Origin of the sequence: Polynucleobacter sp. 31A-FELB (genome assembly GCF_018882405.1) — a bacterium.
GTDB lineage: Bacteria > Pseudomonadota > Gammaproteobacteria > Burkholderiales > Burkholderiaceae > Polynucleobacter.
This window is the reverse complement of sequence record NZ_JACVOO010000016.1, coordinates 1-51,859: the sequence shown is the minus strand read 5'-3', so window position 1 is coordinate 51,859 and position 51,859 is coordinate 1. Positions and strand designations below refer to the sequence as shown.

The window sequence follows — 51,859 nt, the reverse complement described above, 5'->3', positions numbered from 1 at the left end:
AATATATCCACTACTACAACCATGATCGGATCAAGCAAAAACTAAAGGGATTGAGCCCGGTGCAATACCGAACTCAATCCCTTCTGGTAACCTAATCAAACTGTCCAACTTTTGTGGGTCAGTTCAATGTAGTGGGGCTTTTTGTTTTTCTTCGGACCACTAAACCGATTGGCTTAACTGTAGAATGAATTGGAAGTACTTACGCTAATCAAAAGAGGCTCACATGAACTTCTGCATCAAATCCATTCTGTCTGCGGTCTGCATTCTTACTTCCTCATTGGTGTGTGCTCAAATTCCCGATACGCAATATTCCAAAGGAATCTCCTATATCTCTGGTGGGGTAGGCGAAGAGGAATCCCAAGCGATCTTGGCAGAGGCAAAGCAGTGGCCTTTATTGCTGGAGCTGTCGCAATTAGAAAATGGTCGCGGTGTTTGGATTTTTGGTGCAAAAATCAAAATTCTGAACTCTCAAAATCAAGTGATATTCGATGCGCAAGCAGATGGCCCTTACATTTTGATTAATTTGAATGCTGGCCAATATCAGATTGAGGCCTCTTATCAAGGGCTAACCCAGAAGCGATCTGTCAGCATTCAGGCCTCTGCACCTCAAAAGCTGGCTATTTTTTGGAAATAAGGCTCTTGCTATAGATGATCTTGGGTAGCCCAGTGCGCTGAGTTCGTTTGAATAGCCTCTATAATCAGCTAAGCGCTTGAATTAAAAGAAATTTATTCTGTAAATGCTGTTTTAGGTCGTTTGACAGCCCTAAGTGGGTCTTGGACAATGCCTGAGATGGTTTGATTCAAGCCATTTCTTTCGATGACAGCCACTAATACCTCCTTTCCACCATCAGCAGTCGCGGCCCTTGAGGCTCGTGCGATTACCTGCGTGCGAGGTGAGCGAGAGCTATTTTCGGGGTTGAGTCTGCAGGTATTGCCTGGCCAATGCCTCCATATTCGTGGTGAGAACGGCGTTGGGAAAACGAGTCTATTGCGCTTACTTACTGGCCTAGCTTCCCCAGAGGCGGGAGAGGTTCTTTGGAACGGTCATTCCATTAAAAAAGATGCATCGGAATATCACAGTCAGCTTTTGTTTTTGGGGCATCGCGATGCCTTGAAAGAAGATCTCAGTGCCCTGGAAAATTTACGCATGTATGCGGCAATCGATGGCGTTGCACTTTCAGAGCAGGATGCTTTTAATTCTTTGTGGCGATTTGGTTTAAAAGGGCGCGAAGATCTGCCTGTTAATTGTTTGTCGGCGGGTCAGAAAAAACGCGTCTTGATGGCACGTATGGTGACGCGACGCGCACAAGTTTGGATTTTGGATGAGCCTTTTAATGCTTTAGATGCCCATGCAGTAGCGGAGTTGCAAGGCTTAATAGCAGAACATCTTGAGAATGATGGGCTGGCAGTACTGACAAGTCATCAGCCCTTAGCTATTCCTGGTCTGCGAGTGTTAGATCTATGAACGCTTTTATTGCTATCGTCCATCGTGATCTATTGCTGGTGATGCGTCGCAAGAGCGAGGTGTTGACTGCATTATTTTTCTTTGTGATTGTGACCAGCCTCTTTCCATTAGGTATTGGCGCTGATACCGCTTTGCTGAGAAAGATTGCACCTGGCGTTATTTGGGTCGCCGCCTTACTTTCTACATTGCTAGGTTTGCAGCGGATGTTCGCAGCCGATTATGCAGATGGCACCTTGGAGCAATTAGTTCTATCCCCGAATTCATTCACGGCATTAGTGTTTGGTAAGGTGGTGGCACATTGGCTGGTCTGCGGCCTGCCTCTAGTCTTGCTGGCGCCGGTGATTGGTATTCAATTTGATTTGGATGCTCAGTCTTTAAAGGTATTGATGGCAGCCTTATTGCTGGGAACCCCCGTTTTATCCCTACTGGGTTCTATTGGTGCGGCCCTAACTTTAGGGGTGAGGGGTGGCAGCGTATTAATGAGCCTTCTGATCTTGCCCCTATACATACCTGTATTGATTTTTGGCGCTGGTGCAGTCTACGCTAGCAGCGTAGGACTTGATATCACAGGACATTTTTCACTATTGGGCGCTTTATTCATTTTGGCATTAGCATTTGTGCCTTGGGTTAGTGCTAATGCAGTCAAGATTGCTATCGAATGAGTAATGTAAATAATTTATCTTCTAGTCGCGTGATGAACTGGTTCAAGTTCTCGAGCCCGAGCACTTTTTATCCGCTGGCTGGAAAAATGATTCCCTGGTTCTGGGCACTCACTGTGATTTTTGGAGTTGCCGGCTTGTGGGTGAGTTTCTTCGTCGCGCCAGTAGATGCAGTGCAGGGTCAGGGTTACCGCATTATCTTTATTCATGTACCCGCTTCTTGGATGTCCATGTTCATCTATTTAGTCATGGCCGCTTGGGCGGGCTTGGGCTTGGTATTTAATACCCGTCTATCCGCCATGATGGCGCAGGCCTTAGCTCCAATTGGAGCTTGGATGGCATTTCTATCCCTATGGACTGGTGCCTTCTGGGGTAAGCCGATGTGGGGCGCCTGGTGGGTATGGGATGCGCGCTTAACTTCTGAATTAATTCTGCTCTTTTTGTATCTTGGATTTATCGCTTTGCAAGCCTCTATAGATAACGCTCGCCGTGCTGATAAAGCTGGTGCCATCTTGGCTTTGGTTGGCGTGGTGAATGTGCCTATTATTTATTTTTCAGTGAAATGGTGGAATACCTTGCATCAAGGAGCCTCCGTTTCATTAACGAAGGCCCCGGCCATGGCCCAGACCATGCTCTGGGGAATGCTCTTGATGGCTTTATGCTTCTGGATGTACTCAATCGCAGTAGGGTTAATGCGTGTACGCGCCATCATTTTGGAGCGCGAGGCCCATACTGACTGGGTCAAGCAATTAAACGAGGTAAAGCTTTAATGTGGAATAGTCCGGCTGAATTCTTTGCGATGGGTGGTTACGCACTATATGTATGGTGCAGCTTTGGCGTTTGCGCCTTAGTGCTCTTTTTAGAGCCTCTAGCTGTCCGCGCACGCCATAAAGCGATTGTTCGTAGACTTCAGCGTGAAGTGATGGCGGAGCAGTTTGATCAAAAGGGTAGCAAGTGAAACCAAGACATAAACGGGCAGCCATTATTGTTGGCGCACTCATTGCTATTGGTATTGCAGCGGTACTTATTTTGAATGCCCTTAATAGCAATATCGCTTTGTATGTCACCCCAAGTGAGGTGGCTGCGGGCAAATCACCTGCTGGTCAAGTTTTCCGAATTGGCGGGATGGTTAAGGATGGATCAGTTAAGCGAGATGGTTTAACAGTGCACTTTGTCATTACCGACATGGTGAAGGATATTCCGGTGGCCTACACCGGCATCCTTCCAGATTTATTTAAAGAAGGTAAGGGCGCGGTCATTCAAGGTCGCCTTAATGCAGATGGGCAATTTATTGCTAGCGAAGTATTGGCTAAGCATGACGAGAACTATATGCCTCCAGAGGCTAAGCATGCTTTAGAGCAAGCTCAAAAAAACGGAAATAAATAATGATTCCTGAGTTTGGGCATTACGCATTAATCCTCGCTTTATGCATCGCCATTATTCAGGGCATTCTTCCATTAGTTGGCGCGCACCAAGGTCGTCGCGAATGGATCCTATTGGCAAGACCGGCTGCGCAAACAGTATTCCTGTTGCTCGCCATTGCATTTGTGATTTTGGCCTGGAGTTTCTACTCGAATGATTTCTCTGTTCTTTATGTAGCCGAACATTCAAACTCGCAGATGCCTGTCATCTATCGTTTAGGTGCGGTATGGGGTGGCCATGAAGGTTCTTTATTGCTTTGGATCTTCCTGTTATCTACTTGGACATTTTTGGTAGCGCAACTTTCTAAATCGCTCGATGAATTTATGGTCGCTCGCGTGATTGGTGTTTTGGGTTTAGTGACCACGGGCCTACTCTTGTTTGTACTCACCACATCCAATCCTTTTGAAAGACTCTTACCAGCTGCGCAAGATGGCCGCTCATTAAATCCGCTTCTGCAAGATCCGGGCTTGGTGTTTCATCCGCCAATGCTCTACATGGGTTACGTTGGTTTCTCAGTAGCATTCGCCTTTGCGATCGCTTCTTTGCTATCTGGCCGCCTTGATGCTGCTTGGGCGCGCTGGTCACGTCCCTGGACAACAGCTGCCTGGGTATTTCTAACGCTCGGTATCGCATTAGGTTCCTGGTGGGCTTATTACGAATTGGGTTGGGGTGGTTGGTGGTTCTGGGATCCCGTTGAGAACGCCTCATTCATTCCATGGCTTGTAGGTACCGCATTGCTCCATTCTTTAGCGGTTACCGAGAAGCGTGGTGGATTCAAGAGTTGGACAGTGTTGTTGGCTATCACTGCTTTCTCACTTTCACTGCTGGGGACCTTCCTGGTTCGCTCTGGAGTTCTGACTTCAGTTCACGCATTTGCGACTGATCCAAGGCGCGGTATCTTTATTTTGATTTTCTTGGTCCTGGTGGTTGGCTCTTCTTTAATGCTCTACGCATGGCGTGCTCCCAAAAGCACGCTTGGCGGTAAGTTCAGCTTAACTTCACGCGAAACCTTTATCTTGCTTGGTAATGTTTTCTTAGTGGTATCAGCTGCATCCGTACTGCTGGGCACGCTCTACCCCTTGCTGATTGATGCTTTGCATTTAGGAAAGATCTCAGTAGGGCCTCCATACTTCAATAGCGTCTTTGTGCCCATCATGATTCCTTTATTGGTGCTGATGGGTATTGGACCCTGGACTAGTTGGAAAAACTCTAATCTATTTGATGTGATCAAGCGCTTATGGATTGCAGCATTGGTGGCAGTCATTGCCGCAGCTTTGATTCCATTTGTCATGGGTGAATTCACCTGGCTTAGTAGCCTTGGTTTCTTATTGGCCTTCTGGGTGATTGCTTCAGGTGTTCTGCAGATTATTCGTCAGGCAAAAGCGGGCAAACCAACGCGTTCATTTATTGGAATGCAAGTGGCACATCTGGGTATAGCTGTGTTTGTCATTGGCGTCACTATGGTGGGCGCTTACCAAGAAGAAAAAGATGTGCGCATGCTTGCAGGTGAAAGCGTTAGTGTTGGTGGCTATGATATTCAGCTAAAGGGTGTTAGCGCTATTCCTGGCCCTAACTACAAAGCAATGCAGGGCACTTTCTTGCTTACCCGTAATGGGAAGCTCGAAGCCACAATGTATCCAGAAAAGCGCAGCTACTTCTCTTCAACTATGCCAATGACTGAGGCGGCAATTGATGTAGGCCTCACTAGAGATATTTATGTTTCATTGGGAGAAGAGTTGGAGGATAAAGCGTGGGCAGTGCGTGTCTATTACAAGCCTTTTGTTGATTGGATTTGGGGTGGTTGTTTGTTGATGGCATTGGGTGGCGTATTAGCAATGTCAGATAAACGTTATCGCATGAAGCTGAAGAAAGCTGCAGCATGAAGGCTAAGTTTTTAATTCCACTCCTCTTGTTTGTGATCTTGGTTGGATTTTTAGCGGTAGGCTTAAATCGTGATCCCCATGAAGTGCCTTCACCGTTGATTGGTAAGCAAGCTCCTGCTTTTGAATTACCTCAATTGGCAGATCCTCAAAAAACCTTTTCGCCCGAAAGCATGAAAGGCAAACCCTGGATTCTGAATGTATGGGCCTCTTGGTGTGTTGCATGTCGTGAAGAGCACCCCGTTTTAGTTGAGCTGGGTAAGTTACAGGTCGCACCGATTATTGGCTTGGATTACAAAGATAAGCGTGATGATGCTATGGCCATGCTTGCTCGCCAAGGCAACCCTTACGTTTTATCTGCATTTGATGCCAATGGTCGGGTGGGAATTGATTACGGTGTATATGGCGTTCCAGAGACCTATGTGATTGATAAGGCTGGTGTGATCCGGTTTAAACATATTGGCCCAATCACCATGGATCTATTGAATAAGAAGATTATTCCGCTGCTGGGTGAGCTCAAGTGATTTTGAAAAAGTTTCTCCTGCTTATTCTGTCAACGATTGTGCTTTCTTGTGCAATCAATTTTGCCTCTGCTAAAGACGCAGCTCCTCTTGCGGATGATCCAGTCACAGAGCAGCGTCTGATTGCCATTTCAGAAGAGATGCGTTGCCTAGTTTGTCAGAATGAATCTCTTGCGGGCTCACGCTCTGATTTGGCGAATGATTTACGCCGAGAAATCCGCGTCCTGATTGTTGAGGGTAAAACCGATGAGCAAATTCGGAATTTCATGGTGGAGCGTTACGGTGACTTCGTCTTATACCGTCCGCCTGTCAAGCCGATAACTTGGCTCCTATGGATAGGCCCCTTTATTATTTTGCTCGCTGGCATTATTGGCTTAATGATTTATCTACGCCGCAGAAATCAAAGTGTGCCGAGTACTACGCTATCTGCTGAGGATAACCGTCGTATTGATGCGCTACTTCAGGATACAAAATCCAGCTCAACAGAAAATGCACATGACTAGTTTTTTAATATCCGCTCTCCTTTTGTTGATCTTGGTTCTGGCCCTATTGCTGCGCCCATTATTTTTTCCAGCAAAAGACTCTGCAACTTCACGCCGTCAGATGAATGCTGCCATCTATAAGGAAGAGCTTGATAAGCTCGAGGCTGATCGTTTGGCGGGTATTGTTGATGCAGATAATTATGAGCAGGCTCACGCAGAAATGCGTCAGCGTCTTTTTCAGGATACGGATGAGGCGGATGATCTCGCGGTACTCGGTTCTCCAAAGAAAACCATCATTGGAATCTGCCTTTTTGTAATCTTGCTTTCAGCAGGCTTTTATTTCTACCTTGGTGATGCTTCTCGAATAGCCGAAAAGAACGCTGAAAAGCCAATGACCCAAGAGTCAGTTGAAAAGATGGTTGCAGAGTTTGCTGCAAAGATGGAAAAAGAGCCGGACAATTTGAAGGGCTGGGCCATGCTGGCACGCTCCTATCGAATTTTAGGCCACAATGCTGAGGCTGCCAATGCCTACGCTCGCGCTGGATCGTTTGTCGATTCTGACCCGCAATTATTAGCAGACTATGCTGATGTATTGGCAGCAAATGCAGATGGCAATTTTGCGGGCAAGCCTCAACAATTGATTAACAAGGCATTAGCTCTAGATCCGAATAATTTACTGGCGCTGTGGCTTTCTGGAACGGCAGCCTTTAATGCACAAAACTATAAGGCGGCAGTGCAGTCTTGGGAGAAGTTAGCCAAACAATTACCTCCCGATACAGATGAGGCTCGCGCAATTACTGCTTCAATTGCTGAAGCTCGTAGCAAGGGTGGGTTGCCTCCTGCTAGCGCGCCTGTGATTAGCAATCAAGGTGTGAGCGGACAGATTGGCATATCTTCCGAACTGCAGTCTAAAGTTAAAGCGGGTGATGCCTTAATGGTGATTGCACGCAAGCCAGGTGAGCGCATGCCAGTAGCGGTACTCAAAACTGCAGTTGCTGCATTCCCGATGAACTTTGTTTTGAATGATGCTCTGGCGATGAGTCCCAACGCCTTAATCTCTCAATTACCTGAAGTATTGGTTGAGGTGCGCATCTCCAAAACAGGAATGGCTATGCCTGAGTCAGGTGACTTGATATCTGCACCCCAAACAATCAAGGTAGGCACGACTAATGCTCGCCTCATGATCAATCAAGTCAGACCTTAATTAGCCCCTACCTACAAATGGCATATTGGTCGCCATAATGGTCATCGATAGAATATTGCTTTCTAGAGGTAGTTGAGCCATGTGTAGAACGGCTTGCCCAACATGATCTACATCCATGAGGGGCTCCACCTTCTTTGAGCCATCGGGTTGCAGAATTCCGGCTGCCATTGGGATAGTCATTTCAGTGCCCGCATTACCAATATCAATTTGACCGCAGGCAATATTGAATGGGCGCCCATCCAAGGCGATGGATTTGGTTAATCCAGTAATCGCATGCTTGGTAGTTGTATACGGCGCAGACATAGGGCGGGGTGCGTGCGCTGAAATAGAGCCATTGTTGATGATTCGACCGCCTTGAGGCGATTGCGCTTTCATCATGCGGATGGCTTCTTGTGAGCAAAGAAATGCGCCACAGAGGTTGGCATTAACGACATTCATCCACTGCTCATAACTCAGCTCTTCCATGGGTATTGCTGGAGCACCTATGCCGGCATTATTAAAAAGCACATCAATACGACCAAATTGTTTTTGGATGGCCGAAAATAAGTGCTTTACTTCCTCCGGCTTCCCTACGTCACAGGCGACTGCTAAGCAGCTTTGTTTACTTCCACCAATGTCTTGGATGGCTTGATTGAGTTTTTCAAGATTTCTACCGCTTAGGACGACGCGAAATCCACCCTGCAAAAGTGCTTTTGCCGCAGCCTTGCCGATACCCGTCCCAGCTCCTGTTACTAGAGCTACCTTATTAGGGCTTGAATTCATTGTGATCCTGATGGTTCTTTGAAAACCCCAATCTTATCCCGAATTTATTCAAATTCATTCGAATGAATTCATTCCGCTCTCGATCCCTGGGCTCGGGGCATAATGGCAAAAACGAGAAGAATTCTTATGGACTTCATACGCAAAAATATCTATAACCCCCTGGCAGTTGGCATTGCCTTTTTAATTCTGGTCACCATCCTTTTTGCTATCTTGTGGGTTTTGGTGCCACCGCCGCCGAGATCAATTGAGTTGGCTACTGGCTTTCCAACGGGGCTTTACCAACAGTTTGGAGAAAAACTTCAAGCCGAATTGGCTCAGGAGGGCGTATCTCTGAAGTTGCGTACTACGGGCGGTACTAGTGATAACTTGGCTTTATTAAGCAACCCCGAGTCTGGCGTTGATTTTGCAATGGTTCAGGGTGGTGTTGCCGATTTATCCAAGCACCCTAATTTTGTTTCAATTGCTGGCGTATTTTATGAGCCGGTATGGGTTTGGTATCGAGAGTCTAGCTTTCAGAATGAGTCTGGGCGATTGGGCTTGTTGAGTCAACTAAAAGGTAAGCGTGTATCCATCGGCAATGAAGGGAGTGGCACATTAACCTTGACTTCGCAACTGCTCGAAGCAAGTGGAATCAGTTTGAATGATTTACGTGCGCAAAAGTTAAAGCCACTCGACGCATTAGAGAAGTTCAAAAAAGGTGAGTTAGATGCTGTGTTCTTAGTCAGCGCTGCGGAGGCTCCTTTGGTTAGAAGCTTCTATGAAACCCCTGGCATTCGCTTGATGAATTTCGAGCAGGCCGATGCTTATGTCCATTTATTTCCTTTTCTCTCAAAGGTCACAGTCCCTCGTGGAGTAGTGAGTATTGCGTACGATCTTCCGCGTCAGGATATACAGGTATTGGCCGCTACGGCAACCTTGGTGGGAAAGGATGATGTGAGTCCTGCTTTAGTAACTTTATTACTTAGCGAGACATACGACATTTTAAAAACCTATTCTTATTTGCAAAAGCCGGGGGAGTTCCCATCTGGCACAGGGCTTGATTTTCCTTTGCACGTAGATGCTGAAATCTACTTAAAAGATGGACCTTCTTTCTTGCATCGTCACCTACCGTTCTGGACTGCGGTCTGGATTGGCCGCTTCGCCAAAATTGTGATTCCATTATTGGTAATCTTGATCCCCTTATTTACCTATATTCCGGCAGCTAAGAATTTACTATTGCGCCTTAAATTGTCTCAGGTATATGAAGAGCTGAAAGTGATTGAAAGAAATGCAGCTAACCCAGCATTAAAAGAAACAAACTTTAAGGATTTAGCTGACATTGAGAGAAGGGTGGGGAACATCAAAGTCTCCATGCTCGATGCTAAAGAGCTCTATGACTTGAAGGGCCACGTAGGGGAAGTGCGCGGCCGCTTGAATTTGCACCCCTGATATTTGGTAAACGCCTAAAATAAGCTCATGACCCTCTCAAGCCTGTCGCCGCCGCTTACACCCCTAAAGGAATTAGCAAATTCTCTTCGGGGCGATGGTTTTGCGATCGTCTCTGCGAGGGATGTTGCGCAAATAGCGCATGTCGATCTCGATAAATTACAAGATCTCACCCAGTTTTGGGAAGAGTTGCCGCGTGACCCTTATCTCAGGGATGGTGGGCGTTACCGTTTTCGCCGCCATTCTAGTTTTGAGATCAAAGGTGAGTCTTTGACCATGGTGCCTCATCGTGCCCATTGGCAGTCTGTGAACTACAACGCATTACATGGTGGCATAGAGCGCTGGTTTGAGCCTTCCCAGGCTCAACTCACCGCCAGTCCTGCCTGGCAATCGCTTTTACTTGGGTTGGCCCACGTTCTCAATGGTGTCAAGCAAGTCAATACCTGGTTTGTTGAGGCGCACCAATTTAGGATTGATACAACCGATGGAATTGGGCGACCAACTCCTGAGGGAGCTCATCGCGATGGCGTAGATTTTGTAGCTGTATTTTTACTTAATCGAGTCGGCATCAAAGGTGGGGAAACTCGTATTTTTGATGCGGGTGGGTCGGCTGGTTTGCGGTTTACGCTCACTGAGCCTTGGTCTTTATTGCTCATGAATGATGAAAGAATGATTCATGAATCCACCCCCATTCAGCCTTTAGGGCCTCACGGTTTTAGGGATACTCTGGTGCTGACTTTCCGCTCAAATGGATTTCAGGATTCACCTAATCGTAGTCAGCAGTAAATCCTTATGCGTTTTAAACCTACCGGTTACACACCTTTTATGCTCATGGCACAAACTTGTGCACTGCTAGGTTTTGCTTGTTACGCTGTAGTTCTGACAACTTTGCAGGAAGAGTGGCGGCTCAGCAACTTGCAATCAGGCTTAATTGCTAGCGCTTTCTTCTTTGGTTATATGCTGATAGTCCCATTAGCAACGGCACTCACAGATCGCGTTGATGCAAAAAAAGTTTATCTCATAGGTGGCCTTTCCGCGACTTGTGGCTTGCTAGGTATGAGTCTTTTTGCCTACAACTTCTGGACAGCCCTGATCTTTATGGCCCTTAATGGCGCTGGTTTAGCTGGTACTTATATGCCCGGCTTAAAAATTCTATCGGATCGCATTAAGACAGGTGAATTGAGTCGCCACATTGCCTTCTATACGGCTTTTTTTGGTATTGGTACCGGCTTCTCTTACCTCTGCTCAGGTTGGATCTTGGATGGTTTAGGTTGGCGCTATGTTTTCGGAATCATTGCCTTAGGCCCATTCACTGCTTTGATGATTGTGCTTCTATTTATTCCTGCGCTTACTCATGAAAAATGGCACGGCCCAATACGGATTCGATTGCACGATATTTTTCCGGTTGATAAATGGGGTTTAGTCTTGCAAGATAAAACAGCTTCAGGTTTTATTTTTGGCTACACCGTGCACTCGATAGAGTTGTTTGCTTCTCGCAGTTGGATAGTAGCTTTTTTTGGTTTCTGTGCAATTGTGACAGGCGACCCTTTTCTATTGACTGCCACCACCCTTGCTGGCGTGATTAATTTTTTTGGCGTTCCGGCATCCATCATTGGAAACGAGATTGCCTTAAGAATAGGGCGTCAAAAATGGATTTTCTTTGTCATGCTATCTAGCGCAGCATGTGGTGTGGCGCTGGCTTCTTCAACTGGACAATCTTGGTGGTTGATTGTTGCTTTGGCAGTAGGGCACACCATTTTCATCATGGCTGATTCTGCTACTTTGACAGCTGGTTTAGTGGTTAGTGCCCAAGAAAATATTAAAGGTGCTGCAATGGGCCTTCACTCCTTAATGGGGTTTGGAGGTGGCTTATTAGGCCCGGCTATTTTTGGTTTTGTTCTCGATTTAACGGGTTCACGCGCATCGCAAATGTCGTGGGTTTGGGCCTACGCCGCCGTGGTGGTGTGGGGCGTGTTATTTGTTCTGTACGAGCGTCGCAATGGCTGGGTTAGCAAGTCTCTAAGTCACAATAAATGATTCATTCATGAGTTCTAGTTTGCCAAGCAATAGCTGTTATCACTGTGGAAGTTTTATTCTTCCCGGTGACTCATATGAGCTTGAGCTTAGCGGTATTAGTAGAAAATTCTGTTGTGCTGGTTGTATGGCAATTGCGCAAACTATCCACGGTGAAGGTCTTGAGGTCTTTTATGCACGCCGTGCCCAGTCAAGTGATAAGCCTGCAGCTTACCTTGCTTCAAATGAAATTCCCGATAGTCTGGCTCCCTATGATGATCCTTCGTTACTTGGTCGATACACTCGGCCCAGTGGCGAAGAGGGAAATTTAGAGACAACCTTAAGGCTTGAGAAGATTCGTTGTGCTGCTTGTGTCTGGTTATGTGAGCAACATTTACGACGCATTCCGGGCGTGAAGGATGTGCAGATTAACTATGTGAGCCAAAAGGTCAAGGCAGAATTTTCACCGGAGCAAACCAGTCTAGCTCGTTTGCTATTTGAAGTGGAGCGCATTGGCTATGAAGCTTGGCCTTTTGAGCCTTCACTTTCTATTGAAAAGTCTAAGAAAGAGCGCCGTCAATTGCTCACGCGGCTGGGAGTTGCGCTTCTGGGAATGATGCAGGTCATGATGTATGCGTGGCCTAGTTATGTTGGCGATAGTGACATCACTGCGGAGTATGACCTCCTATTAGGTTGGACTAGTTGGGCTCTCACTGTTCCAGTAATGGTCTATTCAGCTGGTCCAATTTTTCAAGCAGCATGGCGTAGCGTTGCTTCATTTCGTCAAACACATATGCTCGGCATGGATGTGCCGATTGCCTTAGCTTTGGCGTTAGCATTTAGTGCTGGTACCGTGAATCTCGCAACCGGTTCAGGTCAAGGCTACTTTGATTCCATCACTATGTTTGTCGCCTTTATTTTGGCTGCTCGCTATGTCGAGTTATTAGCTCGTCAAGATGCGCAGGGTGGAGCAGAGGCTTTAGCAAAACAGTTGCCCGCGACCTGTGAGAGGGTGCCGAACTATCCCGCATCTCAGCAAGTCGAAATTGTTCCAGTGATTAACTGTAACCCCGGCGAGGTTCTTCGTGTTCCTCCAGGCGATGTTGTTCCTGCTGATGGTATTTTGATTGAGTGCGAGAGTGCACTGGACGAGTCACTTCTCACTGGAGAGTCGAAGCCGATTGATAAGAAGATTGGTGATCGAGTCTATGCAGGTACACACAATATCCTGAATCCGATGTTGATGAGAATCGATGCAGTAGGGCAATCCACCCGAATTGCAGGCATTGCCTCGCTATTGGATCAGGCATTGCAGGCCAAGCCTTTGATGGTAAGTCTCGCTGAAAAGTGGGCTGGATACTTTGTCGGCTTTCTGTTGATCGCTGCTTTTCTATCTTCAGCAATTTGGTGGTACGTCGATCCCAGCAGGGCTTGGACAGTTTTAGTTTCTGTATTGGTTGCTAGTTGCCCTTGTGCTTTGTCTCTCGCCGTGCCAACAGCGATGGCGGCAGCTCAAGGTGCTGTAACTAAATTGGGTTTATTGATTGTGCGTGGCCACGTACTCGAAGGTTTGGTCAAATCTACCGATTTAGTGTTGGATAAAACTGGCACACTCACTATGGGTCAACCAGAATTAAAAGAAGTCCTGATTGCTCGCCCAGAGTTTTCAAGAGCAGATGTTCTCAGTCTCGCCGCGTCAATTGAGGCAGGCCAAAAACATCCTCTTGCACTGTCCATATTACGTGCGGCTGAACTTGAGAATTGCTCTGCAACTGTTTTGCTTGAACCCATTACCAATCAATTGGGCAAAGGCCTGAGCTCAGGCGTATATCGATTGGGAAGCGCTGCTTGGACAGGTGCTCAACAGATTGCGCAAGAAGGACAGTATGGTCAAGTCCATTTGGCGGATGACAAAGGCGTGATTGCCAGCTTTCTGTTTCTCGATACGCCAAGGCCGGGTCTTGAAAAACTATTAGCTGCTGCAAAATCTCGCAAGATCACTGTGCATTTAGTTTCTGGTGACGATCCTGCGACGGTAGCGTGGTGGGCAAATCGTGTAGGTATCGACAGATTCAAGGGTGCCTGCTCGCCAGAAGATAAATATCACTACATTGAGCATTTGCAAAAAGAGGGTCACTTTGTTTGGGCAATTGGTGACGGCATTAACGATGCCCCCTTATTGGCTAGGGCAGATGTCTCGATTGCTGTTGGTGCCGGCGCACCTCTTGCTACCGCAGGTGCAGACGCAATTTTGACTGCAAGCTCCTTAACCCCCTTAGCCCAATCTCTATTGCTAGCGGATAAAACCCAGCGGATTATTAAAGAAAACCTCATCTGGGCTTTGGTTTATAACTTACTGGCGATTCCGGCGGCCATGATGGGTTGGGTCAACCCCTGGGTTGCAGGTATCGGTATGTCCTTATCCTCGCTAGCAGTTACATTAAACGCCTGGCGCCTCAGAAAGGCCTAGACTAGAGGAATGGAAAGCCTTTTTCTCTTAATCCCCATTTCACTGCTATTGATTGGTCTTTTAGCCTGGATTTTCTATTGGTCAGTAAAGGCGGGGCAGTTTGACGATTTAGAGGGTCCTGGTGAGGCCATTTTGATGGATGACGATACCCCTAAATCCAAAAATGTTAGTGAATACTCACAAAAATAGCTATATTTTTTAAGTATTTAGCTAATATGCTGAAATAAATTAAGTATTAAAAAGCGTAAATGCACGCATCCTTTTTGACATAGATCAAAACGCCCTCTTAAGCTTACTTTGATAATGGCTTCAGTCTATTTGGATTATGTCGCTGTTTGGTCACAAAAAAAGGAGAAACCATGGGACTTACCGTGGGGAACAATCAAGATACCTTCAATTACAAGGTTGTCAGCCAATTTGCCATTGTTACGGTTCTTTGGGGAATTGTGGGCATGCTCGTGGGGGTTATCCTCGCCGCGCAGCTCATTTGGCCTGATATCACTTTTAATATTCCATGGTTAAGCTACGGTCGCTTGCGTCCATTGCATACCAATGCGGTGATTTTTGCATTCGGTGGATCGGCGTTGTTTGCAACGTCCTATTACATCGTGCAGCGCACCTCCCAAGCTAGACTCTTTTGTGACAAATTAGCGGCCTTCACCTTCTGGGGTTGGCAGGCTGTGATCGTCTTGGCAGCAGTGACATTACCGTTAGGCATCTCTACTTCCAAAGAATACGCAGAGCTAGAGTGGCCGATTGATATTCTGATCACATTGGTTTGGGTTGCCTATGCAGTGGTGTTCTTCGGCACCATCATGAAGCGCAAAACAAAACACATCTATGTTTCCAATTGGTTTTTTGGTGCATACATCCTGACGATTGCCATTCTGCATATTTTTAATAACTTAGAAATGCCGGCAAGCTTGTGGAAATCCTATTCCGCATACGCTGGTGTGCAAGATGCGATGGTGCAGTGGTGGTATGGCCATAATGCAGTTGGTTTCTTCTTGACTACCAGCTTCTTGGGCATGATGTACTACTTCATTCCTAAGCAAGCAGAGCGTCCAATCTACTCATATCGTTTGTCCATCGTCCACTTCTGGGCTTTGAACTTTACCTATATGTGGGCAGGTCCTCACCATTTACAACATACTTCTTTGCCTGACTGGACTCAGTCACTTGGAACAGTATTCTCGATTATTTTGTTGGCTCCATCATGGGGCGGCATGATTAACGGCATCATGACTTTATCTGGCGCTTGGTTCAAATTACGCACCGATCCAATCTTGAAATTCTTGGTAGTGGCATTGTCTTTCTACGGTATGTCTACGTTTGAAGGCTCAATGATGTCTATTAAGACTGTGAATAGCTTGTCGCATTACACCGACTGGACTATTGGACACGTGCACTCTGGCGCCCTGGGTTGGGTTGCCATGATTACGATCGGCTCTTTGTACTATCTCATCCCACGTTTAGTTGGTCAAAAAGAGATGTACAGCACACGCTTAATTGAAGTGCATTTCTGGATCGCTACGATTGGCGTTGTTCTTTACATCGCTGCGATGTGGATTGCCGGAGTAATGCAAGGTTTGATGTGGAGAGCGTTTGAGCCAGACGGAACCTTGACTTATAGCTTCGTTGAATCTGTAAAAGCAACATTCCCCTTCTACGTGATTCGTTTGTTGGGCGGCCTCTGCTACTTGAGCGGCATGTTCTTGATGGCATACAACGTTTACAAGACAGTGATTGGTAAAACATTCGTGAATGCCCCAATTCCACAAACATCTGCAACTGCTCACTAAGGAGAAGAAAAATGTCTAGCGAAAATAAATTCTTTTCCCACGGAACACTTGAGAAAAACGTTGGTTGGTTAATTATTGCCACCATCGTGGTGGTCTCCATTGCTGGTTTGGTACAAATTGTTCCGCTGTTCTTTCAGCACACAACAACTGAACCAAGTCCTGGCGTAGCTCCATACACAGCATTGCGTTTGGCTGGTCGCGATATATACCAGCGCGAAGGTTGTGTTGGCTGCCATTCACAGCAGATCCGTACATTGCGTTCTGAAGTAGAGCGTTACGGTCCTTACTCCTTGGCTGGTGAGTCAGTGTTTGATCACCCATTCTTGTGGGGTAGTAAGCGTACCGGCCCAGATTTAGCTCGTGTTGGTGCGCGCTACTCTGATGATTGGCATCGCATTCACCTCCGTAATCCGCGTGATGTGGTTCCTGAATCCAATATGCCTGGATATCCTTGGTTGCAAAAAAATGCTGCCGATGCATCTTCAATTCAGTCTCACATGGCGGCAATGCGTCGTTTGGGCGTACCTTACACCGATGAAATGATTGCGGAAGCTCCTAAAGAGTTGGAAGGCAAGACTGAGGAAGATGCCTTAATTGCTTATCTTCAAGGTTTAGGTGTAAATCGTCGCTACATCATTGTTGATGAAGCTGTAGCGAAGTAAGCGCCAAGGTTATTAATTTAAAACTATATAAATCAAATGGAACAGATCACAGCTTATCTCTCCGCGTTTTCAACAGTAATAGGACTTGTCTTTTTTGTTGGAATTGTTTGGTGGGCTTGGTCTCCAAGTAGAAAGTCGGCTAATGAAGAATCAGCTGAACTTCCATTTGATCTTCCAGATGAATTTAGTAAGGACAAATCATGAGTGACTTTTTTAATAACGGTTGGAGCAACTACATCGCACTAGTTTCATTAGTCGGTATTGTTTGGTGTATCTGGCTTCTGTTTTCTCAGCGTAAGGCTAAGGTAGTTCACACGGCCGATGGTGCAGTAGCTGATACTGGACACGTTTGGGATGGCAATTTACGCGAGCTCAATAATCCATTGCCACGTTGGTGGATGTGGATGTTCTTACTCTCTTGTATCTTTGGATTGGTTTACTTGGTTTTGTTCCCAGGTTTAGGTTCATTCCCTGGTGTTGTGGGTTATTCCACTGATGGTGCTTTGATGAGCTCCATGACGCAGGCAAATGATGAGTTGAAGCCGGTATACGCTAAATACGTGAAGATGGATATTGAGCAAGTTGCTGCAGATCCTAAAGCACGTGAAATGGGTCAGCGTTTGTTCTTGAACTCCTGTGCTCAGTGCCATGGTTCGGATGCAGGCGGTGCAAAAGGCTTCCCGAATTTGACCGATGGCGATTGGCTCTACGGTGGATCCCCAGAAAACATCAAGACAACATTGATTAATGGACGTATGGGTGTAATGCCTCCGTTCCCACAGTTAGACAGCAATCAGATTGTGGATGTGGCTAACTATGTGCGCAGTCTTTCAGGCTTGCCCGTAGACCAGGCAAAAGCAGCTCGCGGTGCAGAAGTGTTTAAAGCCAATTGCGTAGCTTGTCATGGTGCGGATGGCAAAGGTAATATTGCTCTAGGCGCTCCTAACTTGACAGACAAGACATGGTTGTATGGTGGTTCCGAGGCAACAATTATTGAGACTTTGACTAAAGGCCGCATGGCAATGATGCCTGCTCAAGATAAAGTTTTGAGTCCTGAGAAGATTCATCTCTTGACTGCTTATGTTTGGGGTTTGTCTAACAATAAGACTGCTGCGGCTAAATAATCAGTGTCAGATAATTCGCCGGTTGGGAAGCCTATTCCTATTGATGTAATTGAGGAATCTCTTTACGAGGTCCGGCGAAAGATTTACCCGCGATCTGTTAGCGGGCTGTTTGCCCGCTGGCGTTTCATCTTGGTATTTGCAACACAATTATTGTTCTATGGTCTTCCCTGGGTTAGCTGGAATGGCCGTCAAGCTGTACTCTTTGACTTAATACAGCGTAAGTTTTATATCTTTGGCCTGGTCTTGTGGCCGCAGGATGTGATCTATCTCACACTCCTCTTAATTCTTTCTGCCTTAGCGCTCTTTCTATTCACCGCAATTGCTGGCCGCTTATTTTGTGGCTATGCCTGCCCGCAAACGGTCTACACCGAAATCTTTATGTGGATCGAACGTAAGGTTGAGGGTGACCGATTCGCGCGTATTCGTTTGGATGGGGAAGAGTGGCCCTGGAGTGTCCGTAAGTGGCGCCTCAAAATCACTAAGCATTTCCTGTGGCTCTTAATTGCCTTCTGGACTGGCTTTACTTTCATTGGTTATTTCACGCCAATTGAAACCCTTGCCGCGGCCATCCTGCATTTATCGCTTGGTCCATGGCAAACCTTCTGGTTGTGTTTCTATAGCTTTGCCACCTGGGGCAATGCAGGCTTCATGCGTGAGCAAGTATGTAAATACATGTGCCCATATGCTCGCTTCCAAAGCGTGATGGTGGATAAAGATACTTTCCTGGTTACCTACGATAAGGTCCGTGGCGAGCCACGTGGTAGCCGTAGTAAGTCGGCTGATCATGCTACGCTGGGTTTAGGGGATTGCGTAGATTGCAGCATTTGCGTGCAAGTTTGCCCAACTGGTATTGATATTCGTGATGGCCTCCAATATATGTGCATTGGTTGCGGAGCTTGTATTGATGCTTGTGATCAAGTGATGGAGAAGGTAGATTATCCAAAAGGATTGATTCGCTATACGACTGAGCGAGCCATTGAGGATAAAGAAACCAATCAAAGCGCAATTCGCCATATCTTGCGACCACGCGTTTTGATTTACATGGCTTTTATTACAGTTCTTACAAGTGCCTTCCTGATTTCTTTGGTAACCAGAAATCCATTGCGTGTGGACGTGATGCGAGATCGTGGGGCATTGGCTCGTGAAGTGGATGGAGTGCGTATCGAGAACATCTATCGTATTCAGATCATGAATGCTTCTGAAAATAATATGAATGTTCAAGTAAAAGCAACGGGCTTAGACGACCTAAAAATCCTAAACTCACAAGGACAGGTTGTTACAGAGATTGAAGTGGGCCCAGCCAGCAATCTATTGATTCCGGTTAAAGTAAGCACTACTGTAGGCGCGCATGAGCCTGGTAATTACCCAATTCATTTTGATGTGATTGGCCATGAGATGTCTGGTAATGAGTTAATCACCAGAGTGCGCGATGAAAAATCGAGCTTTATTGTTCCCCGCTAAGCTGTATAGCGAAAGATGGAGAGGATGAATATGTCACAACACGAAACAAATAAGCCCTGGTTTAAGCAGCTTTGGCCATGGCTGTTAATTAGTGGCCCAGCAGTTGCGGCGATAGGTTGCGTGATTACTATTTATTTGGCCGTTAATCTGTATTCGGATAAGCCAGTTCGCGATGGCGTGGTGAAGCGTGGACTCAAGGTTGAGCAGCTCAAGGTAGAGCAGGATCGCAAATGAAGTACCGCTTATTCATTTGGATTATGTGGCCATCGTTTTTGGTTTCTATTCTGGCCGAAGGTTTGCTCTTTAGCATCGTGCATCCTTCCGAGCTATTGTTTTTTGGCTATCACCCAAACATTTCCGATGAAGGAATTTACACCATTGGATTTTTTGTTATCTGGATCTTTTGCTCTTTCTCGAGCGCTTTAACTGCTTACATTCTGCCTGGTATTGATGAGAATGGCAGTAAAGGCCCCGATCGCGGCTTGATTTAAAGCGCGGTAGTGCTTAAGCGCTTATCGGCTTAATTTGAACTGCACGGTCTGGATTGGGGATGCTGGCTAATTCATAAAGCCCATCCATATCAATTAGTTTGATATGGCGCTGTTTAATCTGAATCAATCCTGATTCAGCAAAGCGCGAAAGCATGCGGCTTACGGTCTCAATCTGAATGCCTAAGTAACTACCAATTTCAACACGGCTCATGCGTAAATCAAATTCATTGTTTTGATAACCACGCGCAGCTAGACGTTGGGATAAATTCAGCAGGAAGGCCGCTAAACGCTCTTCTGCGCGCAAACTACCCAATGAGAGTAGGTGACGTTGGTCTTGCGTGAGTTCGCGGCTCAGAATGCGGTGGAACTGCTTTTGCAGAACTGGAATTTGTCGCGCCAAATCCTCAAATGCTTCATAGCGAATAATGCAGACTTCACTCTCTTCAAGGGCGATTGCCTCGGACTGATAGCTGCCTTCACCAATGCCATCAAGCCCTAAGATTTCCCCAGGAAGATGGAACCCAATGACTTGTTGACGCCCATCCTCAAGGCCATACTCAGTCTTGAGGGTGCCAAAGCGAACGCTATAAACCGCAGACAGCGGATCACCATGACGGTAGAGGCTTTCACCCTTTTGCAAGTGGACTCGCTCTTTTACGAGGGTATCAATCTTGGCGATATCACTTGAGCTGATCCCTACTGGCAAGCAAAACTGACCCAGTACGCATACCGAGCATTTGCTACTTGGGGCATCAGAGCTGGTGTAATTCATATTAGATCAAGATGTCAGATGAGTTTATTCTACTCGGATAATGCGCAATTTTAATATTTACTCGCGGTGCTGGGTGTCTAAATGCTGACCACCAGTCTTTTGTTGGCCGTATTCTTGGGTGCTCTTGTCAGTGGGTGGCACTGTGCCCTAATGTGTGGTGGTATCGCAGCGGCAATTGAGCGTCAAGGTGGCGCCCAAGAGATGGCCTACGCCCCCTTGCAAAGTAAGTCTGAGTTGTTTTATCTTCAGCTCATCATGCACTTAGGGCGTTTGATGACCTATGTTCTGCTCGGCGCTGCGGCGGCTTGGGCTGGTGCGGTTCTTTGGCAGCAAAACATGGTGCCTATTCAACGACCCTTATTTGCTTTTACATCTTTAATTTTGCTGCTTATGGGGGCGCGTCTTTTGCGGCAGCGATCCAACAATCCTCTATTGATCGGTAAGTGGCTTGGTGCCCGTATGGCTAAATATTGGGCCAAATACTTAGGAAGTTTTACGGGTCGCTCATCTCGCTGGTTTAGTGGAATGGTGTGGGGCTTGGTTCCTTGTGGTTTGGTTTACAGCGTTTTGCCACTGGCTTTTTTGTCGGGGGATGTTCTAACTGGGGCGGCTTTGATGCTGGCATTTGGTTTGGGTACTTTGCCCAACCTCTTGCTGATCTCTAAATTTTCGGCAGTGTTAACTCAATTTGGACAATACATTTGGGTGAGATATATTGCCGCTGGCCTTTTGATATCGGCAGGATTATTTGGTCTCTATCGCGCTTGGTATTTGCCGGAAGCTTTGTTAAAAGGCGGCTTCTGTATTAGCTAGTCTTCTGACTTGCGGCTGCCGCTACACCGTGATATAGATCTGGGTAAATGCAATCAGCAGGGAGTCGCTCCAGCAGGCCTCCACGTACCGCCATCTCATTGGGTTGATGCGCTAGGCCGCAAACTATGAGCTTAATGCCGCGATTTTTGCAAACCTCTTCAAGCTCAAGCAGGGCATCCATGCCTGAAACATCGATGTAAATAACATTTTTAAGATCAAGTACCAATACTTTTGAAGGTAATTCATTTTCGATGCGTTCTAGAATTTTTACTGCACCAAAAAAGATGGCACCGTAAATTCTGAACGCAGCAATATTTCCTCGGTGTTGCTCCAGCTCTGGAAAGTCGCTAGCACTTGCTGATTCATAGCGAGATAAGCTGGAGATACGATAGATAAAAGTAATAAACGCTAGGAGCAAACCTACTTGGATTGCAACGGTGAGATCCAGAATGATTGTCAGAAAAAAGACGCTCAACATGGTTAGGCGATACGGTAGACGAAATTGTTTAAGGTCAGCAAATTTTCTCCACTCACCCATATTCCAAGCAACAAACATCAGGATGGCAGCTAGGCTGGCCAATGGAATATCTTTAGCCAGTGGGGCGCCAAACAAAATAATCACGAGTAATGTGATCGAGTGAACGATCCCAGCAATCGGAGTACTTGCACCACTCTGTATATTGGTAACTGTTCTTGCAATGGTTCCTGTTGCTGGCATGCCGCCAAAAAATGGACTAACTACATTGGCGATACCTTGAGCCATGAGCTCTTGATTCGACTCATGGCGATCGTGGATGAGTCCATCGGCAATCCGTGCGCATAGTAGCGATTCAATCGCACCAAGCAGGGCGAGAGTAATTGCCGGTACGATCACAAATTGTGCGGTACCCCAGCTGATTGGAATCCATTCAAAGCTTGGTAGTCCAGAGGGTATGCCACCAAAACGACTACCTATCGTATCGATGGGAAGATTAAACACGCTAGTAACTATGGTGGCCGCAGCCATCGCAATGACTGTTCCTGGAATGTGGCTTAGGTAACCCAGATGCTTTTGAAATGCCCGCCAAGAGATTAACAGAGCAAGGCTTCCCATCGATAGCATGAGAGCATTAGGATTCACAGTATCAGCAGCTGCATATAAAGTTTGAATTGCCTGAAAAAATTCAGCAGGCATCTTGGTGATTTGCAGGCCAAAAAATTCTTTCACTTGAGATAAACCAATTAGTACGGCGATTCCATTGGTAAATCCAATAATGACGGCGACTGGAATAAAGCGAATTAAAGTGCCTAGCCGAAAGAGTCCCATCAGAAATAAAAATACTCCAGACATGGCAGTCGCCAGCAGTAAATTTGCAAGGCCATAGTGCTCAACAATGCCGTACACAATCACAATGAAGGCGCCGGCTGGACCACCAATTTGAACGCGACTACCACCTAGTATTGAAATCAGGCCACCAGCAATGATTGCTGTAAAGAGACCCGCTTCAGGTTTAAGTCCGCTGGCAATCGCAAATGCCATTGCCAATGGCAGTGCAACTACTCCAACCGTAATGCCTGCCAATATATCTTTACTGAGCAGTGCTCCGTTATAGCCTTTAAAAGAATCGAGTAGTTTCGGGTGAAAGAGATTCATTTGGAAAAAGACTTCAGGCTATGCGACTACCAACCCAGTAGGCAACAGTAGCGGAAAGTGCTGTCACTGCGGAACCCCAGGCGATATCAATAAATGCCAATCGAATGGGAAAGTCACGAATGACTGCGAGGTTGGTTAAGTCGTAAGTCATGTAGCAAAAGAAACCAAATAGGGCACCATATTGCACTGCATATATTAAAGACTGCTTAGAAATTGCTGGGAGTATGACAAAAATGGATGCACCAAGCGCATATAGAAGATAAAAACCGAGGCCAGCCAGTAATTTGGGTTCGCTAGCCATCAGCGAGCCCATGTCGTCGCGGTAGAGATTCTTGGCAATACCGAGCAGCCAAATCAAATCAATGACGACTAATGATAGTAAAAATGAAAAATAGACCGCTAAATACTTGAGCAATTCAGTGCCCCTTTTATGCTTTTACAGATGAATAATAAGGATTATGATGGAATGAATGACATTAGGGTTTAATTTAACAGGAGTCGATATGTTCAAGCACTTATTAGTACCGGTTGATGGTTCGGATGTAAGTAAAAAGTCCTTAAAAAAGGTTGCCGCGCTTGCTAAAGCTGACAAAGCCGCCGTGACTTTGGTTTATGTTTCTGATCCAATGCCGCCGATGGTTTATTCCGATAGCACCATGGGTTATGGCATTTCTCAAAAAGATCATAAGAAGGTATGCGAGGCATTTGCTAAGGATATCTTTAAAAAAGCAGCTGTTGCATTAGGCGCTGGCATTAAGGTCAATACCTTGCATATCGCAGATAGCAATTTATCTGAGGGTATTTTGGAGGGTGCCAAGAAAGCCAAGGCAGATGTGATCGTGATGGCTTCACATAAGCGTACTGGCATTAAGAGTGTTTTATTGGGTAGCGAAACGCATGAAGTGATTGTGCATGCTAAGTTACCGGTATTGGTTCTTGGCTGATACACGACGCTGTAAAAATTAAAGGGGCCTAATAGGCCCTTTTAATATTGCTGAATTGATTAAGCGATTTTTAATTCTTGGGAGGTGTGCCCAGCAAGAGAATTTCTCTGGTAAGTAAGCCGCTGTCACTATCGCGCATATTCCATAAATCTAATTCTGTTTTAGCGCCATATGGATCAACGTAGATACCATCTTTTCTTAATTCAAAGTGAAGGTGAGGGCCGGTAGAGCGTCCGGTTGATCCAACATAGCCGATCTCTAAACCGCGTCGCACTTCATTCCCAACTTCTAGCTCGGAGTTGTAGTTACTTAAATGAGCATAATAGGTGCGATAGTTTCCGGGGTGCTCAAGGATGATGAGATTGCCAAATGCGCCGCTATAGCCCAAATGCGCTACCTTGCCTGTCGCTACGCTAAAGATTGGCGTCCCAATCGGTGCTGAGTAATCAATCCCCATGTGGGTTCGATATCGTTGCTTTGGTGCTGCTACTGCCGCATTGGCATTCTTAGATGGGGCAACTTTTTTGCTGGATGCTCTCACGCTTCCAACGCCCCTCGAGATGCGTCGATAACTTAAGGGATTAGTCCAGAAGGTACGTTCAATAGACTCGCCACTGGCGGTGTAAAAGGCGCCAGGAATATCGCTTCTCTCCACCCAAAATGCGCTAGAAAATACTTCGCCTGAAGCTGGATCAATAATTTCAGCTGCCCATATTTGCGCCCAGCGCTCTTTATCGCCAAAGTCCACTATCAAGCGCACAATGCTGTTGGTACTTTCCAAGGCGCTGCTATCTTCGGGATAGATCTGTTTGATGACAGAGTTCAATTCCCAAATGAGCTCCACAGGCAATTTATCGCCCACCTTTTTGGGGTCGTATAAAACATCGCGTAATGGTAGTTGAATTTCTGTAAAGCGTTTCGACTCGTCTTTTAGATAATCTTGTTGAATTAAGAAGCTGCCTGCTGCTGAAGGGGTAAAAGTCCAAATCTCTGTCTTGGCATCCTGCATGGGGCCATTCATGATACTGAGTGATTCAAAGCGGTTACGACTTCCTAGGGCTAGTGCATACGGAATGCAATCGCCGCGCATCCGATCAAAAAAGCCTTTGGTTTGGGATCTAAAAAAATCATTGAAATTTCGATCATTCAGACCTAGATTTGCTGGGAGACTTTCTTCGTTATAACTGCGGCGTAGGCAGCCACGTTGAACGCGGTAATCCAAATTCGAGCCACCATCATTACTGTACTCGCCCTCAATCCGCTTAAACAGCTCCGGATTCAGGCTCATGCTTTTAGAGGATTGATTTGACGAGTCCGATTTGACTTTGAGCCCAGCTTGCTTGTTGCTTTGTACGACGGTCTTCTGTTTAACTTGCGGAGCCTTACTGACCTTGCTGGTTTGGCTTGTAGTTTGCGCTACAGCGCTAGAGACGAGTTCAATCCCCGGCAGTTGAATGAGGCCAACTAAGGCAAATCCAATTAAATTGATTGCCCCTTTTACAAAGAGGGGGCGCGCACAGACATTTTTCTTCACCCAGCAATTATCCAATATTGTTGTGGCAGATCGCAGCATTTTGAGGTGTGCTGTATCGCAGCAATCCCAATTTAATTCAATTCAGGTGCTATTTTTAACACTTCAAAGGCTGCCTTAAGACGTGTCTCATAGACTTGCTTCATTTGAGCTGCTTCCTCTGATGACCACTCTCTAAAACCGGCACCTTTGGCCATGCCTGTTTTTCCGGAATTGACCAGATCCATAACGCAGTCAGGTGGCGCTTGGATATTCGAGAGAGAGGGATAGATCACCTCCGCTGCTAGTGTCATACCTTCCCAGCCAGAGATTTCCTTTTGAGTCATGGGGCCAACTGCAGCGTAACGAAAGCCAAAGCTATAGCGCACAGCAGTATCGACATCATCTGGTGAGGCGATTCCTTCTTGCACCAAGGAAAGTGCCTCACGCATCAAGGCATGCTGAATTCGGTTGGCTAAAAATCCTGGAATATCTCGCTTGACTAAGACTGGTTTTTTGCCATGGCTACGATACAGATTGCAAATCTCTTCAGCCATCTGTGGATCAGAATTTTCACCCAGTACTACCTCTACCAAAGGAACGATATGGGCGGGCATGAAGTAGTGGGTGTTGAACATGCGATGGCTTGTTGCGAGGCCTTGTGCAATATCGCTAATAGGAAAGCCCGAACTGTTGCTGCCAATCGGAATGCTGGGTGGCACGCGCTGATCAAGCTCTCTAAAAAGCGCCTTTTTGAGATCAAGACGCTCAGAAATGGTTTCAATAAGTAGATCGGTATTTTGCCAATCAGACCAATCTGCAATGCTGCCTGCAATGAGTTGGGCGCCACTATCTCGCCATGAGGGATTGATGGTATCAGCGCAGGCCTCCACCTTAGAAAGGTTGAGCTTTGCCTTATTGAGATCCCTACCTAGCAAAATTGTTTTGGCGCCATAGGCCAGAAAGCTGGCTGCGATGCCTACCCCCATAGTGCCTGTGCCTATGACAACAACTTTGCTCATAACGCCTCCAAATAATCGTGGATGAAGTTAATTCTTAAGCGACTCATTATTCCCTATTTGGGAGCCGTCATACATTCTTAATTGTGGCTACAATAATTTTTTGAATATAGGAGCTCCTATGCCCATCATTGAGTCAGTATCAGTTGCAGCTGTAGCGGTGCCTCTAGATAAGGTCACCTCCTTTTCTACGCGGACGGTTTCAGAGCGCCACTATTGCTTGGTCAAGGTACGCGGTAAGGATGGTAATGAGGGCATTGGCTTTTGCTATGTGGGTAGTGCTGGCGGCGATATTGCCAAGATTGCAGTAGAGCAATTGCTGGCCCCAAAACTGATTGGTCAAAATAGCCATCGCAGTGAAGGTCTGTGGATGGATATGTATAACGAGTCCATTTTGCAAGGGCGCGCTGGTGCAGTTATGCGCGGTATCTCCATTCTGGATACGGCGCTTTGGGATTTAAATGCCCGTACCGCAAAATTGCCCCTTCACCATTATTTGGGATCAGTCGTAGACGACCGCGTCCCAGCTTATGCCAGTGGTGGCTACTATCTAGATGGTAAAACTCCCGCCAAGTTGGGTAAGGAGATGGAGTCCTACGTCAAACAAGGCTTTAAGGCCGTCAAAATGAAAGTAGGGCGCCTTTCCCCAAGAGAGGAAGAAGCGCGTGTTAAGGCTGCTCGTAAGGCCATTGGTGAGGATGTTTTGCTGACTTTGGATGCTAATAATGCCTGGCGTGATCTACCGACAGCTCTGGAATACATTCGTCGCTTTGAGGCTTACAACCCTTATTGGATTGAAGAACCATTTTCACCTGATGCCATTGATCTGCATGCGGCCCTAGCGCGCCAAACCAAAATCAACGTTGCTACTGGTGAGATGGAGGCTGGACGCTGGCGTTTCCGAGAGCTCATCGATGCTGGCGGGGCAGCTATTTTGCAGTCTGATGCAGCTGTGTGTGGCGGCATCACCGAGTGGCGCCGTATTTCTGCTTACGCCGATTTAAAGGGTGTGATTGTTTGCCCACACTGGATGCATGATCTGCATGCACCTTTGGTGGCGGCAACGCCAAATGCCCGCTTCGTAGAATTTTTCTTGGATGATCAGGTCTTGAACTTCCGCAGATTGATTAACAAGCAACTTGCTTTCAAGAATGGCGACTTGATTCTGCACAAAACCCCAGGACTAGGTTTTGAGTTTGATGAGGCGGCGATTAAAAAGTATGCTGGCAAGACTGCTTGGACTAAGATCGCTTAATTGTTCTATCTAAATTTGCAACAATAAAAAATCCCGCACTTGAGGCGGGATTTTTTATTGTCTTGCGCTACTTCGGCATGCTTAAGTGGATCTCGGATGTAGCTTGAAGTGGGTGATCGATTGGGTGATCAACACCAAGCCAAAACCTACAAATCCAATAATGTCAGCTTCGGTTGATGGATAGGAAAGTGCCACACCAGCAACAACCATGATGACGCGTTCAAAAATCTTGGTTTTTTCAATAAACCAGCCTTGTAGTCCACCAGCTAAGCAGATGATTCCGACCACGGCGGTAAAGGAGATCCAAGCAATTTGCGACCAATCTGCTTGCTCTAAAGCGGTGGTGGAGCCCATCAACAACAAGCTCACGCCTGACTTATCGAGCACAAACATGAACGGCACCAAGATTGCTGGTGCGACATACTTCCAAGTTTGTAAAGTCGTCTTATAGGGGTTGCCTTTGCAAATCGCTGCCGCCGCAAAAGGGGAGAGCGCTGTTGGAGGGGATACCTCAGAAAGCACAGCGTAGTAAAAGATAAACATGTGCGCTGCAAATTCTGGAACGCCAAGGTTAATCAGTGCAGGCGCTGCGATCACGGCACAAATAATGTATGACGCAGTTACGGGAACGGCGAGTCCAACAACCCAAACCACCAAGCCTGTGAAGATGGCAGTAAGCAAGAGTGAGCCGCCTGCATACTGAATCACAATGGAGCTGAACTTCAAGCCTAAACCAGTCAATGTGACGGTACCAACAATCAAGCCGGCACCAGCGCAGGTCACTGCAATCGCTAGAACGCCAGTAGAGCCAGATGCCAGCGCTTTAGTGAGGTTGGAGTTGTATAGGCCAGAGAGAATCTTTTCTTTACCCTGGAACCACTCCCAAGGAATGATGGCAGTGTCACGACGCAGCATGCTGGAAACTGCTGACACTACTGTCGCCCAGAACACTGACATAACCGGTGAAAAGCCAAACATCATGAAGACCACAATGGAAATCAATGAGAAAAAGTGGAACCAATATTTTTTGGTTAATTGCCAGGCTGTTTCTGCGGCTTTGAACTGAATGCTCTTCATTCCGTACTTGCGTACATCAATTTCTACCATGACCAATAAGCCAAGGTAAAACAGGATGGTTGGAATGGTTGCCATCAGCAACACGTCTAAGTAAGAAATTTTCAAAAAGTCAGCGATCAAGAATGCCGCTGCTCCAAGTACAGGCGGGGAGATGATTGCACCTAAACCACCGGCGGCCAGCAAACCACCTGCAGCATTTTTTTCGTAACCAACTTTATCGAGCATTGGGGCTGCTACTGAACCAACGGTAACAGTGGTGGCTACGCCAGAGCCTGATGGGCCGCCCAACAAGAATGAGGAGAGAACAATCGTTCTACCAACACCAGAAGATTTACCGCCCATAGCAGCAAAAGAGAAGTCGATAAAGAATTTGCCTGCACCAGTAAATTGGAGGAAGGCGCCAAAAATAGTGAACAGAATAATGAGGGTGGCTGATACGTCCACCGCAGTGCCATAAATACCCTCAAGCGTCATGAACATGTAACCAACTAGACGATCAAGGTCATAGCCTTTGTGTGTCCAAGGAGCTGGCAAATAGTTGCCAAAGAGGGCGTACGCTAAGAAAAGGGAGGTAACTACTACCAAGACCATGCCGTTGGTTCTTCGGACACTCTCTAGGATTAGTGCAATTAGGAAGACGCCAAACATGACGTCAGTTGAATTCGGGGCGGTATTGCGATCAAACAGATCATCTCCGCCACTGAGGATGTAATAGGCTACAGCTATCGACCCGACGGCAAATAGGATGTCCCACCACATCAGGCGGTTCTTAAATCGGGCTGCAATTGGAAAGCTCAGGAATACTAAAAACAGTACTAGGGCTACGTGGATAACACGCAGTTGCTGGGTTGGAACAATGGAATAAGCAGCGTATAGGTGAAAGAGTGACATGCCAACCGCCACCAAGGTGATGAACTTGGCCAAGAGACCTTTGTAGTCATTGGAATCACCTTCCTCTTGCTTAATGAAGGCGTCTAATTTTTCTTGTGTTTCGTTATCAATCACAGCTTGTGTCATGTCTCTACCTATTTTCTTATATACGGCTTTTTTGTCTTGCTAATGCGGAACTATCAAAAAATTCAGGAGTGCCTGAAGACACTCCTGAGCTCAAAATGAATTTGATTTAATTTACTTTGATGTTTTTTTCTTTGTAATACTTCAATGCACCTGGGTGATATGCGATAGGTGTTGAGTTTTGTTTTTGATTCTCAAGAGTTACATTGATGTATTCCTTGTGAGTACGAACCAATTCCAGTTTGTTATCAAAGACGGCTTTCACAATTTTGTAAGCTTCGTCATCAGGCATATTGGCATTAACTACCAAAATATTGGCGACACCAGCTACTTTATTGTTTTTGCCCATACCGCTATAGGTTTCTTTTGGGATATCTGCAGCAAAGTACAGATTGCCATATTTCTTATTCATAGCAGCTACTTCTGCAGCGTTATCAATCATGACAATTTTCATGCCGGGACTATTAGCGAGGTCAGTTACAGCAGCAGTTGGCAAACCACCAACCCAGAAGAAGGCATCAATTTTGCGGTCTTTTACTGCGTTAACAGATTCAGCTACGCTCAAACGCTCGCGCTTGACGTCCTTGTCTTTATCTAAGCCAGCAGCCTCGAGGAGGCGGAAAGCCATTACTTCAGTTGCACTACCTGGGGCGCCAGTACTAACACGCTTGCCTTTGAGGTCCTTCATGGACTTGATGCCGGTGGAGTCCACTGTTACAACGTGCATGAGATTTGGATAGAGAACCATTAGGGTGCGTAAATCTACTTTCTTGTTAGTAAATTTGCCTTCGCCATCTTTAGCATCTTTGGCAGCATCAGCCATGGAGAAGCCAACGTAAGGTTTACCTGTGCCGATGAGGTTTAGGTTATCTACAGATCCACCAGTCACTTCGGCAGTTGCAGACATGCCTGGAACTTTGCTAGAAAGTACTGAGGCTAGGCCGCCGCCCATTGGGTAGTAAACGCCGCCGGTACCGCCGGTTGCAATAGAAAGGTTTTGTGCTTGCGCTGCACCGAACAACATGGTGATAGTCACAGCAATTATTTTAATAAGCTTCATTTTTGTCTCCTGTTTTGAGTCTATTTAATTAAAGGCCTGGCATGCTGAAATTAATTTTTTGTAGCTCGCCTAACAACTTCGCTTGCTGATCTGCACTCAACTGCATGAGTGGTGGGCGTACACGTAACCACTCTGAATCTTTGCTGAAGTGTGCAACTGCAGTTTTCATGCCGGCAATCATTTGATATTGAGCAAACACTGAGCGTACTTGATCTAGGGCGGCCTGGCGTTGATCTGCGTCAGATTCCCTCCAATGGGCTGCTAATTCAGCGATAGCCTTAGGGTTTACGTTAGCAGTAGCGGAGATGCAGCCAACGCCACCTGCACGCAGGGCGCGCATTAAGAAAACTTCGCTACCGGCATAAACCCGGAAACCTGATGGTGCCAAGAGTTTGATCACGGACTCTGTATAAGCCCAATCACCAGAACTATCTTTCATACCAACAACAGTTTTTGGATATTCTTTGGCTAAGCGCTCTAGTAAAGAAAGGCTGAGGTTAATTTTGGTGACCGGTGGAATGTTGTAGATATAAATTTGCAATGCTGCATTGCCAATCTTTTGAATGACTTCTGAGAAGTAAGCAAAGAGGCCATCATCAGTAATATCTTTGTAATAAAAAGGCGGCAACATCAATACGCCTGCGCACTTGTGGTCAAGGGCATGGCGAGTCATGCTAACTGTTGCATCAATAGACGTGGCACCCGTACCAGGCATCATGTGTGCTGGATTTAAGCCACCTTCAACCAATGTAGTTAATGTGGCCATCTTTTGACGGGCGGACATAGAATTGGCTTCTGAGTTTGTTCCGAAGATTGCTTGACCAACACCATTGGCTTCGAGCCATTGACATTGCTTTAGTAACTTTTGCGCATCTGGGCTGCCGTCTTCTTTAAATGGAGTTAATACAGGTGAGAGCACCGCAGGCAGTGTGGAAGGGTGTAGGGAAATGGTCATTACTTACTCCAATTTAATTTTTTACTTCAGTCAGAAGTGGTTTTTTATTATAGAAAGCTTCTAAATTATCTATTGCTAGGTTCGTCATTAATTGTCGCGTTTCAGAAGTGGCGCTTCCGATATGCGGTGTCAGTAAGACATTATCAATATTTAAGAAGCCGACGTTTGGATTTGGTTCATTTTCAAATACATCGAGAGCTGCACCAGCAATGATTTTTTGCTGCAGTGCAACTAAAAGTGCGGCCTCATCCACTACGCTGCCTCGCGCAATATTAATAAGATAGCCTCTCGGACCCAAAGCTTCCAAGACTTCTGCATTAATCATTTTTTCTGTTTCTGGACTAGCGGGGCACGCAAGAATAAGAATGTCAGATGCCTTTGCTAAGGACTTGATGTCAGTGAAATACTCATAAGGTAATTCTTTTTGAGTGGGTCCGGTATAGGCTAGTTTGACCTTAAAAGGCTCTAAGCGTTTTGCTAGATCTTGCCCAATGCGACCCATCCCTGCAATCCCAACGCATTTCCCTGCAAGGGTAGTGGTGATGGTGAAGGGCGCCCTCGACCAAGCGGCGCTTTTGACAAAGTCCTGCGCTTCCGGAATGCGACGTAATAAGCTAAAGAGCATGCCAATGGCAAGCTCACAGACGGCATCATTCAGAACGCCCGGAGTGTTGCTGGCTTTAATTCCATGCTCCTGGAGATAGTCCAAGGGAAGGTTGTCGTAACCCACGCCACATGTAGCGACCATTTGCACGGCAGGTATTTTCTCCAGCAACTCTCGTGGGATTTGTGTGTTTGAACGGGTAAGGATGGCGGTGAAGTTGACATCGGGAGGTTTGTCCTGGGGGTTGAGTAGCTTGCTTGTGCTCAGTCGCTTATCAATCTCCAATTGCATTATTTCTGGAAATTGCCCGACCTGCAGTACTGAATTGACTGGGATCATGTCTCACTTACTTTTTTATTGGAATAATGAAAACATTGTAAGAGGATTTGTAATCCTTATCTTGCCCCCGAAGGAGAAATGAAGATGTTGTTTACCCCATCCGAAACTAAAGTCGTCATCGTTGGTGGCGGCACTATGGGTGCTGATGTGGCAGCCGTTTGCGCGCGTGGGGGTTGTGCTGTACAGGTCCTAGAGCCTACTACCGAGCGCCGCGCACTGCTGCCAGATTACTTTGCCAACACCATGATTGATTTGGGCTACGAGCATCGCCTGCATTTGCTCTCTACTGCTGGCTCCCTAGAGGAGATAGATTGGCCAGAGATAGATTTAGTCATTGAGTGCGTACCTGAGCGTTTGGATATTAAGCAAGAGCTGTTTGCCAAGCTGGAACAATACGCAAAACCGGAGGCAGTCTTAGCAAGCAATAGCACGAGCTTTCCGATTAGCGATATTTCAAAAGGGCTGAAAACGGCAGCACGCATGATTGGTTTACATTTCTTCATGCCTGCGCACTTAGTACCATGCGTAGAAGTCGTCTATGGCCAAAAGACTTCCCCCATGGTTGGTGAAAGTCTTTCTCGATTGATGACGGCCTGCGGTATGGTGCCAGTTACTGTTAAAAAAGATTTGCCAGGTTTCTTGGCAAATCGCTTACAGCACGCTTTATCACGTGAAGCTTTTGCCATGGTTGATGCGGGGATTGCTAGCTTAGAAGATATTGATAAGGCAGTACGTTTTGGTTTTGGCTTTCGCTATATCGCTGCTGGACCTGCAATGCAGAGAGATCATGCTGGTCTAGATGTACATGGTGCTGGTGGAGCAACGATTTATCCCACTCTGAATAACTCTCCAGATATTGCAAAATGTTTGAGTGATCGTATCGCCAGCGGCAAGTTGGGCATGAAAACCGGTGAAGGTTTTTATTCTTGGACTGCAGAGACGATGAAGGCGGAGCGAGAGCGCTACCAAGAAGCTTTACGTGAAGGCTTGAAGATCATTCAAAAGGATCTGCCGGAGATTAAATAAATCAGGATTAATCCCATGCGGTGATTTATTCTTGAGTTATGAAAAAAATCATTCGTGTTTGGGACTTGCCGATTCGCCTCTTTCATTGGCTCTTAGTTGTCGGAATTATTTTGAGTTTTGTGACCGTCAAGATTGGTGGCAATGCCATGGAATTCCATGCGCGAGTTGGTTATTGTGTTTTGACCTTAATTATTTTCCGAATCTGCTGGGGCTTGATTGGCTCGCACCATGCCCGTTTTATCAATTTCGTGCCAAGCCCAAAAGGCCTTCTGAATTATCTATCTGGCAAAGCTAAGGTGAGTCTTGGCCACAACCCCCTGGGCGCGCTATCTGTTCTAGCCTTGCTCTTTTCGATTGGCCTTCAAGGAGTGACTGGTCTTTTTGCAAACGACGACATCGCTTTTGAGGGGCCGCTCGCAAAATATGTTTCCAATGAAACAGTTGAGCTTTTAACTTCTATTCATCATCAGAATGAAAAGGTTCTGATTATTTTGATTGTTGTTCACCTCTGCGCAATTTTTTATTATCAAAAATTCAAGGGTGAGAATTTAATAAAGCCAATGTTGCTGGGCGATAAAGAAATCGACCCAAGCGAGGAAGCAAAGTATCTGCCTTCTGACTTGGGTCAAGTCTCCAAGGATGGAGCTTGGCAACGCGGCCTAGCGCTGTTGCTGCTCAGCCTGATTGCGGTGATTCTGGGTTACTTCATAACGAACTAATTACTTTTTCTTGAAGTCATCATGGCAACCTTTGCAGGTAGCGCCGGCAGCACCAAAAGCTTTTTTGATTGCTTCTTGATCGCCTGACTGCGCAGCAGTATTGAGGTTGGCTACAGCCAGCTGCATTTTTTCTCCAGCAGATTTAAATTTGGCGTTATCAGACCATACTGCTGGTAGCGCGTTGCCACCTTCAGTGCCTGGACCAAATGCTTGCCATGGCAAAGTGGAGAGCATTGCAACAACGGCCGCATTCTTGGCGACTTCATCTTTATTAAATGGTGCTTCACCTTTAACAACGGCGCCAATTTTTCCAAAAGAATTCGCCATCACAGTAAAAGCGCTTTGGCGATACTTAATTGCATCCTCAGGTTTTTTAAATTGCGCATAGGCAATTCCACTTAGCAATAGTGTTGGTGCAAGGGTGGCTAAAACAAGATGTTTGATTTTCATGAGGGCTCCAATGATTTCAATAGATGAAAGATGTAACGCAGTATTGGGTCAGCATACTCTCGAATGCTGATTTTTGCCGATCTGAATTTCTTTAGAAAATCATTCTTAAGGGGCTGGTCAGCAAGAGAATTAACCACTCAAAAAATGCCATCAATGGGGTCATCCAAAGGCTGCCAATGATCCCAGTAAAAACAAGGCCGAGAACGATAAAAAAGCCCCAGGGCTCTAGCTTGCCCAAGGCGATAGATTGGCGTGCAGGCAGGAGTCCCGCAAGAATCCGGCCACCATCGAGAGGGGGAAGTGGAAATAGATTGAAAACCAGTAATCCTAAATTCCAGGTAATGCCGGCCTGTGACATGGAGATGAAGAACTTTTCGTTTATCCCAAACCCAACCAGCCCAATTAGTAGGATTAGCCAAATTAAAGCCTGAATGAAATTGGAGCCAGGACCAGCTAGGGCCACCCAAATGGAGTCAATTCTGGGGTTACGAAGGCGCCCAAAGTTTACGGGTACCGGTTTGGCATAGCCAACTAAAAAGGGAGATCCTGACAAAATCAATAGCAAGGGGATGAGGATTGTCCCCACAGGGTCTATATGTTTAATAGGGTTCAGGCTTACTCTACCCAGCATATAGGCTGTATTGTCACCAAATTGACGCGCCGCATAGCCATGGGCAGCCTCATGGATAGTGATGGCAAAAATCAAGGGAATCGCATTAATCGCGACAGCTTGGATAGAATAGTCAGTAATCATGGCAATATGATATCCATAGGAGCAAAAAGTGACTGACGATAAAAAACCTGAATCAAAAACCCCAGCCAAGCCGGTAGTAGCTAAGCCGGTAGCCCGTCCACCAGCCCCCAAAGGCCCATCCGGTCCTGGCGGTAGGCCTCAGGCAGGCTTTGGAGGCGGAAAAGCCATGATGCGTAAGGCTGGCCGCGGCCGATAGTGGATAATTGCGCTACTAATTAATGTGTTTAATGAGGATTTAGCATGAACGAATGGCATAAAGAAACGAAAGACGAAATCAACAAGAAGATCATTACTTTGATCGTGATGTTGGCGGCCGCTACTAGCTTGGCTATTTTGTTTGCATTGGTTGCAGCTCATACTGGTTACGTATTCGGTTAATCTGCATTAATGACTAGCCATCGCCAACCTGCAGTATTTGCTGGCCATGGCAGTCCGATGTACGCTATCGAGCCCAATCGCTATACAGCCGCTTGGGCCAGTCTTGGTAAATCACTCAAACGCCCAGATGCGATCTTAGTCATCTCGGCTCATTGGGTAACTCGTGGAGTATGGGTTACCGCAATGCCCAAACCCAAAACGATTCATGACTTTGGCGGATTTCCGCAGGCCTTGTTTGATATTCAGTATCCAGCGCCTGGCAGTCCTGCGCTGGCCGACCGCGTAAAGGAATTACTAGGTGTTCCTGTGGTGCTTGAAGAGAATGAATGGGGCATTGATCACGGTGCTTGGTCTGTTCTCAAATATCTTTATCCAGATGCCGATGTTCCCGTAGTTCAGTTGAGTCTAGATGGCTCCTTAACTGCTGGTGAGCATTACGAGCTAGCTAAAAAATTGCGCCCTTTACGTGATGAGAACATTTTGATTCTGGCAAGCGGTAATGTTGTGCATAACTTGCGCACGATCCATTGGGAGGAGGGTGCTACCCCATATCCGTGGGCTAAAGAATTCAACGATTTCTTTGTTTCAGAAATGAAGGCTAATCACCATGAGACTCTGATTCATTGGGAGCAATTTGGCGATGCCGCCCATTTATCTATTCCAACCCCTGAGCACTATTGGCCAGCATTGTATGTGCTTGCTCAGCAAGAGCAGGGTGAAGTGCCCAAGATGCAAGTTGATGGAATTGAAATGGGTTCCATTGGTATGCTTACTTTTACAATCCAATAAATATTCCTATGTGGCTATCTATCCTTGCAATCTTCTGCGGCGCCGGTCTTGGTGCATTACTGAGGGCAGGTTTTAATCTTGCAACAGTAGGCGTTGCCTCAACGCTTCCTTTGGGAACCTTTATTTCCAATATGGTGGGCGGGTATTTGATTGGTATTGCGGTAGCCTTCTTTGGCAATAATCCCAGCCTCTCCCCAGAATGGAAGTTGTTCGTAATTACCGGTTTCTTGGGTGGCCTCACAACCTTCTCTAGCTTTTCTGCCGAGGTTGTAGGGTTTATGCAGCGTGGCGAAGTAACTTGGGCGCTAGGTACTGCGCTTTTGCATTTGATTGGTTCGCTATGCCTTACCTTCTTGGGTATTCTGACTTACCAAGCGCTGAAATAAGTTTTTCAGTCAAGCCTATTCAGGTTTGATATTTCCAGCCTTAACTACGGCACTCCATTTCGCCGCTTCAGACTTGATCAGGGCTGCAAAATCAGCAGGAGTTCCGCCGCCAATTTCATTTCCTTGAGAAAGCATCAATTCACGCAGTTGCGGGTCTTTCAAAGCCTCATTAGCTGCTGCATTTAGTTTGTTAATAATGGGTTTAGGGGTTCCTGCTGGCGCTATGAATCCTTGCCAATTAAGAACTTCCACTTTGGGGTAGCCAAGCTCTGCAAAGCTAGGCACGTTTGGAAAGAGTGGCGACCGCTTCTTGCTTGTAATGGCGATAGGGCGCAATTTATCTGCTCTGATGCTGGGTACTGCCGAATACATTTGATCAAACATCATGTCTACATTGCCTGCCATTAAATCGGTTAGCGCGGCAGAGCCGCTCTTATATGGGACATGAATCATTTGAATGCCAGCATTCTGCATAAACAGTTCAGCAGACAATTGATGGCTACCTCCGATACCCCCCGATGAAAAAGTAAGGGTGCCTGGCTTTGCTTTGGCTGCAGCAACAATATCTTGAATAGATTTGTATTGCGAATTCGGGTTTACTACCAAAATGAGTGGGCCCTTTTCAATCAGAATAATCGGGCTAAGATCTGTTTCGGGGTCATAACGCAGTGTGCCAAAGAGGGTTTTATTCACAGCGAGTGGCGCAAAATTACCCATGCCGATCGTATATCCATCCGGCGCCGCTCTCGCAACAAATTCAGTACCGATATTGCCACCAGCACCAGGCTTGTTATCAATCACAAAGGGTTGCTTCAGAATCAAACTCATTTTTTGAGCTAGTTGTCTGCCCCGAGAATCTGCACTTCCGCCAGCACCATAGGGTACGACTACGGTAATCGGCTTGGTTGGGGAGTTAGTTTGGGCTTGTGGTTTTGCAATGATTAGCAAGGCCGCAAAAAACATGACTATTTTTAATGACTTCATCATCGTTATATCACTCCAAAAATTCCCAGGGCTGCACCCAGAGCAATTAAATACAAAGGATGCCAGCGGGTAAATAATGCAATCACAATTGTCATGATTGTTAGAAAGTAAGCGGCATAACCTTGGTTAATTTGTAAAGCAATTTGCCAAGCAGATGCGAGCACTAGGCCAACTGCTAGTGCCCCAGCGGCAAACTGAATTGCTTTTTGTTTTCTGGGATTTTTCATGCCCCTGATATAGCGCTGCAAAAAGAAAATCATGATCGATGAGGGCCAGGCAATTGCTAGTGTTGCAACTACCGCTCCGATGACGCCACTTACGTGCCACCCAATTAAGGTAACTGTCATTAAATTAGGACCAGGCGCGGCTTGAGCAATGGCAAAGTAGTCCGCAAACGTTTGTGAATTGAGCCACTGCTCTTGAGTTACTGAGAGATTAAATAAAACTGGTAGCAAGGCATTAATACCTCCAAATGCCACTAAAGAAAATGCGGATAGTTTTAAGAAGAGACTCAGCAGGACAGTCATGAGATGTCCGCTTTCTTCCAGGCAAGATAGAGTGCCAATGGTGATGCTATAAGTACCACCCAACCTAAGCCCAAATGGAAATAGCTAGCAGCCAACACGGTGAAGATCACCACAATCATCATCGGCGGGTAACTTAATTCACTACGCATCATCTTAAATCCCGTGCTGGCGATTAAACCCACGCCAACCGCGGAGACGCCCCGTAGCATGCCCTGAACAACAGGCATATAGCTGTAGTGCTCGTACAAGATGCCTAGAAGAATGACGATCGCAATAGGGCCCAGCATTAAACCTAGAGTGGCGGCAATTGCGCCACGCACACCAGCAAAGCGAGAGCCTACGCATACAGCAAGATTAACTACATTGGGCCCAGGAACAATTTGGCAGATTCCCAGCATGGCATTGAACTCATCTGAGCTTAGCCATTTTTCCCGTTCGACAATCGTACGGCGCGCCCAAGGAAGTACTCCACCAAATCCGGACATCCCGATTTTGCTAAAACCAAAAAAGAGTTGTTTAGGCGTAAGTGTCTTCAATGTGATTAAGGTTCAAATGGGTGTGGCAAAGGGCGCATTTCTAACCACGCCTCTAAGGTATTAACAATTCCCTTGGAGAACTCTGCGAAAACGGGTTCAGCAACAAATCCTAGGTGTGGTGTGGTGAGAAGGTTGGGCGCGCTTCTCAAGGGGTCACCAGCTGGCAGAGGCTCGATATCGAATACATCAATCGCCGCTTGACCTGGTCTCCCAGCAACAAGGGCATCCCGCAAGGCATGCATGTTGATGAGGGCAGAGCGAGAGGTATTTACCAGGAGCGCATCTGACCGCATCATTGCTAGCTCTGCAGCCCCAATCAAGCCCTTAGTGTTGGCTCCCGCCACTAGATGCGGGCTGACAACCTTGGATGTTGTTAGGAGTTCCTCTAGGCTAACTGATTTGGCATTCTGGGCGGTGGCGCGTTCGGCTGTCATATTGGGGCTCCAGGCGACCAGCTCCATGCCAAAAGCTTTGCCGACGCGGGCAACGGAGCTGCCGATAGATCCCAGGCCAATAATGCCCAGTCGCTCACCTGCAAGCATTGGGAGGACAGAGTATTCATCGCGCCAGCTACCAGAGCCTATCAATTTATTTTGACGAACTAAGTGTTTTGAGGCTCCCAAAATTAATGCCCACGTCAATTCGGTGGTGGTTTCTTTGGACGGGCCGCCTGGGGTGCAGGCAATCGGGATATTGCGGGATATCAGAGCTGAGGCATCGAGAGTGCCATTGCGTTTGCCAGTGAATATAAATAGTTTTAGCTTTGGGAGGCGCGCAATGAGGGCTTCGTTAAAAGGTATGCGGTCTCTCACAAGCACAATCACATCGGCATCTTTCACTGCTTCATATAACGCTTCCTCATGAAGGGGTTCGTGATAAATGGTGATATGACATCGTTGATCTACCTTAGTCCAATTGGAAAACCGGCGGAGGGCTTGCTCATAGTCGCCAAGAATGACAACGCTAGGTAAATTGGCCATGTCTCTAAAATTGTTATTTATTATTCTGCTTGAGTTTACTATCGATACCTAAGAATCTAAACAAAGGAAATGCCATGATTTTGGAGCACTGTGATATAGAAATTGACCCTAGTAAGGCTACCGAGTTTGAGGAGGCTATTTTGCGTGGCGTGAATACCGTTATCGCCAAGGCTAAAGGATTTCGAGGGTTTAAGGTTAATCACAGCATTGAAAACCCGGCGCGCTACTTGCTATTGATTTACTGGGATAGCCTTGAGAACCATACTGTGGATTTCCGGGGGTCCGACGCCTTTGCTGAATGGCGTGCAATTGTTGGCCCATTCTTTGTAAAGCCACCTTTTGTTGAGCACATGACTTTGGTGGGTAAATCGAGCTAAGGTCTTTGCTAATTAAGCAGTTTGTTTTTTTCGAATAGAGCGCTCTAGCGGGATGGAGTCTAAGTTAGGCTCCAGCGCTTCCCGCTCATCAAATACAAAGCAGCTACCGGTGTAGTGTGCGGAACCAACTTCTTCAAAGTACTTGAGGATGCCACCCTCAAGTTGATAGCTGTGTTGCATGCCAATTTCACGCATGAAGAGGCCAGATTTTTCACAGCGGATTCCGCCAGTACAAAAGCTCACTAGAGTTTTATCGGCTAAATCATCTTTGTGGGCAGTGATTGCGGCGGGGAATTCTGTAAATTTCTCGATATTGAAATGCAGTGCATTCTCAAAAGTCCCGTACTCAACTTCGAACGCATTACGTGTATCTACCATGACTACAGGGCGCCCTAAGTCATCAGTGCCTCGGTCAAGCCACTCCTGCAATTTTTTTGGCGTGATGAAATTCGCGCGACCCTCTTCCGGACGAATCGTCGGATGGTTCATGCGAATAATTTCATTCTTAATTTTGACCAACATCTTTTTGAATGGCTGTGTTTCAGACCAGCTATCTTTTGACTCCAATGATTTGAAGCGACGATCCAGTCGAAGCCAGTCTAAAAAGCCACGCAATTCAGAATCATTGCCAGCCAAGAACATATTGATTCCTTCGCCCGTCAAGAGGATGGTTCCCTTCAGGTGTCGTGCATTGCACTCATCTAGAATCTTGGCGCGCAACTCAACCAAATTGTCTAGACTGACGAATAAGTAGGCTGCAATGTTCAGAATTGGCTTCATAGTGAATATTTTGTGACGATATGAGCATTATCGAGGAAGACGGTATTCGAGTGGTAATCTAGGCACTTACCGCTCATTTTTATTAAAAATACCCATCAAGAGACCCATGTCTGAACGTTTAATTCCTTACCAACCGATGGATTTGACTGAGCCTGCTGAGCTCCTGGCGGCTATTCGCAAGAGACGTGGCGGCCAGTTTATTAATTTAGACCGCATGCTTTTGCATAGCACCCCTATTGCTGAGGGTTGGAATCACTTTGTCGGCGAGATCCGCAATAACCTTTCTCTAGATCCAAAGTTGCGTGAGCTTGCGATGTGTGGGGTAGCCGTTCTTAATGGTGCGGAGTATGAGTTTTTTCATCATGCACCTCCGTTTATCAAAGCTGGCGGTACTGAAGAACAGGTTCAGGCATTGCGTTTAATTGGTCAGCCTAGCTTCCCGAAGGATCTTTTCTCAGATGTTGAAAACGATGCTGCAGAGTTAACTTTTCAGATGACGCGCAACATTCAGGTGGATAGTGCTTTGATGAAGCGCTTGCAGGCTGCCTTGGGTAATACGGATACCGTAGAGCTCGTGACTGTAGTCGCGGCGTACAACATGGTCTCTCGTTTTTTAATTGCATTAGATGTCAACCCCGAGGAGCATCCTCCTGAGTAAGTCATGATGCAAGATATTTCCATTCACTGGGAAGAGGGCGGTCAAGCCTGTTCTGCAATTTGGCATTCCGAAAATGGTATTGCAGTCCATAAAAAAGTAGTCACTGCTGATGACACTTTGACGGCAGATGATGCCTATCATTTAGCCTGCGAGGGGACTGCAATTCTTTGGAAAGGTGATTTCCAGAATGCCCGCCAACTATTGCAGGCTTTGGTTCGGCGCATAGATAAGCCTTCGAAAAAATCTAAGCGTGCGGTCAAGAGGGTGGGTAAGTCGGATGCCGCTACTCCCAAGAAAACAGCAAAAGATATCTTTAATCAACATCGGCTCGTTCAGTCGCAACGAGCCCGAATACTGGGCATGTTGTTAATTCAATGCAACCCGGATCACACGATTTCATTACGTCGTGCGCCAGATATATCGCAGGCATGTTCAGAAGCATACGGTGCCGTCAGTCAGCCTTATGTAGTTTCCTTACGCGAACTCTTGGGTGTGGTTAGCGCGCATGAGTGGCGTAAAAATGGCTTGCCCATCCTTGCTGATGAAAATGGTAATCCAGTGTTTGTTCACCCCCATTACGGCGTTTTCTCACCTGTTCGTGGCGAGTACATTGAGCTGGTCTGTAACGCTCCATTACCCAAGGCTTTAGATGCTGAGTCAACAGCTTTTGATATTGGCGTTGGTACTGGAGTGCTCTCTATTATTTTGGCGATGCGTGACGTGCAAAAGATTGTTGCTACCGATCAAGATGATCGAGCGCTCGCTTGCGCCAAAGAAAATATCGCGCAGCTAAATCTGGGTTCGCAAATAGAAATTGTGAAAGCCAATCTATTCCCACCAGGAAAAGCTTCATTGATTGTGTGCAACCCACCTTGGGTTCCTGCAAGACCCAGTTCTACTTTAGAGCATGCGGTTTACGATCCAGAGAGTCAAATGCTAAAAGGATTTTTAGCTGGATTGAAAGATCATTTATTGCCTGAGGGTGAGGCATGGTTGATTCTGTCTGATTTGGCTGAGCATCTGGAGTTGAGAACTCGACAAGAGCTACTCACCTGGATTGAGGATGCTGGATTGCTTGTTTTGGGTCGCATTGATACCAAACCAAAGCATCCAAAATCAGGGGATGAGGCTGATCTACTTTACTTTGCTAGGGCCGCAGAAACTACCTCACTCTGGCGATTGAGCGCAAAGTAAATAGCGCAAGAAATCAGAAATTATTTAGCAAATAACTGACTTGGATCTTCAAATGCTTTGAACTCCAAAGCGTTACCAGCAGGATCTAGGAAGAACATAGTAGCCTGTTCGCCAACTTTTCCTTTAAATCGTATCTGCGGCTCGATAATGAATTTGATGCCACTCTTACTTAAGCGGTCTGCTAATGCGTGCCAATCCGGCATCGTCAGAACCACCCCGAAATGTTTTACGGGAACTTGATGCCCGTCAACCTCATTTGAGGCTACATTGCCGCATTCTTGAGGTGCAAGATGGGCAACTAGTTGATGCCCAAAGAAGTCAAAGTCAATCCATTCATCTGAGCTACGACCCTCTGCGCAGCCCAAGGTACTTCCGTAAAAGGTACGAGCAGCCTCTAAGTTATCTACTGGAAATGCAAGATGAAAAGGTTGGATGCTGGACATGATGACCCTTGGTGAAAGCGTGGCAGTTGTGGATACGGCAATTTGCAAAGTTTAGTATATTTAATCAAGAGCTACATTGATATTCAACGGAGACTAAGATCTTGAGCATTCTATTGGGCAAGCTATGAGCGGTAGTTCAGATAAGACAAAAAAACCAGCACCCGAGAGTGGTTTGCGTAAGGGCTTAACGAGCTACGGCGACAAAGGCTTCTCCTTGTTTTTGCGTAAAGCATTTATCAAGGGTGCGGGCTATACCAATAGCGCGCTAGATCGCCCTGTGATTGGCATCATTAATACCGGCAGCTCATACAATCCGTGCCACGGCAATATGCCACAGCTGATCGAGGCTGTGAAGCGTGGCGTGATGCTTGCTGGTGGTTTGCCGATGGACTTTCCAACGATCTCTATTCATGAGAGCTTTGCTGCTCCAACCAGTATGTATTTGCGTAACTTGATGTCGATGGACACCGAAGAGATGCTGCGGACTCAGCCGATGGATGCTGTAGTCATGATTGGTGGTTGCGATAAAACAGTGCCAGCGCAAATGATGGGTGCTGCTTCTGCAGGTCTTCCAGCAATTCAGTTGATCACTGGTTCAATGTTGACCGGCTCTCATCGTAGTGAACGTGTTGGAGCTTGCACCGACTGTCGTCGCTATTGGGGAAAATTCCGTGCTGGCGAAATTGATGAAGTTGAAAAAGATGAAGTCAATGATCAATTGGTAGCCAGCGTAGGCACTTGCTCGGTGATGGGTACGGCAAGCACGATGGCTTGTATCTCAGAGGCATTGGGCATGACAGTCCCGGGTGGCGCTACTCCACCAGCGGTGACTGCAGATCGCATTCGGATTGCTGAAGAGACTGGTACTCGTGCTGTGCAAATGGCAAAAGACGGTCTAACAATTGACAAGGTATTAACGGCAGACGCTTTTGAAAACGCGATGCGCGTTTTATTGGCGATTGGTGGATCTACAAACGGCATTGTGCATTTAGCTGCTATCGCTGGCCGCATGGGTTTAGAGATTGATTTGGATGCCCTGGATAAGATGGGCGATGAGACGCCCGTACTAGTGGATCTAAAGCCTTCTGGCGATCATTACATGGAGAATTTCCATGATGCTGGCGGTATGACAACCTTGCTACGTGAGCTTAAGCCTTTGCTAAAGCTAGATGCGATGACAGTAACGGGTCGTACCTTAGGTGAAGAGATTGATGCGGCGCCATCAAGCTTTAAGCAAGATGTCGTGCGCAAGTTTAATAACCCTATTTATCCACGTGGCAGTATCGCGGTTCTGCATGGCAACTTAGCTCCCGGCGGCGCCATCATTAAACAATCTGCGGCCAATGAGAACCTCATGGAGCATGAGGGTCGTGCTGTTGTTTTCGAAAATAGCGAGGATCTAGCTAATCGCATTGATAGTCCTGACTTGGATGTGACAGCCGATGACATTCTGGTGCTAAAGAACATTGGCCCCAAAGGTGCGCCTGGTATGCCTGAAGCGGGATACATTCCGATTCCGATGAAGCTGGCTCGTGCTGGCGTAAAAGATATCGTGCGGATTTCTGATGGACGTATGAGCGGCACCGCCTTTGGAACAATCGTCTTGCATGTGACTCCAGAAGCTGCAGTAGGTGGGCCACTTGCGCATGTGCAGAACGGTGATCGCATTCGCCTCAGTGTGAAGAATCGCGAGATCAGCTTATTAATCTCTGATGAGGAGTTAGCCAAGCGTGCAAAAGATAATCCAGTGATAGAGCCAACTGCAGAGCGTGGCTATCTAAAGCTATTCTTGGATACAGTCACACAAGCAGATAAAGGTGTCGACTTTGATTTCTTGAGGGCGGTAAAGATTATTGGTAAGACACCAAAGCGTTGATGCAATCAATGTGAAGTAAAAAATAGAGGGAAAGAAAAACGCCACCCTAGAAGGTGGCGTTTGACTATTGATCAAATCAATTTACTGCTAATTGGTGGAGTCGGCGTCTACTCAAGTCTAAGTATTGTCTTGAGAGGTGTTGAGAGTTCTTGACCGGCTATGAGTTACAACTCACTAAGCTTGTTTAAGAAAAATCGGTAATAAGTACGAGCTAATCTGTGTCAAATAAACCCAAGGCTTTACTTTAAGAACCAAGGCTACTTACGACTAATCACGCATGGTGTGTGGGGAGTTGTGGGGAAGCCAATTTTTAAAGGAATAAAGCATGAAAACTGGTTTCACTGACCCCTACGTAAAGAATTTAAAAGCCCCCGGCAGGTATACGGACCCTGCAGTATCTGGCCTTAATCTCAACATTAAGCGTCAGGGTGGCAAGTATTGGGTATTCAGGTATTTATTTGCCGGTAAGCGGCGTGATTTGTCATTGGGTAGCTATCCAGAAATAACGCTGAAAGAAGCTCGAAAAAGGGCCACTGCATGTCGTATTGATTTGATGCAGGGGAAGCGGCCGAGTACGTATTGGCGCAATGCCGAGCCCGTCATTACTGATAAGCCTATTTTTCGAGATTATGCAAAAGAGTGCATAGAAGGAAAAAAGGCCGAGTGGAAAAATGATAAACACACGTACCAGTGGTTTAGAACGATTGAAGTCTTCGCAAACCCAGTTATCGGGAGCATGCATCTAGACGAGATTAATACCGAGCATATTTTGAGGATCTTAAGCCCGCTTTGGAATAAAAAAACCGAGACTGCCACTCGGCTACGTGGAAGGCTTGAGTGGATTATTGCGTCGGCAATTACACGAGGTTTACGTGCCGGATCAAACCCAGCTACTTGGCGGATGCATTTAGAGACGCTACTACCTAAGCCAAGCAAAATTGCAAAAGTCATTCACCATCCAGCGTTACCGTATAAGCAGGTGCCTGAATTTATGTTGGAGCTACGAGAAAACGGCTGTATGTCCGCACTAGCGCTTGAATTTCTTATTCTGAACGCAAGTCGTTCGGGTGAGATCATATTTGGTAGACGGTGTGAGGTTGGGGAAGGATCGATTTGGACGATTCCTGCCGATAGGATGAAGTCGGCGAAAGAGCATCGTGTGCCATTGGGCGCCCGCTCTATTGAAATTTTGCAAATAGCAGCGTCTCTCGACCCCCAAAGCCCTTACTTATTTTCAATAGATGGGAAGCCGCTATCGAATATGGCAATGCTCATGTACCTGAGGGGGAGACACTCAAAATTGACGGTTCACGGTTTTCGAAGCGCTTTTCGAGATTGGGCGGCAGAGGAGACTTCACATAGTTCGGAAGCAGCTGAGAAAGCGCTTGCTCATACCATTAATAATCAAACCGAGGCGGCTTATAGAAGGGGCGATTTGCTAGAGCCTAGACGTAAGTTGATGAAAGACTGGGAAGATTATTGCTGTACTGGTTCTTGGGGTAATGTGCATTTGCTAGCGACCAACAAAAAGGCGGCTTAAACTGACTGGGGAGGGTGAATATGGGTGTCGTATATTTAAATGGAAAACCAGCTGCCCTAAAAAGGGAAAAATGGTCTCGAATAGCTTTTATCAAGCGGCTGTTGTGTAACTTGGATTTCGAATTTCAAGAATTTGTCGATGGCATAGAGCAGCAACACAAAAAGTCAGCGGTTTCAAAACAGCTGCAGTTGCTACTAAATCAGTATTCTGCGTCGATATTGAGTTGCATTCAGGATTACCCAGTAGCATCAGGGAGGGTAACTGAGAAAGGGCGTAAATTAGTAAGTCAGCTTAAAAAAGAGCTGGATGCTTTCGATAAGGACTATTCAAAATTATTGTCTAGCCGCCATGTAACTAAGAAAAAGAATGAACTCATATGCGAACTAAATGGAGGTGTTGCGTGGTTTATTAATCAACATGATATGACTTGCAGTGCGATTAGAGTTAGCACTCCGTTTCCTACGGTGCTCACTAAAGCGTCGCTAGATGACTTCATAAAAAAGGAAAAGATTGCCCTGAAGGCGGCAGGCGTAGACCAAAAAATTCTCGCTCATCGCCCTAAAAATTGGGAGCTGATAGAGGTGTTTATAAAAAGCACAACCCAGTACAAAAAAGAGAAGGGCTCGACTAAATTTATGCAATACAAATCATTTTGCAAGCAGCTTGATGGGCATAATAAGGGTTTGAGACACGGCAGTAATGAGCTGTCGGTATCCGAAAAAGGCTATTACAACCTCAAGAAAGCATGGCGCAACAACACGCTTGAAAATTTTGTTTAGGAAAAATCGGTAATAAGTACGAGCTATGCTTTTTGAATAGGTACTTATAGTTAATCATCGATACATCTTCATTTTTTATAGGAGGTGTACGAAGATGTCTACTGAAGAATTAATAATCCAAACCGATGAGCAATTGCTTCGAATCGACGAAGTAGCTGCATTAACAACCTTATCAAAATCTTGCATAAATCTTTGGGTGGCCCAAGGCCGCTTCCCCCGTCCATCATCGCTGTCTAAAACCTTGAAAGTATGGCGCTTGCGGGACATCCGAGCTTGGAGTAACTCTTTGTTCTCTGATGCGGGAGGCGGCCATGAGTGATAGCTTGGTTTTTTACTGGGACAGAGCGGACAATCTCAATTTAGTAGACCCGGATGCCATTCTGCACTCCGAAGGGCTAAACCCTGTAATCGAAATTGTCATTGGCATTCTTAATGCTGGCTATGAGGGTGTGATCGTTGATGAGAAGCGCTTAAGTGACGGCAGGTATTTTCAGGGTTTGAATGTCAATTTATCTGCACCTGAGGGCTGGATAGTTGCGGGGCTGCAGGATTCATTTGAGGCTGAGGAAGAGTTGCCTTTGGTGAGCGAGGTTCTGCAGCAAATAAAAGATGAATATGACGCTAAGGGTGAAGTTAAATGAGTGGCGATCAGAAAATCTATTATTCAATGGGCACAAATAAATTTGACAATCAGCCACTGCAACTGGTTTCGGATAACTTCAATAGTTTTGAGAGCAAGATCTTATCAACCAGAAGCTCGGAAAAGGGGCAAACGTTTTTTACTGCCGGATTTACAAATGGTGCGCATACAAACCTAGATAAGTACCCAGAAGAGGCGCACTATCGCCTAAAGAGGTTGGCATTGCCACGCCGGTTTATGCCTATGGATTTCGATGGCTTTGCCACTATTGCTGCATATCAACATCTATTTCTTTTTCTAAAAAAGTACCGAGGATTTGGGTATGAGACTTGGAGTCATATGCCATATGCGCCAAGGGCAAGAGCAGTTTTAGAGTTGTCTAGACCGGTCATGGCTAACGAGAGCCTGCAGCTCGGCCTCATGCTTGAGGAAGAAATAAATAAAGAAATCGGTAGTGGGTTAATTAAATTTGACAAATCGGTGTATCAGCTTGAGCAGCCTATATATGTTGCACCGAAAAATGCCAATGCTTATGTTTTTAGTGGAAATGTGATGGATGTTGATCGAGTATTGGTGCAGTACTTATATGCACAGCCGCAAAAAATAAAAACTCTGAAACGCTTGAGTAAATACAAAGTTGATGATTTAACTGAATCATTGATGGGGAAAATGCCGCCGCCAGATGAGACGCCAAGACAAATTAATAGGCTGAAAGGGATGCTGGGCTATATCAGTGCCGACTGTGATTACGAGGTTTACAGAAGGATTATTTGGGCAATTTTAAGCACTCAATGGTGCTGTGCAGAAGATATGGCATATGAATGGAGCGTCACGGCGCCAGATAGATTTGATCAGCGGGTTCTCGAGGAATTAATTTCGGGGTTTAACCCAGATCTGCCAAATCATCCAACTATAGGGAGTATTAAGTTTTTGGCTGAAGAAGGTGGTTGGAGTGAATAAGCGAGTCAAATCCTCCTCTCTGGTTTTAATTCAAAAGCGATTTGCAATCTATGATGCTGCTGGAGAAATCTGGCTTGTAGATCAAGATGAAATTACAGATGTTAAGGGTGGCGGAAAAGTTAACGGTATCTCTTTTTATAAGAAGGCTGCTGCAGAATTAAAAATAAAGCGATTTTGTGAGAGAAGCGGATTTCAGGAAGACCCAAAAACCTTGGTACAGCAATTCTGGGTAAGTCCAAATACGCACGAATTTAATAGAACCGCTTTTAGTCCGTTGGCAACCTCGTTAGATACGATTAACTTCTGGGTTGATCCAGCAAGTGGATTGCAAGGCGACTGGGGGGTGGTGCGGAACTTTCTTCTCGAGGTTATATGTAGTGAAAATGAGGTGGTTTTAGATTACCTGCTGATGTATTTAGCGCACATGCTTCAATTCCCCGAGGAGAAACCCGGAATAATGGTTGTTCTTTTAGGTGCGCAAGGTACCGGGAAGGGAACATTCTTTAAGCTCCTTAGTAAGGTGTGGCCTCGTACAACTCTTGAGGTTAATGATGTTGATCATGTTGTGGGTAACTTTAATGCAGTCCTAGAGCAGAACTATGTTGTTTGCATGGACGAGGCTCTGTTTGCGGGCGATCGAAAGAAGCTGGAGCGCTTAAAGTCACTAATAACAGAGCCAACCTGTCGAATTGAACAAAAGTATCAGCCAGCAAGAATTATCGACTCTTACCATCGATTTTTTGCGGCTAGCAACAACGAGCAATTTGCACATATTGAACTTGATGACCGTAGGTTTTTATTTTTACGTGTAGCAAGTACCAGAAAGGGCGATTCGAAATATTTTGATGACTTTATCAAGGCGATGAATAACACAGCAGTTATTTCTGCAATGATCCATGCTCTAAAAAGCCTTGATCTAACAGGATTCAATGTCCGTGTGCGACCCAGTACAGAGGAGCATTTGAGTCAAAAAATACAATCGTTGGCGGGTTTCGACCGTTACTGGTTAGAGGTGCTGCAAGCAGGATCAATAAGTGGTTGTGAAGATTCATTTCTTGGGGAGTGGGGCGAGCCAAGGTTTGTTTTGAGTAGTGCGCTATTACAGCAATATAAGAATTTTGATAAAAATTCTGAGCGGTACGCATCTACACAGGCATCCCACGTAGTGCAAAGACTCTCAAAGTTATGCCCGAGTGCAAGACTAGATAGGGGTAAAGATCCGCAAACAGGTAAGCAAAAGCGTGGTTTTTATCTGCCTAGTTTGAATATCGCAAGACAGGAGTTTGAGTTGTTGCTTGGTGGCAAGGTTAAATGGGCTGATGTGGCTACCCAAGAGGCACTCAAAGAGTACCTAACGCATGAAGGGGCGCACCCATGAGGAAGTTGATATTGCTGACCATGAGGTTAGGGGAGGTGTCATCCCGCAGAGGTATAAGGCGTATCGCTCTAGACGTTATTGACGCTTTTGACACTATTTTTAAAAAATTAGTAAAAATAAAAATACACACACAGATTTTTCAAGAATCCCTGTCATCCCTGTCATCCCTTTGCATGGGTCTTACGAGAAATGATTTGAGCGCCACCATTTGACCCCCTACACCCTATGTTTTGAAGTCGTCTAAAACTTTACTATGCCACTACCAAGCGTCCTAAATGGTGCCAATCAGTGTCGAGTTTTGACAAAGCGTACTGGGCAGCAATGCAAAAATCCTGCGGCCTTTGGCTGTGCTAGCTGTCGAATGCACGGTGCACACAAGTCAAGGAATGTTTTACGGGGCGTAAACCATCCGCACTATCAAACGGGCGGGGAAACTCTGGAGGCAAAAGCCATTCGCACCGAGAAAAGTGAAATGTTTCGATACTTGACCGATCTTGGGAATCACTGCAACCTGTTTTACAAGGAAATAAAGACAAAGGGGCGGCCACCCTCGGGCTACGAGAAACTCGACCTAAATGACCCAGAACAATTAGTTCTTGCCATACTGAAAACACTAGGGAGCAAGTAAGCAAGTGCAACTAGGCGGCCCCCGATGTTCATACGAGATAAGATTGGTAATTGTCGACCATGAGCCGTGAAGCGGACACTTAGATCGGCCAGGCCCAAATGGCAGAAATCGACCTTGAATTCAACTGATCGATGCAACACACTACAAACTGCGTAAGCGCAAGGAGTGTTGCTCATGAAACAACGACCTCGAATCTATTACACGGCCACCCAGAAGGCTTTAATGTGGGAGCGGTGGCA

The 51,859-nt window shown here is 46.3% G+C and carries 60 protein-coding genes; 42 read left to right on the top strand and 18 right to left on the bottom strand.

The annotated features are described in order from the left end of the window. From ICN30_RS09590 to ccmI, 11 genes are all read left to right on the top strand, one after another. The coding region (locus ICN30_RS09590; RefSeq protein WP_216217838.1) for an IS3 family transposase at positions 1-95 on the top strand (95 nt) is incomplete at its 5' end. A 128-nt stretch (positions 96-223) separates the two neighbouring features. Then, entirely contained in the window at positions 224-634 is a 411-nt protein-coding gene (locus ICN30_RS09585; RefSeq protein WP_216275185.1) for a carboxypeptidase-like regulatory domain-containing protein, read from the top strand. A 183-nt stretch (positions 635-817) separates the two neighbouring features. Continuing rightward, positions 818-1,465: a cytochrome c biogenesis heme-transporting ATPase CcmA gene (gene ccmA, locus ICN30_RS09580; RefSeq protein ID WP_216275183.1), complete on the top strand. Its 648-nt coding sequence runs from the start codon at positions 818-820 to the stop codon at positions 1,463-1,465. After that, positions 1,462-2,127, top strand: a complete 666-nt coding sequence (gene ccmB, locus ICN30_RS09575) for a heme exporter protein CcmB (RefSeq protein ID WP_216275181.1) — start codon at positions 1,462-1,464, stop codon at positions 2,125-2,127. Before ccmA ends, ccmB begins: the two co-directional genes overlap by 4 nt. Next, complete coding sequence (ccmC, locus tag ICN30_RS09570) at positions 2,124-2,894, top strand: heme ABC transporter permease CcmC (protein WP_216275179.1); 771 nt, start codon at positions 2,124-2,126, stop codon at positions 2,892-2,894. The genes ccmB and ccmC overlap by 4 nt, the downstream gene beginning before the upstream one ends. Beyond that, positions 2,894-3,082, top strand: coding sequence for a heme exporter protein CcmD (ccmD, locus tag ICN30_RS09565; RefSeq protein WP_216230105.1), 189 nt, complete (start codon positions 2,894-2,896; stop codon positions 3,080-3,082). Before ccmC ends, ccmD begins: the two co-directional genes overlap by 1 nt. Then, complete coding sequence (gene ccmE, locus ICN30_RS09560) at positions 3,079-3,510, top strand: cytochrome c maturation protein CcmE (RefSeq protein WP_216275177.1); 432 nt, start codon at positions 3,079-3,081, stop codon at positions 3,508-3,510. Before ccmD ends, ccmE begins: the two co-directional genes overlap by 4 nt. Next, positions 3,510-5,429: a heme lyase CcmF/NrfE family subunit gene (locus tag ICN30_RS09555; protein WP_216275175.1), complete on the top strand. Its 1,920-nt coding sequence runs from the start codon at positions 3,510-3,512 to the stop codon at positions 5,427-5,429. Before ccmE ends, ICN30_RS09555 begins: the two co-directional genes overlap by 1 nt. After that, positions 5,426-5,950, top strand: coding sequence for a DsbE family thiol:disulfide interchange protein (locus tag ICN30_RS09550; protein ID WP_216275173.1), 525 nt, complete (start codon positions 5,426-5,428; stop codon positions 5,948-5,950). The genes ICN30_RS09555 and ICN30_RS09550 overlap by 4 nt, the downstream gene beginning before the upstream one ends. Positions 5,951-5,952: 2 nt before the next feature. Beyond that, the gene (locus tag ICN30_RS09545; protein ID WP_216863421.1) at positions 5,953-6,450 is read left to right on the top strand and encodes a cytochrome c-type biogenesis protein; all 498 of its coding nucleotides are present in this window, start codon (positions 5,953-5,955) and stop codon (positions 6,448-6,450) included. Continuing rightward, the gene (ccmI, locus tag ICN30_RS09540; protein WP_216275170.1) at positions 6,443-7,633 is read left to right on the top strand and encodes a c-type cytochrome biogenesis protein CcmI; all 1,191 of its coding nucleotides are present in this window, start codon (positions 6,443-6,445) and stop codon (positions 7,631-7,633) included. The genes ICN30_RS09545 and ccmI overlap by 8 nt, the downstream gene beginning before the upstream one ends. Here the strand turns inward: ccmI and ICN30_RS09535 are convergent, their stop codons facing one another. Continuing rightward, complete coding sequence (locus ICN30_RS09535; RefSeq protein ID WP_216275168.1) at positions 7,634-8,395, bottom strand: SDR family oxidoreductase; 762 nt, start codon at positions 8,393-8,395, stop codon at positions 7,634-7,636. A 126-nt stretch (positions 8,396-8,521) separates the two neighbouring features. Between ICN30_RS09535 and ICN30_RS09530 the strand changes: the two genes are divergently transcribed. From ICN30_RS09530 to ICN30_RS09475, 12 genes are all read left to right on the top strand, one after another. Beyond that, on the top strand, positions 8,522-9,823 hold the full coding sequence (locus tag ICN30_RS09530) for a TAXI family TRAP transporter solute-binding subunit (RefSeq protein ID WP_216275165.1): 1,302 nt from the start codon (positions 8,522-8,524) through the stop codon (positions 9,821-9,823). A gap of 27 nt (positions 9,824-9,850) precedes the next feature. Continuing rightward, a complete protein-coding gene (locus ICN30_RS09525) occupies positions 9,851-10,606 on the top strand; it encodes a 2OG-Fe dioxygenase family protein (protein WP_216230098.1) in 756 nt (251 codons plus the stop codon). A 6-nt stretch (positions 10,607-10,612) separates the two neighbouring features. Continuing rightward, the gene (locus ICN30_RS09520; RefSeq protein WP_216275163.1) at positions 10,613-11,857 is read left to right on the top strand and encodes a nitrate/nitrite transporter; all 1,245 of its coding nucleotides are present in this window, start codon (positions 10,613-10,615) and stop codon (positions 11,855-11,857) included. 7 nt (positions 11,858-11,864) lie between these two features. Continuing rightward, positions 11,865-14,303, top strand: a complete 2,439-nt coding sequence (locus ICN30_RS09515) for a heavy metal translocating P-type ATPase (protein WP_216275160.1) — start codon at positions 11,865-11,867, stop codon at positions 14,301-14,303. Between the two features lie 9 nt (positions 14,304-14,312). Continuing rightward, on the top strand, positions 14,313-14,492 hold the full coding sequence (ccoS, locus tag ICN30_RS09510) for a cbb3-type cytochrome oxidase assembly protein CcoS (protein ID WP_216275158.1): 180 nt from the start codon (positions 14,313-14,315) through the stop codon (positions 14,490-14,492). A gap of 170 nt (positions 14,493-14,662) precedes the next feature. Next, on the top strand, positions 14,663-16,105 hold the full coding sequence (ccoN, locus tag ICN30_RS09505) for a cytochrome-c oxidase, cbb3-type subunit I (RefSeq protein ID WP_216275156.1): 1,443 nt from the start codon (positions 14,663-14,665) through the stop codon (positions 16,103-16,105). 11 nt (positions 16,106-16,116) lie between these two features. Further along, positions 16,117-16,767 carry a cytochrome-c oxidase, cbb3-type subunit II gene (gene ccoO / locus ICN30_RS09500; RefSeq protein WP_216275154.1) on the top strand — a complete coding sequence of 217 codons (651 nt, stop codon included), beginning with the start codon at positions 16,117-16,119 and terminating at the stop codon, positions 16,765-16,767. Positions 16,768-16,803: 36 nt separating this feature from the next. Next, entirely contained in the window at positions 16,804-16,971 is a 168-nt protein-coding gene (locus ICN30_RS09495) for a cbb3-type cytochrome c oxidase subunit 3 (RefSeq protein ID WP_216863420.1), read from the top strand. Beyond that, positions 16,968-17,891, top strand: a complete 924-nt coding sequence (ccoP, locus tag ICN30_RS09490) for a cytochrome-c oxidase, cbb3-type subunit III (RefSeq protein ID WP_216275152.1) — start codon at positions 16,968-16,970, stop codon at positions 17,889-17,891. The genes ICN30_RS09495 and ccoP overlap by 4 nt, the downstream gene beginning before the upstream one ends. A 3-nt stretch (positions 17,892-17,894) precedes the next feature. Continuing rightward, positions 17,895-19,352, top strand: coding sequence for a cytochrome c oxidase accessory protein CcoG (ccoG, locus tag ICN30_RS09485; protein ID WP_216275150.1), 1,458 nt, complete (start codon positions 17,895-17,897; stop codon positions 19,350-19,352). A gap of 30 nt (positions 19,353-19,382) precedes the next feature. Further along, a complete protein-coding gene (locus ICN30_RS09480; RefSeq protein WP_255533204.1) occupies positions 19,383-19,586 on the top strand; it encodes a FixH family protein in 204 nt (67 codons plus the stop codon). Then, positions 19,583-19,843, top strand: coding sequence for a hypothetical protein (locus ICN30_RS09475; protein WP_216275149.1), 261 nt, complete (start codon positions 19,583-19,585; stop codon positions 19,841-19,843). Before ICN30_RS09480 ends, ICN30_RS09475 begins: the two co-directional genes overlap by 4 nt. 13 nt (positions 19,844-19,856) lie before the next feature. Here the strand turns inward: ICN30_RS09475 and ICN30_RS09470 are convergent, their stop codons facing one another. Beyond that, a complete protein-coding gene (locus ICN30_RS09470; RefSeq protein WP_216275147.1) occupies positions 19,857-20,615 on the bottom strand; it encodes a helix-turn-helix domain-containing protein in 759 nt (252 codons plus the stop codon). An 81-nt stretch (positions 20,616-20,696) separates the two neighbouring features. Here ICN30_RS09470 and ICN30_RS09465 point away from each other — a divergent pair, with 81 nt between their 5' ends. Beyond that, positions 20,697-21,428, top strand: coding sequence for a sulfite exporter TauE/SafE family protein (locus ICN30_RS09465; protein ID WP_216275145.1), 732 nt, complete (start codon positions 20,697-20,699; stop codon positions 21,426-21,428). Here the strand turns inward: ICN30_RS09465 and ICN30_RS09460 are convergent. Further along, complete coding sequence (locus tag ICN30_RS09460; protein WP_216275143.1) at positions 21,421-23,061, bottom strand: SulP family inorganic anion transporter; 1,641 nt, start codon at positions 23,059-23,061, stop codon at positions 21,421-21,423. The two genes, ICN30_RS09465 and ICN30_RS09460, sit on opposite strands and share 8 nt — an antisense overlap. Positions 23,062-23,074: 13 nt before the next feature. Beyond that, the gene (locus tag ICN30_RS09455; RefSeq protein ID WP_216275141.1) at positions 23,075-23,476 is read right to left on the bottom strand and encodes a DUF2177 family protein; all 402 of its coding nucleotides are present in this window, start codon (positions 23,474-23,476) and stop codon (positions 23,075-23,077) included. A gap of 88 nt (positions 23,477-23,564) precedes the next feature. Here ICN30_RS09455 and ICN30_RS09450 point away from each other — a divergent pair, with 88 nt between their 5' ends. Beyond that, positions 23,565-24,005 carry a universal stress protein gene (locus tag ICN30_RS09450; RefSeq protein WP_216275139.1) on the top strand — a complete coding sequence of 147 codons (441 nt, stop codon included), beginning with the start codon at positions 23,565-23,567 and terminating at the stop codon, positions 24,003-24,005. Between the two features lie 70 nt (positions 24,006-24,075). On the opposite strand, the gene ICN30_RS09445 is transcribed toward ICN30_RS09450, so the two are convergent. After that, positions 24,076-25,539: a M23 family metallopeptidase gene (locus tag ICN30_RS09445; RefSeq protein WP_370626629.1), complete on the bottom strand. Its 1,464-nt coding sequence runs from the start codon at positions 25,537-25,539 to the stop codon at positions 24,076-24,078. 71 nt (positions 25,540-25,610) lie between these two features. Beyond that, entirely contained in the window at positions 25,611-26,537 is a 927-nt protein-coding gene (locus tag ICN30_RS09440; protein ID WP_216275135.1) for a 3-hydroxyacyl-CoA dehydrogenase NAD-binding domain-containing protein, read from the bottom strand. 118 nt (positions 26,538-26,655) lie between these two features. Between ICN30_RS09440 and ICN30_RS09435 the strand changes: the two genes are divergently transcribed. Continuing rightward, on the top strand, positions 26,656-27,789 hold the full coding sequence (locus tag ICN30_RS09435) for a mandelate racemase/muconate lactonizing enzyme family protein (protein ID WP_216275133.1): 1,134 nt from the start codon (positions 26,656-26,658) through the stop codon (positions 27,787-27,789). 81 nt (positions 27,790-27,870) lie between these two features. Here ICN30_RS09435 and ICN30_RS09430 read toward each other — a convergent pair whose 3' ends face one another. The 4 genes from ICN30_RS09430 to ICN30_RS09415 form a co-directional block, all read right to left on the bottom strand. Beyond that, positions 27,871-29,883: a TRAP transporter permease gene (locus ICN30_RS09430; protein ID WP_216275130.1), complete on the bottom strand. Its 2,013-nt coding sequence runs from the start codon at positions 29,881-29,883 to the stop codon at positions 27,871-27,873. Between the two features lie 106 nt (positions 29,884-29,989). Further along, positions 29,990-30,940 (bottom strand): TAXI family TRAP transporter solute-binding subunit, encoded by a 951-nt coding sequence (locus ICN30_RS09425; RefSeq protein WP_216275128.1) that lies wholly within the window; start codon positions 30,938-30,940, stop codon positions 29,990-29,992. Positions 30,941-30,968: 28 nt separating this feature from the next. Continuing rightward, positions 30,969-31,895 (bottom strand): dihydrodipicolinate synthase family protein, encoded by a 927-nt coding sequence (locus ICN30_RS09420; protein WP_216275126.1) that lies wholly within the window; start codon positions 31,893-31,895, stop codon positions 30,969-30,971. Positions 31,896-31,908: 13 nt separating this feature from the next. Continuing rightward, positions 31,909-32,838 (bottom strand): 2-hydroxyacid dehydrogenase, encoded by a 930-nt coding sequence (locus ICN30_RS09415; protein ID WP_216275124.1) that lies wholly within the window; start codon positions 32,836-32,838, stop codon positions 31,909-31,911. Positions 32,839-32,922: 84 nt separating this feature from the next. Here ICN30_RS09415 and ICN30_RS09410 point away from each other — a divergent pair, with 84 nt between their 5' ends. Continuing rightward, positions 32,923-33,864: a 3-hydroxyacyl-CoA dehydrogenase family protein gene (locus tag ICN30_RS09410; RefSeq protein WP_216275122.1), complete on the top strand. Its 942-nt coding sequence runs from the start codon at positions 32,923-32,925 to the stop codon at positions 33,862-33,864. A gap of 38 nt (positions 33,865-33,902) precedes the next feature. Further along, complete coding sequence (locus tag ICN30_RS09405; protein WP_216275120.1) at positions 33,903-34,583, top strand: cytochrome b/b6 domain-containing protein; 681 nt, start codon at positions 33,903-33,905, stop codon at positions 34,581-34,583. Here ICN30_RS09405 and ICN30_RS09400 read toward each other — a convergent pair whose 3' ends face one another. Beyond that, a complete protein-coding gene (locus tag ICN30_RS09400; protein WP_216275118.1) occupies positions 34,584-35,033 on the bottom strand; it encodes a cytochrome c in 450 nt (149 codons plus the stop codon). Positions 35,034-35,124: 91 nt separating this feature from the next. Continuing rightward, positions 35,125-35,787, bottom strand: coding sequence for a site-2 protease family protein (locus tag ICN30_RS09395; RefSeq protein ID WP_216275116.1), 663 nt, complete (start codon positions 35,785-35,787; stop codon positions 35,125-35,127). 28 nt (positions 35,788-35,815) lie between these two features. Here ICN30_RS09395 and ICN30_RS09390 point away from each other — a divergent pair, with 28 nt between their 5' ends. From ICN30_RS09390 to crcB, 4 genes are read left to right on the top strand one after another with little or no spacing between them, the layout of a single operon-like run. Next, a complete protein-coding gene (locus ICN30_RS09390) occupies positions 35,816-35,983 on the top strand; it encodes a hypothetical protein (RefSeq protein WP_216225094.1) in 168 nt (55 codons plus the stop codon). A gap of 44 nt (positions 35,984-36,027) precedes the next feature. Next, a complete protein-coding gene (locus ICN30_RS09385) occupies positions 36,028-36,165 on the top strand; it encodes a hypothetical protein (protein ID WP_173960827.1) in 138 nt (45 codons plus the stop codon). Positions 36,166-36,174: 9 nt separating this feature from the next. Then, the gene (gene ygiD, locus ICN30_RS09380; RefSeq protein ID WP_216275114.1) at positions 36,175-36,954 is read left to right on the top strand and encodes a 4,5-DOPA dioxygenase extradiol; all 780 of its coding nucleotides are present in this window, start codon (positions 36,175-36,177) and stop codon (positions 36,952-36,954) included. Between the two features lie 8 nt (positions 36,955-36,962). Beyond that, positions 36,963-37,340 (top strand): fluoride efflux transporter CrcB, encoded by a 378-nt coding sequence (crcB, locus tag ICN30_RS09375; RefSeq protein WP_216275112.1) that lies wholly within the window; start codon positions 36,963-36,965, stop codon positions 37,338-37,340. Between the two features lie 15 nt (positions 37,341-37,355). Here the strand turns inward: crcB and ICN30_RS09370 are convergent, their stop codons facing one another. From ICN30_RS09370 to ICN30_RS09355, 4 genes are read right to left on the bottom strand one after another with little or no spacing between them, the layout of a single operon-like run. Further along, complete coding sequence (locus tag ICN30_RS09370) at positions 37,356-38,324, bottom strand: tripartite tricarboxylate transporter substrate binding protein (protein WP_216275191.1); 969 nt, start codon at positions 38,322-38,324, stop codon at positions 37,356-37,358. 5 nt (positions 38,325-38,329) lie between these two features. After that, positions 38,330-38,851: a chromate transporter gene (locus tag ICN30_RS09365; RefSeq protein WP_255533203.1), complete on the bottom strand. Its 522-nt coding sequence runs from the start codon at positions 38,849-38,851 to the stop codon at positions 38,330-38,332. Further along, positions 38,848-39,387 (bottom strand): chromate transporter, encoded by a 540-nt coding sequence (locus tag ICN30_RS09360; RefSeq protein ID WP_216275109.1) that lies wholly within the window; start codon positions 39,385-39,387, stop codon positions 38,848-38,850. The genes ICN30_RS09365 and ICN30_RS09360 overlap by 4 nt, the downstream gene beginning before the upstream one ends. Positions 39,388-39,392: 5 nt before the next feature. Next, positions 39,393-40,367 (bottom strand): D-2-hydroxyacid dehydrogenase family protein, encoded by a 975-nt coding sequence (locus ICN30_RS09355; RefSeq protein ID WP_216275107.1) that lies wholly within the window; start codon positions 40,365-40,367, stop codon positions 39,393-39,395. Positions 40,368-40,441: 74 nt separating this feature from the next. On the opposite strand from ICN30_RS09355, the gene ICN30_RS09350 reads away from it, so the two are divergent. After that, positions 40,442-40,744: an antibiotic biosynthesis monooxygenase gene (locus ICN30_RS09350; RefSeq protein WP_216275105.1), complete on the top strand. Its 303-nt coding sequence runs from the start codon at positions 40,442-40,444 to the stop codon at positions 40,742-40,744. Positions 40,745-40,756: 12 nt separating this feature from the next. Here ICN30_RS09350 and ICN30_RS09345 read toward each other — a convergent pair whose 3' ends face one another. Next, positions 40,757-41,524 (bottom strand): sulfurtransferase, encoded by a 768-nt coding sequence (locus ICN30_RS09345; RefSeq protein WP_216275103.1) that lies wholly within the window; start codon positions 41,522-41,524, stop codon positions 40,757-40,759. Positions 41,525-41,630: 106 nt separating this feature from the next. On the opposite strand from ICN30_RS09345, the gene ICN30_RS09340 reads away from it, so the two are divergent. Then, positions 41,631-42,182, top strand: a complete 552-nt coding sequence (locus ICN30_RS09340; RefSeq protein WP_216275100.1) for a carboxymuconolactone decarboxylase family protein — start codon at positions 41,631-41,633, stop codon at positions 42,180-42,182. 3 nt (positions 42,183-42,185) lie between these two features. Then, a complete protein-coding gene (locus tag ICN30_RS09335; protein WP_370626628.1) occupies positions 42,186-43,376 on the top strand; it encodes a methyltransferase in 1,191 nt (396 codons plus the stop codon). A 20-nt stretch (positions 43,377-43,396) separates the two neighbouring features. Here ICN30_RS09335 and ICN30_RS09330 read toward each other — a convergent pair whose 3' ends face one another. Further along, positions 43,397-43,819: a VOC family protein gene (locus ICN30_RS09330; RefSeq protein ID WP_216275098.1), complete on the bottom strand. Its 423-nt coding sequence runs from the start codon at positions 43,817-43,819 to the stop codon at positions 43,397-43,399. Between the two features lie 124 nt (positions 43,820-43,943). On the opposite strand from ICN30_RS09330, the gene ICN30_RS09325 reads away from it, so the two are divergent. From ICN30_RS09325 to ICN30_RS09295, 7 genes are all read left to right on the top strand, one after another. Next, entirely contained in the window at positions 43,944-45,695 is a 1,752-nt protein-coding gene (locus ICN30_RS09325; protein WP_216275096.1) for an IlvD/Edd family dehydratase, read from the top strand. A 325-nt stretch (positions 45,696-46,020) separates the two neighbouring features. Then, a complete protein-coding gene (locus tag ICN30_RS09320) occupies positions 46,021-47,235 on the top strand; it encodes an integrase arm-type DNA-binding domain-containing protein (RefSeq protein ID WP_216275094.1) in 1,215 nt (404 codons plus the stop codon). Positions 47,236-47,255: 20 nt separating this feature from the next. Next, complete coding sequence (locus ICN30_RS09315) at positions 47,256-48,014, top strand: hypothetical protein (protein WP_216275092.1); 759 nt, start codon at positions 47,256-47,258, stop codon at positions 48,012-48,014. A gap of 94 nt (positions 48,015-48,108) precedes the next feature. Beyond that, entirely contained in the window at positions 48,109-48,333 is a 225-nt protein-coding gene (locus tag ICN30_RS09310) for an AlpA family transcriptional regulator (RefSeq protein WP_216275090.1), read from the top strand. Further along, complete coding sequence (locus tag ICN30_RS09305; protein ID WP_216275088.1) at positions 48,326-48,655, top strand: hypothetical protein; 330 nt, start codon at positions 48,326-48,328, stop codon at positions 48,653-48,655. The genes ICN30_RS09310 and ICN30_RS09305 overlap by 8 nt, the downstream gene beginning before the upstream one ends. After that, on the top strand, positions 48,652-49,614 hold the full coding sequence (locus tag ICN30_RS09300) for a hypothetical protein (protein WP_216275085.1): 963 nt from the start codon (positions 48,652-48,654) through the stop codon (positions 49,612-49,614). Before ICN30_RS09305 ends, ICN30_RS09300 begins: the two co-directional genes overlap by 4 nt. Beyond that, positions 49,607-50,992, top strand: a complete 1,386-nt coding sequence (locus ICN30_RS09295) for a DUF5906 domain-containing protein (protein WP_216275083.1) — start codon at positions 49,607-49,609, stop codon at positions 50,990-50,992. The genes ICN30_RS09300 and ICN30_RS09295 overlap by 8 nt, the downstream gene beginning before the upstream one ends. Positions 50,993-51,859 lie beyond the last annotated feature (867 nt).

Coding starts and splice junctions, on each gene's coding strand:
- ICN30_RS09460 (WP_216275143.1), bottom strand. CDS start 23,061: ATGAATCTCTTTCACCCGAAACTACTCGATTCTTTTAAAGGCTATAAC.
- ICN30_RS09475 (WP_216275149.1), top strand. CDS start 19,583: ATGAAGTACCGCTTATTCATTTGGATTATGTGGCCATCGTTTTTGGTT.
- ICN30_RS09420 (WP_216275126.1), bottom strand. CDS start 31,895: ATGACCATTTCCCTACACCCTTCCACACTGCCTGCGGTGCTCTCACCT.
- ygiD (WP_216275114.1), top strand. CDS start 36,175: ATGACTAGCCATCGCCAACCTGCAGTATTTGCTGGCCATGGCAGTCCG.
- ICN30_RS09315 (WP_216275092.1), top strand. CDS start 47,256: ATGGGTGTCGTATATTTAAATGGAAAACCAGCTGCCCTAAAAAGGGAA.
- ICN30_RS09300 (WP_216275085.1), top strand. CDS start 48,652: ATGAGTGGCGATCAGAAAATCTATTATTCAATGGGCACAAATAAATTT.
- ccmA (WP_216275183.1), top strand. CDS start 818: ATGACAGCCACTAATACCTCCTTTCCACCATCAGCAGTCGCGGCCCTT.
- ICN30_RS09530 (WP_216275165.1), top strand. CDS start 8,522: ATGGACTTCATACGCAAAAATATCTATAACCCCCTGGCAGTTGGCATT.
- ICN30_RS09415 (WP_216275124.1), bottom strand. CDS start 32,838: ATGATCCCAGTCAATTCAGTACTGCAGGTCGGGCAATTTCCAGAAATA.
- ICN30_RS09400 (WP_216275118.1), bottom strand. CDS start 35,033: ATGAAAATCAAACATCTTGTTTTAGCCACCCTTGCACCAACACTATTG.
- ICN30_RS09515 (WP_216275160.1), top strand. CDS start 11,865: ATGAGTTCTAGTTTGCCAAGCAATAGCTGTTATCACTGTGGAAGTTTT.
- ICN30_RS09465 (WP_216275145.1), top strand. CDS start 20,697: ATGCTGACCACCAGTCTTTTGTTGGCCGTATTCTTGGGTGCTCTTGTC.
- ccmC (WP_216275179.1), top strand. CDS start 2,124: ATGAGTAATGTAAATAATTTATCTTCTAGTCGCGTGATGAACTGGTTC.
- ICN30_RS09405 (WP_216275120.1), top strand. CDS start 33,903: ATGAAAAAAATCATTCGTGTTTGGGACTTGCCGATTCGCCTCTTTCAT.
- ICN30_RS09450 (WP_216275139.1), top strand. CDS start 23,565: ATGTTCAAGCACTTATTAGTACCGGTTGATGGTTCGGATGTAAGTAAA.
- ICN30_RS09350 (WP_216275105.1), top strand. CDS start 40,442: ATGATTTTGGAGCACTGTGATATAGAAATTGACCCTAGTAAGGCTACC.
- ICN30_RS09395 (WP_216275116.1), bottom strand. CDS start 35,787: ATGATTACTGACTATTCTATCCAAGCTGTCGCGATTAATGCGATTCCC.
- ccmD (WP_216230105.1), top strand. CDS start 2,894: ATGTGGAATAGTCCGGCTGAATTCTTTGCGATGGGTGGTTACGCACTA.
- ccmB (WP_216275181.1), top strand. CDS start 1,462: ATGAACGCTTTTATTGCTATCGTCCATCGTGATCTATTGCTGGTGATG.
- ICN30_RS09535 (WP_216275168.1), bottom strand. CDS start 8,395: ATGAATTCAAGCCCTAATAAGGTAGCTCTAGTAACAGGAGCTGGGACG.
- ICN30_RS09585 (WP_216275185.1), top strand. CDS start 224: ATGAACTTCTGCATCAAATCCATTCTGTCTGCGGTCTGCATTCTTACT.
- ICN30_RS09330 (WP_216275098.1), bottom strand. CDS start 43,819: ATGTCCAGCATCCAACCTTTTCATCTTGCATTTCCAGTAGATAACTTA.
- ICN30_RS09340 (WP_216275100.1), top strand. CDS start 41,631: ATGTCTGAACGTTTAATTCCTTACCAACCGATGGATTTGACTGAGCCT.
- ICN30_RS09470 (WP_216275147.1), bottom strand. CDS start 20,615: ATGAATTACACCAGCTCTGATGCCCCAAGTAGCAAATGCTCGGTATGC.
- ICN30_RS09425 (WP_216275128.1), bottom strand. CDS start 30,940: ATGAAGCTTATTAAAATAATTGCTGTGACTATCACCATGTTGTTCGGT.
- crcB (WP_216275112.1), top strand. CDS start 36,963: ATGTGGCTATCTATCCTTGCAATCTTCTGCGGCGCCGGTCTTGGTGCA.
- ccoO (WP_216275154.1), top strand. CDS start 16,117: ATGTCTAGCGAAAATAAATTCTTTTCCCACGGAACACTTGAGAAAAAC.
- ICN30_RS09495 (WP_216863420.1), top strand. CDS start 16,804: ATGGAACAGATCACAGCTTATCTCTCCGCGTTTTCAACAGTAATAGGA.
- ICN30_RS09480 (WP_255533204.1), top strand. CDS start 19,383: ATGTCACAACACGAAACAAATAAGCCCTGGTTTAAGCAGCTTTGGCCA.
- ICN30_RS09310 (WP_216275090.1), top strand. CDS start 48,109: ATGTCTACTGAAGAATTAATAATCCAAACCGATGAGCAATTGCTTCGA.
- ICN30_RS09320 (WP_216275094.1), top strand. CDS start 46,021: ATGAAAACTGGTTTCACTGACCCCTACGTAAAGAATTTAAAAGCCCCC.
- ccmI (WP_216275170.1), top strand. CDS start 6,443: ATGACTAGTTTTTTAATATCCGCTCTCCTTTTGTTGATCTTGGTTCTG.
- ICN30_RS09345 (WP_216275103.1), bottom strand. CDS start 41,524: ATGAAGCCAATTCTGAACATTGCAGCCTACTTATTCGTCAGTCTAGAC.
- ICN30_RS09335 (WP_370626628.1), top strand. CDS start 42,186: ATGATGCAAGATATTTCCATTCACTGGGAAGAGGGCGGTCAAGCCTGT.
- ICN30_RS09520 (WP_216275163.1), top strand. CDS start 10,613: ATGCGTTTTAAACCTACCGGTTACACACCTTTTATGCTCATGGCACAA.
- ICN30_RS09555 (WP_216275175.1), top strand. CDS start 3,510: ATGATTCCTGAGTTTGGGCATTACGCATTAATCCTCGCTTTATGCATC.
- ccoP (WP_216275152.1), top strand. CDS start 16,968: ATGAGTGACTTTTTTAATAACGGTTGGAGCAACTACATCGCACTAGTT.
- ICN30_RS09325 (WP_216275096.1), top strand. CDS start 43,944: ATGAGCGGTAGTTCAGATAAGACAAAAAAACCAGCACCCGAGAGTGGT.
- ICN30_RS09440 (WP_216275135.1), bottom strand. CDS start 26,537: ATGAGCAAAGTTGTTGTCATAGGCACAGGCACTATGGGGGTAGGCATC.
- ICN30_RS09525 (WP_216230098.1), top strand. CDS start 9,851: ATGACCCTCTCAAGCCTGTCGCCGCCGCTTACACCCCTAAAGGAATTA.
- ICN30_RS09430 (WP_216275130.1), bottom strand. CDS start 29,883: ATGACACAAGCTGTGATTGATAACGAAACACAAGAAAAATTAGACGCC.
- ICN30_RS09305 (WP_216275088.1), top strand. CDS start 48,326: ATGAGTGATAGCTTGGTTTTTTACTGGGACAGAGCGGACAATCTCAAT.
- ccoN (WP_216275156.1), top strand. CDS start 14,663: ATGGGACTTACCGTGGGGAACAATCAAGATACCTTCAATTACAAGGTT.
- ICN30_RS09365 (WP_255533203.1), bottom strand. CDS start 38,851: ATGACTGTCCTGCTGAGTCTCTTCTTAAAACTATCCGCATTTTCTTTA.
- ICN30_RS09550 (WP_216275173.1), top strand. CDS start 5,426: ATGAAGGCTAAGTTTTTAATTCCACTCCTCTTGTTTGTGATCTTGGTT.
- ICN30_RS09410 (WP_216275122.1), top strand. CDS start 32,923: ATGTTGTTTACCCCATCCGAAACTAAAGTCGTCATCGTTGGTGGCGGC.
- ICN30_RS09385 (WP_173960827.1), top strand. CDS start 36,028: ATGAACGAATGGCATAAAGAAACGAAAGACGAAATCAACAAGAAGATC.
- ICN30_RS09370 (WP_216275191.1), bottom strand. CDS start 38,324: ATGAAGTCATTAAAAATAGTCATGTTTTTTGCGGCCTTGCTAATCATT.
- ICN30_RS09435 (WP_216275133.1), top strand. CDS start 26,656: ATGCCCATCATTGAGTCAGTATCAGTTGCAGCTGTAGCGGTGCCTCTA.
- ccoS (WP_216275158.1), top strand. CDS start 14,313: ATGGAAAGCCTTTTTCTCTTAATCCCCATTTCACTGCTATTGATTGGT.
- ICN30_RS09355 (WP_216275107.1), bottom strand. CDS start 40,367: ATGGCCAATTTACCTAGCGTTGTCATTCTTGGCGACTATGAGCAAGCC.